This is a genomic window from Streptomyces longisporus, assembly GCF_039532765.1.
In the GTDB taxonomy this organism is placed as follows: Bacteria; Actinomycetota; Actinomycetes; order Streptomycetales; family Streptomycetaceae; genus Streptomyces; species Streptomyces longisporus.
Genome location: NZ_BAAASG010000029.1, coordinates 1 through 56,952, shown reverse-complemented (window position 1 = coordinate 56,952; position 56,952 = coordinate 1). Strand labels below are relative to the sequence as shown.

Below are 56,952 nucleotides of genomic sequence, written 5' to 3'. Positions count from 1 at the left end.
AGCGCCTTTGTCCAGCCAGTGGAGTGGTGAGCGGCCGGCGGAGCATGGCTGCCCGTCCCGCTGAGGATCTCGCCCACCACGCCGTAACCGTCCTGGCGTGCCTGCTTCTCACGCAGCAGACCGTACGGATTGGTGGTCACCGCACGCTCGCTCACCGTGGTTCGCCCTGGCGCGTAACTGAATCCGCGGCGTGCCATGCAATCAGCGACGGCGGACTCCTCGTGGTCTCGCAAACGAGCGGTGTCCGCCACGGAAGTGACAAGGACGGCGGACAGCGGCCGCGGATCGAACGGCACTTGCCCTCGGCCGCCGCTACCCGCGAACGAACAGCCGGCCGTGAACACGGCGGCGGTGGCAGCAATCGCCGCGAGCCGTGCGCGGGCTCGCCTCATACGCACCAGTTGTTTGAGTAGACATGGTGGTACAGAGCCGTGCCCCATTCGGGGTTGTCGGCCACGTCGTTGAGCGAGTACATCCCCGTGCCGCGGGCCAGTGTCCAGTAGTGGCCCGTGTAGTTGCGCTCGCTGTAGACCCGTACATTGCATGAGGTACCGGCATTCCACAGAGACTCGGCCCCACGGAACTGGGAAAACCCGGTGAGATCCGTGTTGTCCTCGTAGACCGCCCCACGTGATCCGAATTCGTACGTCGAGGTGTAGGCACACAGCGCCCCGGACGGGCAGTCTGCGGCCTCGGCAGTGTCTGCCGTCGCCATGGTGGTCAGGACAAGTGCCGCGGCGCCCAAGGAGGAACCGACAGCGAGCTTCCTGCGTGTGGTCCGCGCCGTTCGTGTGCTTCGCACGAGACATCCTCTCGGTGACTTCGGGCCATCAGATCGGCGTGCAGCAAGAGTCAGCTCGAACAGTCTCCCTCCCACATTTCGTCGGCCCACTTGCTGAACGCTGCCTCGGTTCCCGATCCCGCGATTCCGTCGATCGGTCCGCCGTAGAGGTCCCAGTCCTTCAAGAGCTGTTGGAACCCTGTGACCGTGCCGCTGCCGACGATCCCGTCTATCGGCCCCTTGTAGTACCTGTTGAACGTGAGGTAGCGCTGCAATGCCATCCAGCTGTTCGTCCCCAGCAGCCCGTCGTACGGGCCGTTGTAGCCCCAGTCGTTGTTGTGCGCCCAGCACTGCACTCCCCGGGCCTGCTTGGTACTCAGGCCGAGGTTGACCACGGCGAGCGGGACAGCGGCATTGGAGCTCGCCGGCTTCCAGGCCCGCTGGGATGCGGCAAGGCCGATGCTCGCACCCGCTACTGCACCCGTGTTCGCGCCGGCTGCGCCTGCACCTGACGCCACGACTGCCAGCGCTGTGGTGAGCACACCAGACGCGATAGTGACGACTTTCTTCACCGATGGTCCTTTCTGGAGTTCCCGATCCTGCTGCCGTCCGGTCGTCCGAACGGCGATGGGTGAGCCGGCGCAGCGGAGACCGCAGTCCGCCGGTGCCCTCGTTTGTACTGCCATTTCGTTGTCCGGAATCGGGGGTTGGATGCCGGACAACAAGCTCCGGACAATGAGTCGGGTTTGTTGATCTCGGGGAGGTACGAGGTGCCGCGAGCCGAGCGTCCGTTGGCGGACGACGATGGCGTGCTGACAGTCTTCGCGGCCGACCTGCGGCGATTACGCGCTGAGGCAGGAAGTCCGCCCTACCGTGAGTTGGCCCGCCGGGCTCATTACTCGTCCACGACCCTCGCGGACGCCGCCGCAGGGCGGAAACTGCCGAGCCTGGCCGTCACCCTCGCCTACGTACGGGCCTGCGACGGTGATCCGGCCACATGGGAGGCACGATGGCGGTCGACCGCCGCGGAACTGGCGGCCGACAAGCCGGCCGAGGCGCTCTCCGAGCCCCCCGACGACGAACGCCGGAGCCCGTACGCGGGGCTCGCGGCGTTTCAGCCGCAAGACGCCGAACGGTTCTTCGGACGCGAACGCCTCACCGCCGACCTGGTCAGCCGCGTCCGTGACCATCGCTTCCTCGCGGTGTTCGGAGCCTCCGGTTCGGGCAAGTCGTCGCTGTTGCGGGCCGGCCTGCTGCCCAGGGCCGATGCCATCACAGAGGGGAAAGGCGAATGGCGCAGGGTACTGCTCGTCCCAGGCCCCCACCCGCTGGAGGAATGCGCCGCCCGACTGGCCGCGCTGAGCGGCGGATCAGCCACCGCCCTGTCCGAGGAGCTACGAGAAAAGCCCCGCGCCCTGCACATGACCGTTCTGCAGATCCTCGCCGACCGGCCCGAAGACAGCGAACTCCTATTGGTGGTGGACCAGTTCGAGGAGGTCTTCACTCTCTGCACCAGCACACGGGAACGGGCCGCATTCATCGAGGCACTGACCACGGCAGCCCAGGCCGCCAACAGCCGCACCCGCGTCGTGGTCGGCGTCCGGGCCGACTTCTACGCCCGCTGTTCCGAACACCCGGAGCTGGTCGAGGCGCTGCGCGACGCCCAGTTGCTTGTCGGCCCGATGACCACCGACGAACTGCGCCGAGCCATCAGCCAACCCGCCGTACAGGCCGATTGCACTGTCGAAACCCCGCTGCTGGCCCGCGTCGTCGCCGATGCCACCGGACAGCCCAACGCCCTGCCGCTGGTCTCGCACGCCTTGCGCGAGACCTGGCGGCGCCGACGCGGCAACACCCTCACCCTGGCCGGTTACGAAGCCGCCGGCGGTATCCGGCATGCTCTCGCCCAGACGGCCGAAACCGTCTTCGCCGGCCTGACGCCTTCGCAACAGCGCCTGGCCCGCGCCACCTTCCTGCGGCTCGTCGTCCTCGGCGAGGGGGCCGACGACACCAAACGACGCGTCGCGCGCGCCGAATTGGACTCCCTCGCTCACCCCGGCACCCAGACGGTTCTGGACGCGCTGGCCCAGGCCCGCCTCGTCACACTGGACACCGACACCGTCGAGATCACCCACGAGGCACTGCTCCAAGCGTGGCCGCGGCTGGCCGGCTGGCTGAACGAGGACCGGGCAGGACTGCTCACCCATCAGCGGTTGACGGAAGCCGCAACCACCTGGGAGCGCGAGCACAAGGATCCGGGCCTGCTCTACCGCGGCAGTCAGCTGGCCACAGCTGCCGAATGGGCCGAACGTCACCGCGGCGACCTCCTTCTCGGCGAACGAGTCCAGGACTTCCTCACGGCGTCCCTCCGGCAGCAACGCCGGGCCGGTCACCTGCGCCGAGCAGCAGTCGCCGTACTGGCGGTCCTGGCGGTACTGGCCTCGACAGCCGCCGTCGTCGCGTTCCAGCAGCGCGGCGCCGCACGGGCGGAGCGTGATGTCGCCATATCCCGCGAGATCACGGCCCGGTCCGAGCAGGTGGAGAGCAACGACACCTCGCTGGCCGCACGTCTCAGCCTGGCCGCCTACCGGCTGCGGCCCTCACCCGAGCTCTACACCAGACTCCTCAGCACCGAGAACGTACCCCTCGCCACCACGCTGACCGGCCACACCGACACGGTTTTCGCCGTGGCCTACAGCCCTGACCGGCGCACCCTGGCCACCGCGGGCGCCGACGGCACCGTGCGCCTGTGGGACGTCACCGACTCCGCCCACCCCAGAGCACTCGGCAAACCCCTCAGGGACCACATCGGTTGGGTGTACTGGTTGGCCTTCAGCCCCGACGGCCGCACTCTGGCTGCCGCGGGCCGCGACCGGGCGGTACGGCTGTGGAACGTCACCGATCCCGTTCATCCCGCGGTGTGGGGACCGCCCCTGAGGGGCCACACCAGTTACGTGTTCTCCGTGTCGTTCAGCGCCGACGGCCGCATCCTCGCCACCGCGAGCTACGACCACACGCTACGGCTGTGGAACGTGTCCGACCCCGCGCACGCCACGCCCATCGGTCACGCCTTGACCGGCCATGTGGGGGCGGTCGCCTCGGCGACGTTCAGCCCGAGGGGGCGCGTGCTCGCCAGCGCCGGCCACGACCACACCATCCACCTTTGGGACATCGCGGACCCAGCCGACCCCAAGCCTCTCGGCGCTCCGATGAAGGGCCACAAGGACACGGTCTACGCGGTCGCCTTCAGCCCTGACGGACGCACACTCGCCAGTGTCAGCAATGACCACACGGTACGCCTCTGGGATGTGTCCCGCCCCGCGCACGCCACCACCCTGGGACCTGCGCTGACCGGTCACACCGATTCCATCTACGCCGCGGCGTTCAGCCCCGACGGACAGACCCTCGCCACCGCCGGAGCCGACCACACCATACGGCTGTGGAACGTCACCGACCCCAGGCATCCGTCGGCCCTCGGCGAACCGCTGTCCGGTCACACCGACTACGTTTACTGGCTGGCCTTCAGCCCTGACGGACGCACGCTCGCCAGTGCCTCCCGCGATCACACGGTACGACTGTGGCATCTTCCCGGTACTCGTCTGGCTACCCCAAGTTCCCTCGACGCCGTCGCCTTCAGCTCCAGTGGTCATCTTCTGGCCACCGGAGGCACCGACCAGAGCACGAAGCTCTGGGATGTCACCGATCCCGCGCTTCCCAGAGCACTGGCTGCGCTGGCGGGCACCAAGGGCACCGTCTCCAGTGTGGACTTCAGCCCGAACGGCCGCGTGCTGGCCACGTCCGGAGCGGACGGCGCCGTGCGCCTGTGGGACGTCGCCGACCCTCGGCGCGCCAGGCGCCTACCGGTGCTGGGCGGCCACAAGGGCCCTGTCATGCGCGTGGTATTCAGTCCGAACGGTCGCGTGCTGGCCACCGCGAGCGCCGACCGCACCGTACGACTGTGGAACGTCACCGACCCGGGGCGTGCTCGTGCTCTGAGCGTCCTGCAGGGCCATACGGACAGCGTCGAGGCCCTGGCGTTCAGCCCGGACGGACACGTTCTGGCCAGCGCGGGCTCCGATGACACGCTGCGTCTGTGGAACACGGCGAATCCGGCACGGCCCCGGCTGTTCCGGCCGGCCGTACAGACCGACAGCGGCGGCATTCGCGCCGCAGCATTCAGCCCGGACGGCCATACCCTCGCCACCGCGAGCGCCGACCACACCGTACGACTGTGGAACGTCACCGATCCTGCCCACTTCGCACGGGCGGGCCAGCCGCTCACCGGCCATTCCAGCTTCGTCGACTCCCTCACCTTCAGCCCAGACGGGCGTGTCCTGGCCACCGGTGGCGACGACCGGACCGTGCGCCTGTGGGACGTATCTCATCCGGAACACGCCACGGCCATCGGCTCGGCCCTGACCGGTCACGGCGGACCCGTCAACGACACGGCGTTCAGCCCAGACGGGCGTGTCCTTGCAACCGTCGCCGACGACCGCACCCTTCAGCTGACGCGCGTCAGCGTCGGGGTAGCCGTCCAACGAATCTGCGTCACCACCCACAACGCCCTCACACCGCAGCAATGGCGGCAATATCTGCCCGATCTGCCGTTCCGCTCCCTGTGCTGATGCGCCCCGACCAGCGTCTGCAGCAGGCGGAGCCGCCCGCCGGGTTCAGCTGCCGACCCGTGCTCGGCCTCTTCTCACTTGACCGTGACGAGGTCGCCGTCGCAGATCGCCGCGTCCACCGTGGAGTCGCCGGAGACCGGAAACCGACGGGTTCTTTTCCCTCCTCAAAAGACCGTGGGCCTACCGCCCTTCCAGATCGGCCCTCCAGCTCGTCGAACGCAGTGAAGTTCCGCACCTGTAGCCGCAGTGGGGCCTCATATGCGTCCGAGAGCGTGCATGACGCCAGCAAGCACGCACCCTACGGCGACTCCCACAAGCTTCCAGATGAAAAACCGCTTCGACTGCTGCCACCGCAGACGCCGCTCGAGGTCCAGGTAGCGACGACGCCACTCAGCCCCTTGCTGCTCGCGACGCATCAGCATCTCTTGTTCATGCGCGCTCAACGGCCGCCACCGGCGCTTGCCCTTGCGCTTTCCCATCCCAGCCCCCCGACGCCGATCACCAACCCCCATGCTGCCATTGTCGAGGCAGCTCGCTGAACTGGCTGAACGTGCCTGCGAGACCGACGGGTTGCTGCGATGACCACGGCGGCGGGGGTGACGCGTCGGGCTCCAGGCATACGGTGCCGGACGCGACGATCGCGGCGGGACCGATCAGTTGCATGGAGCCGTCGGCGAGGGCGTCGACGCGGAGTTTCCCGCCGGGCATGTCTACGGTGTAGGTGCCGGCCGCAGCTGCAGTGTGCAGGGTGACGGCGACGCAGACGCCGGTGCCGCAGGCGCGGGTTTCGCCGACGCCGCGTTCGTGGACGCGCCGTGCCGGATGGCGACGGTGCGCCCACGGCCGGGTTCTGGGGCTACCGACGAAATGCGGTTCGCGAGGTTACCGGGATGCCGGTCCGGGCGTCAGCGGCTGGGTCGGCCGACCCTTGTCCGACGCCGTTTCCCCCGTGCGTTCCCACTTCGGTGGCGAGCGCGACAGCCTGGCGGGCCTTATCGGCGCTGCGGCCGCAACTTCCGCGCCGCCAGGAACACCAACGCGCCGCCCGCCACCAGCAGGAAGGCGGTGCCCGCCCGCAGCAGGACTCCGTCCGCGCCCGTGGCTGCGAGCCCGCCGCCAGTCGTCGCCCCGTTCCCGGTTCCCGCCCCGGAGCTGGACGGGCTCGCGGTGGCCGTGGCCGACGGCGACGTGGAGGCACTGGGCGACGGGCTGGACGTCGCCGAGCCGGTGGCCTTCACCGTGATCGCCGCGGTGTCGTTCGCCGCGTCGTCGTCACGGTTGGGGTAGTCAGGGTTCTCCACCGCCTTCACGCTGCCCCGCGCGCCGGGGACGATCCGGTCGATCCGCACCGTGAACTCCTGGGTCACGGAGTCGCCCGGCCGGAAATCGGTGCTGCCGATGTCGCAGGTGTAGCTCTTCGCTCCTGCCTTGCGCGGTGTGCAGTTCCACAGCGGCCCGGGGTCACCCTGCTCGCCGGGGCCGGGGGCGCCGGTGATGGTGGTGCCGGCGGGCGGGGTCACCACGAAGGTGCCGGAGTTGTCGGCGTCCATCCACCGGAAGTCCATCCTGCCCGGCCCGGTGTTCTGCACGCCCACGGTGATGCTCACCGTGTCGCCGACCTTGCCCTCGACTGTGTCACCGAGCGCCTCGTAGTCGGCGTGCTGGGTGGTGGCGAAGGTGCCGTACCCGGAGCCGGTGAAGCCGGAGCCGGAGGCCACGGACTTCAGGCCGAGCGGCGCGCCGGTGCCGGTCTTGGGGAAGTCGGACGGGTCGAAGGAGTCGGGCGCGGTGCCGCCGACCGGCCATACGACGTAGGTGTTGTAGCCGTACATGGTGTCCGTGGCGGCGGTGTAGCGCAGCGGCGCGTTGGTCTCATACGCCGAGCCGGGCACGACCGGGGTGTCGAACCGGCACCAGGCGCCGACGTCGGCGTGGTCCGAGTAGTGGCAGTTCGAGTGGTCACGGGCGAGCGAGACGCCGTCAGAGTCCTGCACCAGCAGCATGACGCCCTTGTCGGCGGGGGCTGTGCCGGTGTTGGCGAAAGCCGGGGTGCGCTCGAAGACGGCGCCGGGCGCGATGCCCTTCAGCGCCGGATAGGGCCGGCGGACCAGCTTCGGGCCGCCGACCAGAACGTCCGTCTTCCCCTTCACGGTAGGAGCGTCGGAGGCGGTGGCGGTGTAGGTGATGGCGCCGGTGTCGCCCGCCTTGGCGGCCGCGGTGGGCTTCAGGAAGAACGGGTCGATCGACTCCTTGCCCGACAGCGGGCCCACCTCGCACTTGACCTTGAGGGCACCGGTGCTCACGCAGTCCCCCGTGACCACCATCGTCGCCTTCCCGGCGAGGGACGACGCGTCGACCACGACGGAGACGTCATGGGCGGCCCCGCCCGAGGCGGTGATGCCGAGGTCCAGGTTCGGGCCCTCGCCCTCGGTGGGAAGGTAGTAGTTCTCCTGGGCATCCAGGACGAGCGTCGTTCCGGCGGCGTGCGCGGCCGGAGTTGCGATTGTCAGAGCGGCAGTCGTTAAAGCGGCGGCCGCCGCCGTCCGCCATATTCTAGGTATCGTCAGCACACTTCATGGACACGCCAGACCACCGGATGGTTGCGCCCGAGCAGCTGTCGGCTGACGCACAGGTTCGGCTGATCGGTACGCTCGCCCGGTACGCCGCGCGGCCGTCGCGCACGTCCTCATCCGTGTAACTACGGCATCGTCCACCGCCTGGTCCAGGCCGTCGAGGATCACCGGTACGCGTTGCGGGGTCAGGCGATCAATTCCCACCACCATGCGATTTCCGGCAGTGTCGATGGCACCAAAGGGTTTGGCCGCGGGGCGGCAACGAGCCGAAACGGCACGGCGTCTCCTTGCACGTCATACCGAGGCGCTCGGAGCCCCCAGTCCAGGTTTCCTCGCACCAGGTGCTCAAGTTGCCTCAGGTATCGCGACAGCTCAGCGCTCGCACCCGCTCCTGCCTGTCGGATCAGCTGCATAAAGAGCCCCATCACCATGTTCCGGAGCTCGAAAGCTCTCCGCACGGGGTACTCGGCCGAGTGCCCCTCCTGCATCAGAGCCGACACGACGTTCATCTCCAGCGTCCCCTCCAACGCCTCCTTCTTGTACGAGTACAGATCGCTGTCCACGGTCACGAGTAGATACGCTGCTTCCGTCACCGCCCGCACCAGCGGCGACTCCAACTCGGCGTTCGGCAGCGCTGTCCCTTCCGCGATCTGGATCACCACCACGCAATACCGGATGGCCCGGTCCATATAGCCGAGGTTCAAATAGTCACGGAAGCCCAGCACCTTGCCCATCTGCCGGTGCGCCACCACCGACAGCGCCCCCACGTACCACTCGACCATCGAGTCGATCCATCTCCGCACGGTGTCCGGCTGGCACTTGGCTCTGATCTCCGCGGAGCACGCACGTTGCGCGGCGACCGCACGGTCGAGTTGGGGGAAACCGCTCGGCGGCGGCTCCGCCTCGGGTGACGTCAAGGAGCGAACCAGCCGACCGGTCAGTAAGGACACTTGGTCAGGATTCCGGCAGATTGGCCCACTGTCGAAAAGCAGGTCATCCAGTGCGAAGGTCACGTACGCGTGGCGCGTCGCCAGGTCGAGCAGTTCCCGGTCCCCATCAGGAGCCCAGCGGCACACCATCTGGCCGTAGTCGCTCGTCTCCTGTCGCCTACCTGACCCGATCCCCAGCTCTTTTGCCCAGCGCCGCGCTGCTTCGTCAACCTGCGCAGCCTCGGGATGAACTGCAGGTTCGATCGGGCAGTAGAAGCAAAAGCCATCAGACTCGATAGATGTCATGATTCCCCCGGGAGCGCTCGAAGCCCGCGAAGGGCATACAGCAGGCCCACATCCAGAGTCTTCCTGGCTTCGGACGCACCCATGCCGTAGAGCCGTAACCTACTTGTTGAACGTGTTGCACTCGGCCGACCAGCGCAATGCAGGAAGCCGCCCTGGGGCAGAGAAGGGCGCGCGCGTGGTCGAGCAGCGGCTCCATGCCCTTGGTCACCGTGGAACGAACCCTGCTCATTTCCAATACCGAGTGGTCTCCCGCCATGTGATGAGCCATCAGGTATTACAGCGCTCGATGAGACCGGCCCCAGGACGCCCCCCTCGGCCTGCGGGACCAGGTGTCGCCCATGGCCTGAACCGTTACCCATGTCACAACAAGGTCACGGGAAGGTCGGGTATGAGATTGAACCGGGCGAGACGAGAGAGGAAGAACACGGTGGACTGGGAACGGTTCGCGCAGCAGATGGCGTCAATGGCACGGAATCTGCTGGCTCAGGATTCGGTGGCCGCCACACTGGAACGAATCACCGCTTCGGCCACCGAGTTGGTCGACGGCTGCGACGCGGCAGGCATCCTCGTGCTGCACGGCACGAAGGTCGAGACCCTCGCCCCTACCCACGAGTTGGTCACCGACAGCCACCGGCTCCAGGAACGTCTGTCACAAGGCCCCTGTTTCGACGTCGCTCGCAACTCGCAGGGCGAGCGGGTCTACCGCATCGCCGACCTCACCGCCGAGGAGCAGCGGTGGCCCGCCTACGCCCCCCTGGCCCACAAGCTCGGAGTGGGCAGCATGATGGGCTTCCTGCTGTTCACCGAGGACCGAGACCTCGGCGCCCTGAACCTCTACTCCCGCGAACCCGGAGCGTTCACCGCCACCAGTGAGACGGCCGGTCTGCTGCTTGCCTCTCACGCCGCGGTCGCCTTCTCCAGCGCCCGCACCCACGCCCAGATGGAACAAGCCGTAGCCACCCGCCACACCATCGGCGAAGCCATGGGCATCCTCATGGGCGCCCACCATCTCACCGAAGAGCAAGCCTTCGACGCCCTGCGCCGCTACTCCCAAGAGAAGAACGTCAAACTGCGCGAGGTCGCCCGCCGCATCTGCGAACAAGGCACCCTCTGACCAGCGTTGCAGGAGCCGCTTTCCTGACTTCAGACGGTGTCCTACGTGGTGAGGCGGATGAGGCGTTTGTCAGCTGTCTCGGCCGGCAACACCGACGACAGCGAAGGGCTGAAGCCCAGGGTGGCAGGTCACCAAACGAGACACGACCCCCACCACGGCCGGTACTTCAAGCCCCAGCGTCTTCGTGCCGACAAGGGACGAGGAGGGGCAGTCCGTTCGCGTCCGACAGGATGTGCATCTTGGAACCCGGCCTGCCCCGGTCCACGGGCTTGGGCCTGTGTGTTCGCCCCCTTTTCGGGTGATGTCGACGAGGCCGGCATCGTCGAGGCGGTGCAGCACGGCTTCGTCAAGCGGCCCCAGACACCGGCTCTCGACCAGATCAGAAACATGCGATGGGAGGTCGACTTCGCTATCCCGAAGCAGGGCGGCAGACAGGACATTCGCCCGTCGGCGGGCAAGGGCCGGCACGGCCTGGGTTTGCCGTTTGCCTTCGGCTCTCTTCCGGTCGTAGAAGCGGCGGGACTCTGCGCAGCTGCGAATGCTGATGAGGCCGATGTGCACAAGACCCGATGCAGTCCACGGTGGTGTCGCTTCGGCCGGTGGAGGTTGCCGCTGACGCTCCCGGAATCCCCAGGACCCTCAACATCGAGCCGTGGACCATCTTCGTCGGCACCGAGCGGATCAACGCGCCGGCTGTCCGTCCACCGGCGTACCGCTGAGAGCCCGAGGGGCCCTGCGCCCACACAGCGGCATCGCGTCCACCGGCCTGTCGGCCTGGCTCAGGTCTCTACGGCCTGGTGCAGGTCCGGGGTGTCGGCGCGCGCTGCCTGCGGCCACCGCGCCGTACCCAGGATCATCGGGCGGACGAACGGGGGTGCCTTGGGCAGCACACCGCGTTCGAGGTGCCCGACCTCGAAACCGGCCGCCTTGATCGAATCCAGCGTCGGCCGGTTGCACTCGCAGCAGACCACGAGGCGGTTCAGCCAGTTGAGGCGGTCCTGCGTGCGTGCGAGCTTCGGGTCCTCGGAGCGCACGTGCTCCATGAAGAGCAGCCGTCCGCCCGGTCGCAGCACGCGGCCGATCTGGCGCAGCGCCCGATGCTGGTCGGCGACGCCGCACAGCACGAGGGTGGAGACGACCACGTCGAAGCTGTCGTCCTCGAAGGGCAGGTCCTCGGCGGGTGCCCGGAGCACGGTGGCGTGCGGTGCCCGCTCCCGGACATGGCGTTCGAGTCGGCGGACCATGGCAGGCTCCGGCTCGGTGACGGTCAGGGCGGCCACGCCCGGGCCGTAGAGTTCGAGGTTGGCCCCCGTCCCGGCGCCGATCTCCAGCACCTCGCCGGCGGCGTCGGCGACCAGGCGGCGGCGCGAATCCCGCAGGCCCGCCGCCTCGGCCCTGGCAATCTGACGGTCGTAGGTCAGCGCGAAGAACGCTTTGTGGATGCTCATGGCTGCCTCGATTCCTCACCCCCGGGCCCATGTCCCGGATGCCGAGATCGACGCTACGGCTGCGGTGGGCGCTGCCGCATGGGGCGGTTGCCCCATCTTTCCTCACGGTCAGGCGGCGTCGTCCATCTGGGGCAGCAGGCCGTGCTGCATGGCGAACAGGCATGCGGCGGCCCGGGTGGACGCCCCGATCTTGGCGTAGATGTGCTCGATGTGGTTGCGGGCCGTCTTGGGCGAGATGACCAGACGGCTCGCGATCTCCCGGCTGGAGCAGCCCCGGGCCAGCAGCCGCAGCACGTCCACCTCGCGGCCGGTCAGACCGGCCGGACCGGGCGGGCGGCGGGCGACGCGGTGGCCGGCCGCGGTGAGCACCGCCGCCACGGCCCCGCCGTCGAGCCGGCCGGCCGCCACCTCGGCGCGCAACTCCGCCGCGGCCTGAGCAGCCGTCAGTGCTTCACGGTGCGGTCGCGGCTCGATCATGGACTGGTAGGCGTCCGCGGCTCCGAGTATGCGGGCCTGCCGGGAGATCGCCGGGGCAGTGAGTCCACGGGGATAGCCGGAGCCGTCCAGCCGCTCCCGGTGCTGCACGGCGATGGCACCGAGCGGCGCCAGCGTCGCCGACTGGCGCAGCATCCGCTCCGTGAGATAGGGCTGGAGGCGTACCCGTTCGCGTTCTCCTGTGCCGAGCGGGCCGGGCTTGTCCCAGATCGCGTTCGACACGCCGAGGCGTCCGAGCCCGTGCACCAGGGCGGCCCGGTGCAGTTCCAGCCGCTCGTCCTCGTTCAGGCCCGACTGCGGGGCGGCGGCATCGACCAGCGCCGCCACCGCCCGGGCGTGGCCCGCTGTGTACGGCGACTTCAGGTCGACGAAGTCGGCCACCGCCAGCAGCGCCTCGTCGAACTGCTCCTCGCTCAGCCACATCCCCAGCGCCGGCTCGGCGGCGATGACCGCCTCCCATGTACGCGCCGCGTCCAGATCACCCAGCACGGCCTCCGGCGCCTGGCACAGCGCCGCGGCGATCGTGGGATCGAACTGCCCGCCCGCCCGGCCGCGGGCCAGCTCCAAGGCGGCGTCCACGCCGCCCAGACGGTGCGCGACCTCGGTGAACTCCGCCAGCTGGGCCAGACGGGAGGCCACCGGAACGTCCTCCCCCTTGAGCTCCCCGGGCCAGCCACGCCCGTCCCACTGCTCGTAGGCGGCTCCCACCGCCTGCTGGACGTCCTTGGGCAGGCTGAGCCGGCGAGCCAATGCGGCGGCCAGAGCAGCGTGGCCGGCGATCATCGTCTCCACCTCACGGAACCCGCCCAGGGTGAACTCCAGCCCGACCCGGAACCGGTGCAGCGGCGGGTTCCCCGAGCCGATCAGACGCAGCGCCGACGCCGCGGCCGCGAGGCTGCGCTGCTCGTGCCGGTACTTGCCGGACTTCAGGGCGATGTCGTCGCCGAACCACTTGGCCTGCTCGTGGGCGTCGGAGTGGCAGCCCACGTTCACCAGCAGCGCCGTGTAGTACACGGCCAGGCGCTCCTCGTCGCCCAGGCCGATCCGCTCGGACAGCCGCAGGGCGATCAGGCACTGGCGCAGGACATGCTCCATCGGCTGGCCGAAGCCCAGGTCGACGCCCAGGGACAGCGCGGCGACAAGCTCGGCCAGCCGCATCCGGGGACAGGCACCGCTACCGCTCACTCCTCGACCTTACGCCCGCGTCGATGAGCGGGCCCGGCATGCCACGGGGCGAGCGAAGCGGGAAGACCTCACGGTCTTCGGCTCGGAGGAGGCCGGCATCGCGGTGCAGCCGGAGACCGGCTCGGGGCCGCTTCACCCGCCGGGGGCGCCCCGCGCCGACGGCTTAACGCGCACTCCAGACCGGAACCCGTAGGGAAACCCTCCTTCGGCCCCTGTCCCTGCAAGCCACCACTTCTGACCAGGCCAGGGCATACCTGCACCCGCGGGCCGGGTACGAAGACTGGCCCAGTAGTACCGGCGGCGAGGAGGATTCAGGTCTTCTCGCCGTAGTGGAGCGCGCCCTTTGCCAGTCGATGGCCACGACCGGTTCGTCGCAATCACCCCCGCGTCGTGCCCGGAGGGCAGCACGGTGATGTCACGCGCCTTCGCGTTGCTCCGACGCCGGCGAGCAGCAGAGCCAACCACGAGGATGACGGCGCAGACGGCGGTGCCGGTGACGTAGAGGCGGCTGGAGCGGCGGTACGCGGGCTCGTGCCCGCGTGAGGTCAGCCCCCAGAGCAGGGCGAGCACCGCGAACACTGAGCCTCTGGGGGTGCGTCCAAGGCCCTGTCGAGGTCCTGGACGAGCGCGTCGGGCGCGGCGCGCACGCGCACCGCGTGCGCGCCCCGGGCTCGATGCGGATGACTTCGTGAGCCGGGCCATGGTCCTGCGGAGGGGGTTGAGGTCAGGCGGTCGAGCCGGTGACCGTGGTGCCCGACTTGGTGACGGTGTACGTCGTCTTGGCGCCACTCCAGTAGGAGAAGGTGAGCGTGACGGGCACGCCGTCGTTGATCGCTTTGAGGAAGTCGGGCGTCATGGTGATGGTGTTGCCCGCGGCGTCCGGAACGAACGAGGATCCGTACTCCTGGTACGTCGTCCAGGACGCCGGGCCGGCGCCGCTGCCGTCGGCGTACTTGGCTTCCATCTCAGCCAGCACGTCGCCGTTGAACCGGGTGGGGATGACCAGGCCCTTGGTGGTGTCTCCGGTCGCAAAGCAGGCCTGCGATTCGGCCAGGTTGGTCACGGCGGTGGCGTCGCTGCAGACGAAGAGCTCGTGGCCGGTGGGCTCGGCCCAGCGCCGTACCTCGGTCTCGATCAGTGGGCTGACATGGCAGGGGCGGCCGTTGACGAGGTTGTAGGCCGGCATGACGCCGGTGGCGGCGCCGGACGCGATCGCCGGGCGGAAGGCGGCGAGGTCGTATTCGTGCAGCACCCTGGGCGGCACCACGGAGGAGGTGACGTCGCGCTCGTTCTCGTAGTTGTAGGCGAGGAAGTGCTTGAGCAGTGGTGCGGTCCGCAGGTAGATCGGATGGTCCCCGGCCAGCCCGCGGCAGAAGCTGACGGAGAGCCGGCCGGTGAGCACCGCATCCTCCGCGTACCCCTCCTCGTTGCGGCCCCAGCGGGGGTCGCGCAGCAGGTTCACCACGGGAGCCCAGACCTGGAGGCTGTGCCGGTGGCCGTCGACGGCGGGGCGCTGGTGGAAGGCACGGACCTCGGTGCCGACGGCCGTGGCGACCTCACGCAGCAGTTCCTCGTCCCAGGTGGCTCCCAGGCCTATCGCCTGCGGGAACACGGTGGCCGGCCCCCGCCAGGACACGCCGTGCAGCCCTTCGGTGCCGGTCTTGAAGGGGGCCAGTCCGAGGCGCGGGGCTCCTGGTGAGTACTGGTAGAGCAGCCCGATGCGCTCATCCAGCGTCAGACGGGCGAGCAGATCGTCGATTCGCCGTGCGAGGGGCAGCGCGGGGTCACGGAACGGCAGGTCGGTGACGGGCGGCTCGGGGCCTGTGGCGGCGGTAGTCACCTGGGATGTCCCTTGGTGGAGGTCGAAGGGGAAGGCGTGGGCGACGGCGGGCCCGCGCGACGTACGGCTTTCCTCCATCGCACGGTCGCTGGTCGAAGCGCTTCGACATTGGCATGACGCTGAGTTGTGTGTCAATCACATGTCGTCAAGCCATCACGAGTCGCCTGTCCAGCTTGGCGTCGCCCAGATGAACACTGGGGACAAGCTGCAGGAAGGGCGGCGCTCCCTGTCACCTCGACCATGTCCGTTACCGGAATGTGACCTGACGGCCCGTTGTCGCGTCCGTAACACGGCCCTACTGTCACCGAAATGTCGAAGCGCATCGACTCGGATTCTCCCGCCCTCCCGACGTCAGGCCGCCGGACGACTCAGCGTCGGCCCGCCCGCCCGTCGGATCCACGAACACGAAGGGCCGCAACGACATGAGCCTCGAGATGAACCGCCGAGCCGTCCTGCGAACAGCCGCCGGCACGGCCGCGGCCGCACTCCCCCTGTCCGCTCCCGCCGCGGCGTCCGCCGCCTCCGCCCGCGCGGTCGGCAAGGTCCGACGCGCGCCCTACGCCTTCCGCAACGCCGAGATAGTCGGTGGCGGCTTCGTCACCGGCATCGTCTTCAACCAGCGCGAACCCGGACTGGTGTACGCCCGGACGGACATCGGCGGCGCCTACCGCCTCGACACGAAGTCCAGACGGTGGAACCCCCTCACCGACTGGATCGGCTGGGACGAGTACGGACACACCGGCATCATCAGCATCGCCACCGACGAGGTCGACCCCGACCGCGTCTACCTGGCGGCGGGCACCTACACCCTCCCCGACTGGGACCCGACCATGGCGGCGGTCCTGCGCTCGACCGACCGCGGCCGCACCTGGAAGACAACTCCCCTGCCGTTCCGACTGGGCGGCAATATGCCCGGCCGGGGCATCGGCGAGCGGCTGGTGGTCGACCCCAGCCGCAACAGGATCCTGTACCTGGGAGTGCGCGGGGGCCATGGGCTGTGGCGCAGCACCGACTACGGCAAGACGTTCGCGAGGGTGACCAGCTTCCCCAACGCGGGCAACTTCGTGCCTGACCCCACCGACACGGGCGGCTACAACGGCGACAACCTGGGCGTGCTGCAAGTCGTCTTCGACAAGCGCACCGGCAGAGCGGGCAGGGCCACCCGGACCCTCTACGTCACCGTGGCCGACAAGGACAACATCCTGTACCGGTCGACCGACGCGGGAGGGACCTGGGAACGCGTCCCCGGACAGCCGACCGGCTTCATCCCGCACCATGCGGTCTTCGACCATGTCGGCGGCTTTCTGTACCTGGCGACCAGCAACACCGCAGGACCCTACGACGGCTCCAAGGGAGACGTGTGGAAGCTGGACACCGCCACCGACACCTGGACCCGCATCAGCCCGGTCCCCTCCACCAGCGACGACGACACCTACGGATACAGCGGCCTGACCATCGACCGGCAGAACCCGGACACCCTGATGGTGTCCACCCAGGTCAAGTGGTCCCCCGACTGCATCCTCTTCCGCTCCACCGACGGCGGCGCGAGCTGGACCCGCGCGTGGGACCTGGGCCCGAATTCCGAGCGCACCCTGCGCTACGACATCGACATCTCCGCCGCCCCCTGGCTGACCTGGAACGCCTCCCCGTCACTGCCCGAGATGGCCCCCAAGCTGGGCTGGATGATGGAGTCCGTCCAGATCGACCCCTTCGACTCCGACCACTTCATGTACGGCACCGGCGCGACGATCTACGGCGCCGACAACCTGACCGACTGGGACAGCGGCGGCACGGTACACCTGTCCGTGCGGGCCCAGGGCCTGGAGGAGTGCTCGATCGGCTGCGTGATCAGCCCACCCGTCGGCCCGGCGCACCTCTTCTCCGGCGTGGGCGATGTCGGCGGCTTCCGCCACACGGATCTGCACAAAGCGACGAAGATGTACGACAGCCCGACCTTCGGCGCCACCCCGGCACTGGACTACGCGGAGCTGGCACCGCACACCATCGTGCGGGTCGGCAATCCCACCAGCGGCTGGACCCAGCACTTCGCCATCTCCATGGACAGCGGCGGCACCTGGAAGCCGTCGGGCAGTGAGCCGTCCGGCGTCACCGGGCCCGGAGCCGACGACCAGGCCGTCGCCATCAGCGCCGACGGAAGGCGGATCGTCTGGTCACCGGCCGGTGCGCCGGTCAACTGGTCCGACGACCACGGAGCGACCTGGACCGCTTCGCAGGGGCTGCCGGCCGGCGCCCCCGTACGCGCGGACCGCGTGAACCCGGCGAAGTTCTACGCCTACGACTCCGGCGTCTTCTACCTCAGCACGGACGGCGGCAAGAGCTTCAAGGCCACGGCGGCCACCGGTCTGCCCACCGCGGGCAACGTCCGGTTCAAGCCGGTCCCGGGCCACGAGGGCGACATCTGGCTGGCCGGCGGCACCACCAAGCCCACCACCCCCACACCGTACGGGCTGTGGCGGTCGACCGACTCCGGAACGTCCTTCACCAGGTTCGAGGCGGTGGACGAGGGCGACGTCGTCGGATTCGGCAAGGCCGCACCCGGTGCCGCATACCCCGCCGTCTACACCAGCTCCAAGATCCGCGGCGTGCGCGGCATCTTCCGGTCCGACGACACGGGCCGGACCTGGACCCGCATCAACGACGACCGCCACCAGTACGCCTGGACCGGCAACACCATGACCGGAGACCCACGGATCTACGGTCGCGTCTACTTCGGGACCAACGGGCGCGGAGTCCTCTACGGCGACCCGGTGTGAGGTCCGGCTCCCGGTCACCGCGATCCGCCCCCGCCGTCCCGAAGGGGAGACCGACGTGGCCCTGCCGCCAGGCAGGACGACCGACTTCTCCTCTCCTGTGTGATCCCCCCACTCAGCACACATTCCGGAGGGCAGATGAAATTCCGCTTCGGCTGGGCCGCGCTTCTCGCGGCTCTGGCTCTCGTTCTCACGTTGCCGAACCCGGCAGCGGCAGACTCATCGACGTACTGGTTCAAGCACTACGCGACCGGCGGCAACGCCTCGACCTGGTACAGCGACGACAACAACTGGGGTGTGAACTCCTCGACCGGCACCGGCTTCGTCGCCATGGTCAACGGCAAGGACTGGGGCTGGTCGTCCCCGGTGACCACGCTCCCCAAGAAGATCCGCGACGTCAGCCCCGACAACAACACCTGGTTCAGCCAGTCGGCCTACCCGAAGTCCGGCTCGTACTACGACGCCACGTACGACATCTTCATCGACCCCTACCCCGCGCCGACCGACCGCAACTCCAAGACCGAGCTGATGATCTGGCTCAACTGGTACAACACCAAGCCGCTGGCCGACCACTACGACGCGAACGGCAACGCGATCCCGGCAGCGACCAACGTCAGCCTGGGCGGCCGCACCTGGGACATCTACGAGTACACCTGGAGCAACGGCGGCCACACCCTCAGCTTCCTGGACAGGAACAAGTCCGGCTGGTGGTCCGGCAGCCTCACTCCGTTCTTCAACTACGGCCAGAACAGGGGTTTCTACACCGGCGACCACTACCTCAACAGCGTCATGGCCGGCTGGGAATTCGGGCCGGGCGACTACACGGCTCACTCCTGGGGCGCCGTGGGCTTCTGACGCCGCCACAAGCAGAAGGGCGGACCCGTGACCGACCGCCCTCTGCCCGGAAACACCGCCCGACTCGACTGACGGAGGGTCGGGCGGCCCAAAAGCAGCGCCCGACTCTCCGCAGGGAGGCCCGTCATGACCACACGCAGCATCACCGACCGCCTGGGCGGGCTCGCCTTCGGCGGGGACTACAACCCTGAGCAGTGGGACGAACCGGTCTGGAAGGAGGACGACACGCTCATGCGCCGGGCCAGGGTCAACCTGGCCACGATGGGGGTCTTCTCCTGGGCCCTGCTGGAACCGGAGGAGGGACGCTACGACTTCGCCTGGCTCGACGCCCACATCGACCGCCTGCACGCGAACGGTGTGGCCGTCGACCTCGCCACCCCGACGGCCTCCCCGCCGCCCTGGTTCACCCTGGCCCACCCCGACGCGCTGCCGGTCACCCCGCAGGGCACCCGACTCACCCACGGCAGCCGCGACACCTACTGCCTCACCGCGCCCGCCTACCGCAGTGCGGCCCGCCGGATCGCCTCCGCCCTGGCCGAGCGGTACGGCGACCATCCCGCCCTCGCGCTGTGGCACGTGCACAACGAGTACGGCACGATCTGCCACTGCGATCACTCGGCGGCGGCCTTCAGGGTGTGGCTGCGCGCCCGCCACGGCTCGCTGGACGCCCTCAACGAGGCCTGGGGAACAGTGTTCTGGAGCCAGCGCTACACCTCCTGGGAGCAGGTGCTGCCGCCGCGTGCGACGCAGTGGCACAAGAACCCCGGACAGGCGCTGGACTTCCACCGCTTCTGGTCCGACGAGATCATCGCCGCCTATTGCGAGCAGCGCGACGCGATCCGCGCGCACAGCGACCGGCCGGTGACGACCAACCTGATGCTCCCGGCCTACCAGAACGTCGACCTGTGGGCCCTCGCCCGCGAACTCGACGTCGTCACATCCGACCAGTACCCCAGCTCACCCGGTCTGGACGCCGCCGCCGACGCCGCCTTCCACGCCGACCGGACCCGTTCCCTGGCCGGCGGCGGCCCCTGGCTGCTGATGGAACAGGGCACCAGCACCATCTACGACGGTGACCGGGTGCTTGCCAAGGAGCCCGGGGAGATCCTGCGCCACACCCTCGGGCACATCGCCCGTGGTTCGGAGGGCGCCCTCTTCTTCCAGTGGCGGCAGTCCCGGGCCGGAGCCGAGATGTGGCACTCGGCGATGGTCCCGCACGCGGGCCCCGACACCCGCATCTTCCGCGAGGTCACGCAGGTCGGCGAGGCGGTCGCCCGGCTCGGGCAGCTGGCGGGATCGACGGTCGCCGCGCCGGTGGCCGTCCTCCACGACGCGGATGCCTGGTGGGCCCTGAGCATGGACGGCCTGCCCTCCCCCGACCTCAGCTACCACGAGGCACTGGCCCGAGCGCACCGAGCTCTGTGGGACGCGGGCGTCACGGTCGACTTCGCCCAGCCCGAGCACGAATTGGGCCGCTACCGGCTCGTCATCGCGCCGGCCCTGTTCCTGATGTCCGACGCGGGCGCCGAGAACCTGCGCCGTTACGTCGAGCGGGGTGGGACGCTGCTCGTCCAGCACGCGAGCGGGTTCGTCGACGAGCGGCTGCACGCCCGGCTGGGCGGCAGTCCCGCCGGGCCGCTCCGCGAGGCGCTGGGCATCCGCGTCGAGGAGTACCGGCCGCTGCGGCGCAAGGAGCGGATCGCCCTGTCGGACGGGTCGTACGGAACCGTCTGGAGCGAGTCCGTGCGTGCCGAGGGCGCTGAGACGCTCGCCGCCTACACCCACAGCATGCTGGCGGGCAGTCCCGCGCTCACCCGGCACCGCTACGGCACCGGGCAGGGCTGGTACCTCTCGACCCGCCTGGAGGGGACCGACTACGGCGCCCTGGTCCGCCGACTGCTGAAGGAGGCCGACGTCGAACCCGAACTGCCAGACCTGCCGCCCGGTGTCGAAGCCGTCACCCGGCACGCGCCCGACGGCCGCCGCTGGCACGTCCTGATCAACCACCGCACCGACACCCTGCCGATGCCGGAGCCCGCCCACGACCTGCTCACCGGTGCCGTGGCACACGAACTGCCGCCCGGTGGCTGCGCGGTGCTCGCATGAGCCGCGAGCCAGCAGCTGATGACCGCCACGCGGCCGCCCGTCCTCGGGTGGCGAAGGGCCGCCGCCGCTCATTCCCCCCGAGTCATCGCGCTGTTCACGTTCCAGCACCCCGACGCTTCGCCGTCTGCATCCGGAGGAAGTCCCCATACCTGTCACCGACTTCGGCCTTGACGAACTCGTCGGCCACCGACCGGTGTCGACCGCACCGCACGACTTCGACGCCTTCTGGCAGCTCGCCCTCGACGACGCCCGTCACGGGGCGGAGCGGTGAAGGTCGAGCGAGTCACCGACCGATTCCGGCTCCGCACCGTCGAGGTGGACGACCTGCGCCTGCCCGGCCGGAACGGCGAACCGGTGGCCGCCGGACTGCTCCGCCCGCGCGGAGCCGAGGGCCCGCTGCCCGTCCTCGTCAGCTACATCCGCTACAGCGGCGACCGCGGCCTGCCCACCGACCACCTCTTCTGGCCCGCCGCCGGCCAGCCCAGCTCGTCGTCGACAGCCGCGGCCAGGGCCACGACACCCCGGACCGGCCCCTGGGCGACGGCACGCAGTGAGTCGAGGGATTCATGACCCGCGGCACCGACTTCTCAGCAGCAGGATTCTCAACCGAGCAGCTCGCGTGCCGGAACGGTCTCAGTCCCTGGCGCAGCGGCTGCGCTTGACGGCGCAATCGGTGCGAGCCCCCCGGCTGCAGGGGCACAATTCTCGACATCGTGTGCACGGACAGACAGCCGGTCCCCTTCCCAACCCCACCAGCCACCCAACCCGCATGACCCTGACGGCAGCCTCGACGACGGGGATGCCTCGCGGCAGCGGTCCCGGAATGCATTCAGTAGTACCGGGGGGAGGATCAGCCAGGTCACCTCCCGAGGACCTCGAGCCGTGGACCGCGGACGGCGAGGTTGCCCGAGCTACGAGGCTTCGCCAACGGCCTGTGTGTACTCCTCCTCGCGGTCTGAAGATCACCGCGCTTTCATGTCGTCAATATCGGCTCCGTCGCCGTTTCCAGGTTGCGGCTCATGCGTTCCAGGACCTCGACGGCACTGCGGTACTCATCCAAGGAGATACCGCTCATGGATAACTCACGGAACGCGTCGACGCGCGCAGCGACGTGGGTCAGACGCTGGCTACCACCACGGGTGAGGGTGAGCCGGCCCGGTGCGGAGCGGTCCGCCCAGCCGTCGGCGAGAGCGGTGTCGATGGCGGCGGTCAGCGTGGCGCTGTCGGCGTTGCCGGCGAGAGTCGACAAGACTTCCGTGTCGTGAGCCTCGGGGGTGTCGTGAATGACGTTGAGGACTTGCCAGGTGATTCGTGTGAGGCCGAACTCCTCCAGCATGTCGTTCATGTAGCGGGTGAGGGCCTTGTCGGTGCGGTTGAGCCAGTAGCCGATCGGTTTCATGAGCGTGCTCCTTCAGTGGTGGCGGTGCGTGCTGTACCGCGTCATCCGGGCGAGGACCGTAGCCCGGTGTGGCGGTGTGGCGGTGTGGCGGTGTGGCGAGTTGATGCAGAACGCGAGGGTGTTGCTGTGGAGGCGGCTGGTGCCCGAGCCGCAACCGCGGGCGGAGAAGGTCACCGATGCGAAGGCGTCGTGGACAGGAGCGCGGGCCAGTTCTGGGCGAGGGCCCAGTCGGTGAAGCTGTGCCAACTGACTTCGGGGAAGTCGCGTCGCAGGGCGGCGACATCGACGTCAAGACCGATGGTGGTGAAATATTCGAACATGGCAGCCAGATCGGCCGACCGCGTCTTGACATGGGCTATGGGTACCTCCTGGTGGGCGACCTGGCGACCCATGGCGTTCGTGAGGATCTCCGCCATCTGGCTGGGGGTGCGCTCGTCGGAGGCGATGTCGATGCGGCGGCCGGTGAATTCGTCACGGCGCTGAAGGACCAGCGCGGCGAACGCGCCGATGTCCGACGCAGGGATGAGCGTGAGGGGCCGGTCGCCAGGCATGGGCCAGGCGAAGGTGCCGTCTCGTAGTCCGTCGAGGGTCCAGCCGCTGGCGTAGTTGTCCATGAACGCCGCCGGGGCGATCACTGTCCAGGGCACTCCGGCCGTACGCAGGTGCTGCTCGACCAGGTGCTTGCTCTCGTAGTGCGGGATACCGGTGCCCCGGTCGGCGTGGGCGGCGGAGGTGAACACGATATGCCCGAGGCGAGTCTCTGCCGCGGCATCGACGAGGGCCTGGCCCTGCCGGACTTCGGTGGCAGTGTCGGTGCCGAACGGGGTTGTGACCGCGAAAAGGGAGTCTGCTCCGGTGAGGGCGGCTTCCAGCGAGGGGCGGTCGTCGAAGTCGGCGTGGCGCACCTCGGCACCGAGGCTGCGCAGGGCGGCGCCTGCGGGTGAGTCGGGATGGCGGGTGAGCGCGCGCACCCGGTGGCCGGCTGCGAGCAGGGCGCGGGCGGTGGCTCCACCTTGGGCTCCGGTGGCTCCGGTGACGGCGACGGTGAGCATGATTCTCCAATGGATACTATCGCTGCGTAAGGCATTAGCTGCGTCACGCAGAAGAGTACGGGAAGATTGCTGCGTCGCACAGTAATTTTGGAGTGAGCGAGATGACGGACTCACGTCGGGCCCGAGCCGAGGAACTGTCGAGGGAGTCCCGCCGCTACCTGGCGGCCTACGTGCTGTTCAACCAAGCCATAGCCGACCATCTCAGCCTGCACCCGACCGACGTGCAGTGTCTGAGCCTGCTGACGACAGGGCCCGGGCCGCTCACGGTCAAGCAGATCGCTGAGATGACGGGCCTGACCACAGGCTCGGCCACACGACTGGTGGATCGGCTCGAACGTGGCGGCTACGTGTTCCGCTCCCCCGACCAGAAGGATCGCCGCCGCGTGCTGGTCACACCGGTACCGGAGCGCATCGCCCGCGTCACAGCGCTGTGGGACGAACTCGGCCAGAACTGGCACGCGCTGCTCGACGACCACACCGAGGACGAGCTTGAAGTGATCACCCGGCACATGCGACGGGCACGCGACCTCAGCCACGCCCAAATGCGGCACCTGCGATCCCGCCCTAAGCCGGATTGAGCTGTCCCAGCCCCAAGACGGCTGATGCCCGATCACCGGTCTGCGGCATGCCCGACGCCCCGCGACTGCAGGGTGGCCGCCCCGGCGGGCATGTCATCCGCTGAGATCACCCCACCCATGCTCAGCCAACGCACCAACCGCCCCACCAGATACGGGACAACCTTGGGCGAGGGCCACGGCCCCTACCACGTTCAGCGGCCACAGAGAGGGTCACACCGGTCTTGACCGATCTTCCGTGACGGCTACGACGAGTGCATCGTCGGCCTGTACAAGCCTGGCGGTGGCGTACGCGCGCAGCAGCCTGCCCGGCAGGCCGAAGCGCAGGGGCGCGCCGAAACCGACGGCGACACGATCAGTTCAGCGTGACGGAGGGGGCCGACCATCAGGACGGCCTGGGCGCTCGTGAGCAGGGAGCGCGCGTTCCCGAAGGACGCGGCCGCGGCGCCGACGGCTATGGCCGGCCGGTGAGGAATGGGGAGCCGGAGCGGTTCGCCGGGGTGACCGCACTGATGCCCGGCGCCGCAGGTGACCAACCGGCTTGCCGCACGTGGCGTAGGACACGTTCATGACAGGATTGCGCTGGGGAAGGTTCAGGGCAGTCATAGGGCGTCCATGAGTGCTGTGAAGGGATCACCCGTGACGTCCACTGCGCCTCCCCCCATACCCCGGGCCGCAGGATCGTTTCCGCTCATCGGCCACGCGCTGAAGATGCGCGACAACCTCGGCTTCATCGACTCGCTGCGCGAGACACGGGAGCCACTCGTCGAGATCGTCCTGCAACCCGGGACGCGCACGATCGTGGTCCAGGACCCGGCCCTGATCCACCAGATGCTCAAGCCCCTGGCACCCAGCCTTGACAAGGGCCGACTCTACGACAAGCTTGGCCAGCTGCTGGGCGACAGCGTCGTCACCGCCACCGGCCGCGACCACGTACGCAGACGCCGCCAGCTTCAGCCCGCGTTCGCCCACACCGAGATCAGCCGGTACGTCGACCTCATGCGCGCCGAGGTGACGGCCACCGTCGCCGCCTGGGAACGCGGACAGCCCCTCGACGTACACGAGGCGATGGTCGGACTCAGTCTCGACATGCTGGCCAAGACGGTGTTCGCCGGCAGCCTCGATGACGCCGTCTTCCGACGGCTGCGCAGCAACGTGTCGGTGGTGATGAGCGGCGTCGGTCTGCGCATGATGCTGCCGGACTGGGCCGAGCGCCTGCCGCTGCCCTTCAACCGCCGCTTCGACCAGGCCCGGGCCGAGGTGCGCGCCACCATCAGCACCGCCGTCGACGAACTGCATGCCTCCGGGCACGACACCGGGGACATGCTCTCCACGCTGCTGCGCACCATCGACGAGGAGACCGGCGAGCCGCTGACCGCGCATCAGATCTGCTCCGAGATCTTCCTCCTGGCCGTGGCGGGCACCGAGACGACCGCGTCCTTGCTGTCCTGGACCCTGTACGAGCTCGCACGCAACCCCGCCATCGAGGCCCGGGTCCTGGCCGAGCTGGACGAGGTCCTCGGCGAACGGCCGGTCACCTTCGACGACATGATCCGGCTGCCGTACCTGGACCGGGTGATCACCGAGACCCTGCGGCTGCACCACCCCGGCTGGCTGGTCACCCGCCGCACCACCGAGGAGACCCGGCTCGGCGAGTGGACACTGCCCGCCGGCACCGAACTGGCGTACTGCCAGCACGCCCTGCACCGCGACCCCGAGCGCTTCCCCGACCCGCTCACCTTCGACCCGGACCGGTGGACCGACCCCGCTCAGGAGCCTCCGCCGGGCGCGTTCGTGCCCTTCGGAGACGGCAAGCACAAGTGCATGGGGGACCGTTTCTCCCTCACCGAGATGGTCACGGCGCTCGCGACGATGCTGCGTTCCGTACGGCTGGAACTCGCCGAGGGCCAGGTCATCCGCCAGGTCGCCCGGCTCACCGTACGGCCGCGCAACCTGCGGATGACGGTCCGCCCCCGAGCCGCCCTCTAGCACCAATGCCGATGCACCAGCTCGTGGCGCGCGCGTTCTTAGCGCAAGGCCGCCGAGCTGTACTTGCCGCTCCACGCCCAAACGATGGTGGGAGCGCTGCGACCAGGAAGGCAACGAGACGTGGACGTTGTCGCGGGCCAGGGCGTTGCGGGCGCTGTTCTGCTCGGGCGTGAGGCGGTTGGTGGTCATCAGCTCGACGGCGGGGCGGGAGAGGATCCGCTCGCCGCGGTGCAGGCCGTGGTTGAGCAGCATGCGGAAGTAGGCGTGGTAGTCGTCTGCGGTGGAGACCAGTCCGCCGCCTCCGCCCTGGAAGGCCGGGGCCGGCTCCACCGCCCGCCTTCGGGCTCGTCCCAGATGGTGAACTCTCCGGTGCGCGGGTCGGGGGCGTAGCGGGCCGGGAGCAGGTCGACCTGGTCGGCGGGGACGTGGAAGCCGGTGTCGTTCATGCCCAGCGGATCGAAGATGCGCTCGCGGAGGAATGTCTCGAACGGCTGACCGGTGACGCGGGAGACGAGTACGCCGAGCAGGTCGCTGCTGGCGGCGTCTCTCACGGCAGGCGTGATGCGGCGGGTTGGCGCTAGGGGACGTTCCAGGCGGAGATGAGCGGTTGTCCGTCCTCAGTGGCCAGGAAACTCAGGGTTCCTGGGTGCGGATGGCCGAGTAGTCGGCTGGCCGACGGGTTCAGGCCCAGCCAGCGCACGGTAAGCACGCGCGCCAGATGACCGTGAGCGACGACGGCGACATCACCCTCGCTGAGCAGCGGCCGGATCCGGTCCAGCACCGCGTCCGTCCGAGCCGCCACTTGCTCGAGCCGTTCACCGGGATGGCCGGTGCCGCCGGGAATAACGCCGTCCCGCCACAAGTCCCAGCCTGGCCGCGTCTCGCGGATCTGCGCTGCGGTCAGGCCCTCATAGCCGCCGTAGTCCCACTCCACCAGGTCGGGATCGGGCCTGACGCCGCTCAGGCCCGCGAGCTCGGCCGTCCGCATGGCACGGTTCAAAGGACTGCTGAACACAGCGACCAGCGGGCGTCGGGCCAGTCTCGGAGCAAGCGCCCGTGCCGCTGCCTCACCCGCGTCGGTCAGGGGCACGTCGGTGCGGCCCGCGTGCCGGCCCGACAGGCTCCACTCGGTCTGGCCATGCCTGATCAAAATCAGCTCCCCCATGAGCGAGCACGCTATCTGATCATGCGAAGCCGCGGTCCAGATGTCGCGTCTTCACCTCGCCGGCTGCCACCAAGTGGCCACATGAGATCTGGTCTTGGCGCGTGCGGTCAGCTCAGCCGGGCATCGGCGTACACGGTCATCGCATCGCGCTGGTAGACGGCGAGACCTTCGGCGATCTTGTCGAAGTTGGCCCGCATCTGCGGGTCGTCGACATAGGTCTGGCCCACTCCCTTGTACGCGGCCGCGGTCGGGGTCCAGAACCGGCAGATCTGCTGGTAGTTGGCGTCCACCTCGGCCTGTACCGCGGGGTCGGAGACCGGCGTGCCGGCCACCATGAACTCCGCCATACGGATCATCTGCGCCGTCACCTCACGCTGCCAGCGCTCCGTGTCCTCGGAGGTCATCGCGTCGACGGCCTGCCGGGACTGCTCCCACGCCTGCGGCCACCGCTCCCGTACCTCGGCCTCGGCCTCGGAGGGGGCCTGGAACCCCTCGAACAGGTTCTCCGGCTTGTTGATCTTCGTCATCTTCCCGTTGTCCCTACCTTCTTCCAGTTCGGCGATGGTGCGCCCGACCGTACGGGCCAGCGTCTCCAGCCGGTCCCGTTCCGCGAGCAGCCGTTGGTGGTGCTGACGCAGCACGGCCACCTGGTCGAGCTGGTCGTCCAGGACCGCCTGGATCTCGCGCAAACCCAGGCCCAGCTCCCGCATCAGCAGGATCTGCTGCAACCGCAGCAGATCGGCCTCCTCGTAGTAGCGGTGCCCGTTGCTCCCGATCCATGCGGGCGGCAGCAGGCCGATCTCGTCGTAGTGCCGCAGCGTCCGCGATGTCACCTTGGACATCCGCGCCACCTCCGCGATCGACCAGGCCATGCCGGTGCCTCCCTCGCCGGGCCGGTCTCTCCGGCCACACACATGACCGTAGAAGTTGCCGCAACGGAAAGCGCAAGCCCGAACCCCGTTGGACAGACACCAGCGCCTGACCCGCCGAACAGGCCCTAGGTGTATCGACCCGCAGCGTTGTTCACGCGGCTGATGGGTGGGCGGCCGCCCAGTGCGGTGTGGCAGCGGTGGTGGTTGTAGGTGTGCAGGAAGTCTCAGCCGCCGTTCGCGTACGGCTGGAGAGCGATACGCCGGTAGAGCACCGCATCGTTCTGCCGAACACCCCTCGCGTGCAGGCCATCAACCTCGCCCACGAGGCCCCCGCTCCAAAGGCGATGGGCGTACGGCAGCGCCCAGGCCAACCGAAGCGCCGTCGGACACGCCTACGTGCTGTTCCAGCGATACGGGCTCGCCGAGCCTGCTCACATCAGTACGAGGGCTCGATCATCGCGACCGGATGGTCCGAACCCGAACGAACCCAGATCAGTACTTGGGCACGACAAGCCTCCGTTCCGGTGACCTGATCCAGGAGTCGTTCGCCCAGCCTCCCGTCCGGGGGATTGTGGCCGAGCCAGTCGGGCGAGACGCTGCCCGCGCGTACGCGCGGGTGGTTGAGGCTCTGTTGCCTCACAGGCCTGAGGTAGCGGCGCGGCGGTCCTTTGTCACCCAATCGAAGCGCTTGGCAGCAACCCCGGTCGTTTCGGCCTTTCTGACAGTGAATCCGGTCGGACGGGTGAGGGCGGAGAGGACTGCCAGTGCCCAGAACAGGCCGTGCCAGCCGCTGTACTGACCGACGAACGAGCCGATCGGCACGCCGACGACGCTGGCCGGCGCGCGACAGGCTCACGTTCAGGTCGGCGGCCGGGCGCGGAGACGAGCTGTGGAAACGGCGGGCGACGAAGAGGGCTGCGGAGCAGGGGACTTGGCGGGAGCCGCTTTCGTCCCTCGTTGCTGCGGGAGGACAGGGCGGGTGACGATCGCCTGACATGCCGCCGCTGATGAGCTGCGGACCGGTCATGGCATGCGGATGCTGCGTGTGACTTCCGCGGCGCCGCCCAAGTGGACCCGCAGCCCCAACGGGTCCGGTTGTGCGGTGGCGGTGATCGTGGAGGGACTGCCGAGAGAGTCACCCATGTCGACTGCGATGTCGCTGATGCCCTGGCCGGCCAGATGCGCTGCGAGGCAGGCGGTGCTGTTGGCGTTGGCGATGTCTTCCGCGACGCCGATCGACGGGGCGAACATGCGGGCCGCGACGCGGCCGGTGGGCGTCGGCACCGAGTAGGCGTAGCAGCCCAGAAACCCGAGACGATCGCAGGCGGCACGGAGCCGTTCGAAGTCCGGGCTGAGGGTGGTGAGCGCGGACCGCGTAGTAAGGGGAACCAGCAACCGCGACCGCCCCACTGAGGCGACGCGGGTACCGGGAGCGAGTGTGCCCGAGGTGACACCGAGTGCGGGCAGGACAAGGTCGCACTCGATCGCTGTGGGCCTGCGCAGGTCTACGGGACCGGGGTCGAAGGCGGCATGGACATGCGTCTTCTCCCGTACGGACCAACCAGGGAAGACACGCCCTGCCGCATGGATGGTGGCTCGATTCTCCTGGCTCTCCGAGCGCTCGGCCAGGAAGGCCAGAGCGGCAACCGTCCCATGACCGCACGCGGGCAGTTCGCCAGCGGCGGTGAAGAAACGGAGGGAAACGACCGGACTGCCTCGTCGACTGTCGTGCACCGAGACGAAAACGGCGTGCGACGTTCCCATCTGAACCGGCACACGACGGCGTTCATCGTCACTCAACGGCGCCTCGTCCAGTACCGCGGTGGGACTGCCGCCTTTGCCGTCGCGCATGCACGCGCGGACGATCGTGACAGGCAGACCGTGCCTACTCATCGCAGTGCCGTGATCCTTGTGCCGGACCGGAGTCTGCTTCCCCCGCCCACCACCGGCTCCACCTTCAGGCCTCCGCAGGATTCTGATCGTTCTGTTCTTGCGCCTGCGCCCAGGTGATCGCCCATTCGTTGAGCGGTCGGAGGGCGTCACTGAGTGCTGCCCCCAGGCGAGTGAGCTCGTAGCCGTCGGCCGAGGGGGCGATGATCCCGTTTGTCGTGAGTTCGCGAAGCCGCTGGTAGAGGACGCTGGATGACAGTCCTTCGCATCGCGCCAGTAGCGTGCGGGCGCCGAGCGGGCCCGCACGCAGCTCCCAGAGAATGCGCAGCGCCCACCGACGGCCGAAGAGGTCCATCGCGGCCATGATCGGACGGCCGGTCGTCGATCCACGGACCGGTGTTCCTGGGCGCGGTGTCGGCATGACCCTCCTTGTGTTTCGTTATTCGAAACACTAGCATCCGTGCCGTGTTTCGAATTTCGAAACAACCTCAACGGGAGCGCCGATGTCGCGAATAGCCCTGCTGGAACCGCCGTACGCCGACGAGGCCGGCGCGCTGCTCGCTCGCATGATGCCCGGGGACGTGCCCCCGATCGGGCTGTTCCGGATGTTCGCGAGAAACCTCCCGATGGCCGGCGCCATGCACGGATGGGGGCGCTATGAGCTGGGCCGACAGCTGACCCTGACCATGAGGGACCGCGAGATCGCCATCAACCGGACATGCGTGCTGTGCGGCTGCGAGTACGAGTGGGGCGTGCACATGATGACGTTCGCCGAGCGGGTCGGGCTCACCCGCGAGCAGGCGGCATCCTTGGTGCACGGCGGCCCCGCTGACGACTGCTGGACGTCCGAGCGGGAACGGCTGCTCATCCTCGCCGTCGACGCGCTGCACGAGCGTTCCGACATCGATGACGCGCTGTGGACACAACTCGTGTCGGTCTTCGACGAGCTCCAGCTGCTCGATCTGCTGCTCCTGTGCGGGTGGTACCACGCCGTCAGCTTCGCCGCGCGTGCCACGCGCGTGCCGCACGAGCCCGGCGCGCCTCGCTTCGCCGACTTCCTCCCCATCACGACCGAGACCAACCGGTGAGCACTACCCGGGAGCACTCCGAGGCGCGGCTGCCGGCCCCCTCCCTGATGTTCATCGCCCTGGTCGTGGCGGCAGCCGCCAACCTCGGGGCACCGCTCATCACCAGCGTGGCGACACCGTCACCCCCAAGACCGAGACGTCGAGCGCCACGAGCTTCAACCACGTCGTCCGCAGCGTCGTGTACTCCCTGGGCAGCGCCATCGGCGGCCTGATCCTCGCCGCGGGCACCGGCCCGCCGACGCCCATCCGAGAGCAACCCGCAAGTCAGATGCAGTCATACCGACACTGGAGGTCCCATGCCAAAGGGCTACTGGGTCAGCGTCTACCGCTCCATTTCAGACCCTGAGAAGCTAGCTGCTTACAACAAGCTGGCCCGCCTGGCCGTCGAGGCCGGGGGCGGCCGGACCTTCGTCCGTGGCGGTCGGGTCGTGGCGCATGACGCCGGAATCGCCGAGCGCACCGTCCTGGTCGAGTTCGACAGCTTCGAGCAGGCTGTCGCGGCGCGCGAGAGTGCGGCCTACCAGGAGGCGCTGGTCGCCCTCTCCGACGGCGTCGAGCGCGACTTCCGCATAGTCGAAGGCGTCGACTGACCGAGGTGCAGTCGGACACTCAACTCAGAGGTCCTTTTCTCCCGTTGTTTCATCCCGGGATGCACATTTGATCCGCTGATGCGGGGCCCCGCCAGGAGCTGGTGGCCTCGCCGGTGGGGCGGCGGGCCATCAGGTCGGTCATGGCGAGGTGGATCATGACCTTGGCAGGGAGGGCCTCGTAGTCGCGCGCCAGGCGACGGTGGAGCATCAGCCAACCCTAGGTCCGCTCGACCGCCCAGCGTTTCGGGATCGGGGTGAAACCCCTGTCCCGGGGGTGCGTTCGACCATTTCCAGGTCGATGCCGAGGGGGCGGCGTGCTCGACGAGGTGCTTGCGGTAGCCGCCGTCGACCCTGACCTTGCACTGGGCGGGCTGATCGGCGTCGGCCCGCTCCAAGAAGGGTGCGGCCGGCGGTGGAGGACGTGCAGCGATACCGGCAGGCCGGCCAACGCGCGCCCGAATCGAACCACGGTCGCCTCGACAGTGGTTGCGTGGCGTCCAGGTCAGCGAGCACGCCAGCCAGAGTCTCACCGGGCAGCATCCGGAACTCGTCGGCCCAGCGGGTCCGGTCGTCCTGGGGCATGGCGGTGAAGTCGGCCATCGCCAACGCACCGTCCACGATGAACTGCACCCAATTCCGCTCGACCGCGGTGACGTGCTTGGCGCACCCAGTGCCTGCGGGTCGCCGTCCTTGGCGCCGGCAGCGCACGCGCGAGCGGGGCCGAGTCGTCGGCCTCCTGTCCTGCACGGCCGAGCGCAGCCTCGCGGCGGCCGAACGCTGGCAGGTCGATGTCGGATACCCGGACCTCGATGCCGTCCTGAGCGACGACACGATCGACGTCGTCCACGTCTCCCCCCAACCACCTGCACGTCGCTCAGACTGTCGCCGCCTGCGGGCCGGCAAGCACGTCGTGTGCGAGAAAGCCGTCGCGACGATCGCGGCGGATGCGCAACTCCTCGTGGACGCGGCCGAGTCGGCGGGCCGGATCGTCACCGTGCCGTTCATCCACCACTACCACCCCATGGTCCGCGAGTTCCGGACCCGTATCGCGGCGAGCGGTTTCGGCGCCTGGCAGCTCCTGAACGGTCACACCTCCAGGACTGGCGGGTGGATCCGGCGGCCGGCGTCGCCTCACGGGCGTTCGCCGAGATCGGGTCGCACAGGTTCGACCTGGTCGAATGGGCGGCCGGGCCCGGTCGCCGAACTCCTCACGGAGACGACGGCGACGGTGGCCGACCGGCCCCACGTGGGCGGCCCGGCGTACGGCCAGGGGGCCCTCCGGCACGGGCCGCGTCACGGTCACGAGGGAGAACGCCCTCGCGAGCCCAGCCACAGGGACTCGGGGGAGCGTCCGGAGCGGACCGAGACGCCGGCGCGCGACCCCTCCGCCAACTCGCCCGACGCCGCCCGCCTCTCGGTCGTGCCGGCGGGGCACCCGCAGGGTTACCCGGAGTGTTTCGTTGGCCCGCCGCATTTCGGCGTTCTCGGCCCGCAGCCGCTTGATCCCCGCGGCCTCCCCGGACGTGACGCCGGGCCGCCGGCCGGCGTCGACTTCAGCCTTCCGGACCCAGGTCCACACCGTCTCAGCCGCACCGATACCCAACTTCGCCGCGCCTGCCTTCATCACGGCCCACTCGGTTTCGGGCAGTCGGGACGGATCTCCGTGACAATGCGCACCGCACGCTCACGAAGCTCGGGCGGGTAGGGGCGCGCCACCTCGCCGCCGGGTAGGCAGAAGCAACCCTTCCCGGGAGTGCGGCAGTCTTACCTGACGCAGTCCTCAGAGGATCAGCCTCTGTCGACTCGTACTGGCAAACCGACTGGAAAGGGCGCGCCCCATGGTGCTGCATCCCGACTTCTGCCTGGACGTTCCGGAGGGTTTCGACGACTCGGACGCTGAAACTGGGGTGCATCCCGTGGCCAGGAAGCTGTTCCCCGCCACGACTACCGCGGAAGCCTTCAAGAAGGCCCATGAGTGGGTGCGGGAACAAGACATCCGTCTGACAGACGTGTCGTGGGATTTCTTCCACGACGAGGACGAGCCCTACTGTTTGAGCATCTATTTCACCTTCGAGCTGGATCCCGAAGACACCTGACCACGCCTGTGCGGTTTCGTCGTGATCAGACAGGCGGCGTTATCGGGATGGCCGCCCGCGACCTGGACACGGACGAGCGTGCCGTACGACAGCTCCGCTACGAGCTGGAGCTCATCCAGCACTCCGAAACACTGATCACCTGGGCCGCCATCACTCTCATGACCAGGCGCCTCGCCCGGAAAGGCGCCACCCCCAGCTGGCCGAGGAAACCGGCGCCGGCCGATTCTTGAGCCTGTGCCAACGAGGCGTGGTGTGAGCGGCTACCGGCGGCGGCAGCAGAACTCCGCATGGGTGGGACGGGGAAAGGCGCGGGAGACGATGTCGAACCCGGCTCGTTGCAGCATGCCCTCGACAATCCAGGAGTAGGTGGAGAACTCGTCTCGGACGTGGGCTTCGAAGTCGGCCTTGGTGAAGCCCTCGCCGTCCGGGCGGCCTGCTGTGTCGATCCACTGCTGCAGGTGTGTCTCTGCGCTGGAGGGCTCGAAACTGAAGATCACGTCCCACAAGTAGAAGGTCCCGCCGGGACGAAGCATCCCGGCTGCGTTGATCAGCACCTGCTGCTTCCAGAAGTCCGGGAGTTGGTGCAAGGCCGACTTCGTGGTCACCACGTCGGCGAGAGGGCCCTGGTGGGTGTAGTCGAGAAAACCGGCATGGTGCCATTGCGGTGCAACACCGAACCGATCGGCCCGCGCCTTGGCGAAGGCCAGCATTTCCTCGGAAACGTCAACACCGTGCGCGACTGCCCCGCGCCGTGCGGCCTGGACGGCCAGTGAGCCGGTACCGCACGCAAGATCGACCAGTTGGGTGCCTTCGCTGACGCCCAAGCGGTCCAGCAGCGCGTCATCAGCATGCGGGTCAGTGCCCTGGTTCCGGTCGTAGGCGGCGACTGCGGCCTTGCTGCCCAAGTCGATGCCGACCGGCGCATATTCAGAGAAGTACCAGACGGGGCGGAGACGCGTGGTGTCGCTTCGTGGCATGCCCCGTTTGTAGGCTCCCCACAGGACCTACGGCAACGGCAACTTACGCACCGCTGCATTGCGAAAGGTGAAAGGTGCAGGACCACGACCAGTACCGGCTCTTCCTCCACCTCGCGGAGACGCTCAGCTTCACCCGCACCGCGACTGACTGCCACGTCAGCCCTGCCACGCTGTCCCGGACCGTGCAGCGGCTTGAGGCCGCCACCGGCCATCGCCTCCTCGACCGCGGCCCTCACGGGGTATGCCTGACCAGACACGGCCGCGCCTTCCGCCACTACGCAGCCGAAGCCCTGGACCTCTGGGCCCGCTACCGCATCGACGATTCAGCGGACGACGACCTCAGCGGACACCTGCGGGTGTTCGCCTCCGTCACCGCATGCCACACCCTCTTGCCCGACCTGCTCACCCCGCTCCGCGACGCGCACCCGCGCGTGCGCATCTCCTTACGTACAGGCGACGCCGCGGCCGCCCTTGCCCTGCTCGACCAGGGCGAGGCCGACCTTGCCGTCGCAGCCCTCCCACCCCGGATTCCCGCCACCGTGCTCGCCCGGCAGATCACACAGACCCCGCTCGTCCTCGTCCAGGCCGGTCCAGCGTTGACCGGCGAGGAGTTCACCGCCGCGGCGGAACCCTTCGTCCTGCCACGGCAGGGACTCGTGCGCGCTGCCGCAGACCAGTGGTTCCGAGACCTGGGTATCCGTCCGCGCATCGCTGCCGAGACCGACGGCCATGAAGCGCTGCTCACCCTGGTCGCTCTGGGCTACGGCACGGGCATCGTGCCCGATCTTGTCCTGCAACACAGCGGACTCCGCGCCAGACTTCGCCAGGTGACCGCCTCATCCGTACCAGATCGGCTCGCCATCGGCGTCTGCATCCGAAGGGCGGACGTACACCGCCCCTTGGTCGCCGCAGCCTGGGCGGCATGTCAGCCCGACCAGGGCACCCAGGCAGAGCAGAGCGCCTAACTCAGCTGTGAAGGAGGTTCGAAAGCACGCACTTACGTCCCACGCACCAACTCCGACACTGTGTCGGTCACCGACCCGAAGACGTACAAGGTCAGGCAAACCGGTTGCCGTGCATGACCCGTAGAACCACCCCGCGCCACGTGAGAACGACACGGCAAGACCCGCCTGTCAAGATCGGGGCGACATGCCCCTGTTCTCGAATTTGCTGACTTGCGCAACCGCGCAGCTATGATTCCGGCACGGACAGCCCGAAGCGCCGGAGGCGGCTGACATGACCAGCGTGAAGAGCTTCTCGGTGTGGGGGTACGGGCCCGAACGGCCCCGGTGGAAGCGATTGTTCGCGCGGGACTCGATGGTGCGTCGGCTGGACTGGCCGATACTGCTGTCGGCGCTCGGATTGTCGTGCATCGGATCGCTGCTCGTCTTCTCCGCGACCCGCAACCGCACGACGATCAACCAGGGAGACCAGTACTACTTCCTGGTCCGGCACCTGATGAACCTCGGTATCGGGTTGGCCCTGATGATCGGCACCCTGTGGCTGGGCCACCGCGCCCTGCGCAACGCCGTGCCGGTCCTCTACGGCCTGTCCCTCGTGGGCGTCCTGGCCGTGCTCACCCCGCTCGGCGCGACCATCAACGGCAACCGCAACTGGATCGTGCTGGGCGGCGGATTCTCGCTCCAGCCCTCGGAGTTCGTGAAGGTTTCGATCGTCCTGGGCATGGCGATGCTGCTGTCGGCCCAGGTCGACGCGGGCGACCGGCCGTACCCCGACAGTCGCACCGTGATCCAGGCGCTGGGACTGGCCGCCGTACCGATCATGGTAGTGATGATGATGCCGGACCTCGGCTCGACAATGGTCATGACCGTCACGATTCTCGGCGTGCTGCTCGCTTCGGGCGCGTCCATCCGGTGGATCTTCGGGCTGCTCGCCGTCGGAGCCGTGGGGGCGATCGCGGTGTGGCAGCTCCACCTGCTGGACGCGTACCAGATCAACCGGTTCGCGGCCTTCGCCGACCCGAGCTTGGACCCGTCGGGCGTCGGCTACAACACCAACCAGGCCCGGATCGCCGTCGGCTCTGGCGGGCTGACCGGGCAGGGGCTCTTCCACGGGACGCAGACCACCGGTCAGTTCGTCCCGGAACAGCAGACCGACTTCGTCTTCACGGTCGCCGGCGAGGAGTTGGGCTTCGCCGGCGGCATCCTGATCATCGCCCTGATCGGGGTCATCCTGTGGCGGGCCTGCCGGATCGCGCGCGAGTCGTCCGAGCTGTACAGCACGATCGTCGCCGCCGGGATCGTCGCCTGGTTCTCCTTCCAGTCCTTCGAGAACATCGGCATGGCGCTCGGAATCATGCCGGTGGCAGGCATCCCGCTGCCGTTCGTCTCCTACGGCGGCTCGTCCATGTTCGCCGTGTGGGTAGCGGTAGGTCTTCTTCAGTCGATAAAGGTCCAGCGCCCCGTCCAGGCATAGTTGCCCAGTGCCGAGGCCTTGCCAGGCCGTACGTGCGCATTGCCCGCGTCACCGTCATTGTCGAGGCGTCCGGCGCCCCTGCCCCCGGCCGGGAGGCGACCCCCGCCCCGGGCCCCGGTGCCGTACGCGTCAAGCCCTGGTCCGAGGCAGTGCTGCTCCAGTGCCGGCCCTCGAACGTCACGGAGGTGGCGTGCAGCGTGGTGGCGTGGCAGACCACCCACGAGACGAGGGACCAGACCTGTTGGAACCACAGATCCGGGAGGAGCACATCACTCACGGCCGTTCGTGATCGCGGTTTCGATGTCCCCTCCGTGGCCCTGGCACTGAAAGTGACCCAGAACCACTCTTCATAGGCCACCGACACGAGGGCGTCGGGGCGGGTCACATACGGGATGTGGGCGGGTTTTCGTCTCCCTGTGTGTCGCGGTCGGGGGCTCAGGTGTGAGCGGCAGGTATGCGGACACGGTCCTGTGGGAGCTCGGGAGCGCCAACAACGAAACCGTTTCGTGCCGCTTTCATTCCCACGGCTGCCTCCGGTACGGCCACGCCGAGCAGGAGCAGCAGCGGGAGGGCCCAGCCGCCGCTGGCACTGTGGACGAGACCGATCGTCAGCGGCCCCGCGCCGGCGAGGAGGTATCCGCCGGTCTGGGCCATGCCCGACAGTTGTGCGGCTGTCTGCGGGTCCGGGGAGCGCAGGGTGAGCAGGGTGATGGCCAGCGGGAAGGCACTGCCGGTGGCGAGGCCGAGCAGGATCACCCACAGCCATGGGCTCTGCGGGGCGAGGAGGATGCCGGTGAGTGCGGTGATTTTCAGTATGGCGATGGTGATGACGAGGGGCTTTTGGTCTCCGAGCCGTGCGGCGAGGACGGGGATGAGATAGCCCATGGGGATACCGATGAGCAGCATCACCGACATCATCGTTCCGGCCTGTGCGGGGTGCACGCCGGTGTTCTGCATGATGTCGGGCAGCCAGGACACCAGGGCGTAGAACGTCAGCGACACCAGGCCGAGGAAGACGGCGACGGCCCAGGCGAGCGGGGAGCGGCTGACGGTGGGGCCATGGGCGCGCTGGGGGCGTTTACGGCGTTTCCCGTCTCCGGGGCGTGCGAGGGGTCCCCACAGGATGGTTCCGGCGGCTGAAGGGATGGCCCATACGGCGAGAGCGATGCGCCATCCCGCGGTGCGGTCGAGGGGGACGGCGAGGCCGGCGGCGATGGCGCCGGAGGCGGCCATGAGGGTCATGGCGAGTGCGGTGAGGGAACCGACGCGGTGGGCGAAGTGCTGTTTGACGACTACGGGCAGCAGGACGTTCCCGATGGCGATTCCGGCTCCGGCCAGCACAGTCCCCGCGAACAGGGCCAGTGCGGAGGGGATCGTGCGCAGAAGGACTCCGGTGGTGATGAGGGCGAGAGCGAGGGTGATGGCGCCTTCGGTGCCGATGCGGCGGCTGAGGGGTGGTGCCAGGGCCGCGAACACGCCGAGGCACAGGATGGGAAGTGTGGTCAGAAGGCTGGTGGTGAAGGCGCCCAGGTGGAAGATGTGTTGGAGGTCGGTGAGCAGGGGCGCGATGCAAGTGATCGCGGCGCGTAGGTTGACGGTCAGGAGTATGAGTCCGGCCAGTGCCCAGGCGCGGGCAGCGTGAAGTGTGGTCGAGGTGCGCATGAAGTTCTTCCCCGTTGACATGGCAGCGGCTCCCCCCGTGAGCAGGTAGGGGGAGCCGCTGGTGTTGCGGGCCGCCAGGGGTGTCCCCGGCAGCCCGGGTGGTCAGGCGTTGATGAGGGCCTGCTTCGCCTTCGTCTTGGTGTGGAAGGGGCAGGCGTTGAGGGCTGCTGCGTTCGCGGTTGCGTTCGTGTCACCGAGGAGGGTGAGGATTTCCTGGCTGAGCAGGTCGGGCTTGCCCTTGAGGGCGTCGGCCAGCTGCTGATCCTTGGAAAACACCATTTCGGCGGCGATGTTGTCCATCACGATGCGGGCGAGGTTGTCGAGTGCGACGTGGACCGCGTTGGGGAGGGAAGGCGCCTCGCAGACCAGGTCGATCAGGTGGCTGTCGACCATGCCGTTGTCCATCAGGTGCTTGATGATGATGGAGTTCTGGTTCAGCTCGGACGTCGTCCACATCGACAGGACGACTACGTACAGCTCGTGCCAGGCGTCCGCGCCGACCTTGTCCTTCCAGCGCCCGAACAGGTCCTTGACCGCTTCGATCTGGACTTTCGCGGCCCAGTACATATTCGTTTTGATGTCGTCGGCGATCTTCCCGGTGAACTTCTGGAATCCGGGCATGTCGAAGGTACGACGCCGAGTGATCTCGTTGATGTAGGTCAGGCCGGCGTCGAGGATGTGAGCGCAGGACGTTTTCAGGTCGACGGGGAGACCTGCGTCCTCCAGTGTGCGTCGTGCGGCGTCGAGGTCGGTGGCGAATGCCTGGAGCGGGGTGATCCATTCCGTGTTCGAGGGTCCGGCGTAGGCGACGAGTTGGAGGTCGCGGGCGTCCATGTCGGTCTGTCCCGCCGGGACTTTGGGGTCCAGGGACGGTGCGATGACGGAGAAGATGCCGAGCGAGACGTGGGCGATGGATTTCGCCAGCTGGAAGATTGGCGAGATCGGCTCTTCGATGAACTGCTGGCCCTGGTGAACCAGTGTGTATTTACCGCCCTGCATGCCGTTTTCCACGACGATGACCGGACCGAGTTGCTGGAGGACGTTGGCCCGCAGCTTGTCGTAGTTGGTGCGCATGTCGGTGTCGACCTGGAGGATGTTGTTCCTCGCGGTCGTGGTGTCGGCGGCTGCGGTGCCGTTTCCGGCGGGAGTGGCCGCCTCGGCAGCCGTGGCGTGTGCCGCCTGTGAGGCGGTGCCGGTCAGGAGAGTGGCGGCTGCGGCGGTGCCTGCAGCGCCGATGAAGTTTCTACGGGTGGTCACGTGCTGTTTCCCCCAGCTGCGTTTTTACGTCTCCGACCGGGGCATTCCGCCGAGGTCGGAGATGACGGGTTTTTGTCGCGCCCGACGAAAAAGACGCTACTGCCTCAACTGGTCGGCAAATAGGAGTAGATGACACAGGGATCACACATGGGTGCTATGCGAACACATAAAACCGGACGGAATGATTTCGGATGCAGGAACAAAAAGGGGCGCCCGAGCTGAAGCCCGGACGCCCTGTGCGTCGTGCAGGAAGGTGTCTTACGACAGGTCGGAGACCGAGGAGACCACCACCCCGTAAAGTTCCATGATCGTCGCCAGGGCGCTGTCGTGGATCTGCTGCGCGGTGAGGGCGGTGCCGCCGCCCCTGACGCGTGTGGACAGGGCGCGGGTGCCACAGGCGTTCGCGACGACAGTTGGGTGCAGCCCGTTCAGGAAGGCGCCCTGGGCGGTGAACAGGATGCACATGTTGCTCATGAACCCGGCCAGGATGACGTTCTTGCGGCCGGTCTTCTCGATCCGCTGGGCCAGGTCGGTGTTGTGGAAGGCGTTGGGGACTGACTTGATGACTCGGCCTTCGCCGTCCACGGGGGCGACGTCAGCGATGATCTTTCCGCCTTCGGACTCCACGTCGTAGCCCTTGTCCTGGACGTGGATGACAGGGGCGCCGGCCTCGCGGGCGGCAGTGAGGAGCTTCTTGCCCTCGGCGACGGCCTCGGCGTGACCGTCCAGCTCCATGACGCCACCGGTGTAGGTGTTCTGGAAGTCGACCAGGACCACTACGGAGTCGGTCAGGGAGGCGGGGGTCTCGTCGAAGCCGTTCAGTTCGCGCAGGGTCGTCGTAGCCACGGGGGAAACCACCTTCGTATGTGGGGCCGGATGCCGTGCCATGAGGCGCGAGCGATCACCCCGCGTCGTAGCCGGGGCCACCCCATGACGTTGGCGACGCTAACACATCTCGTAATCGACGTTAGCGTCAGGCTCGGTATCAGGCTGAGACTTTCCCGCCTTCACGGCACAAGTTCCCAGGTCACGCATGTAAGCGGAACTAGCATCCACTGTTAACATGTGTGCATGACGACGGCCCGAGAGCGCATCCTGGAAGCGACCACGCAGCTACTCGCCGAGAGTGACGCGCCGGCCATCTCCACACGCGCCATCTGCGAGCGCGCCAAGGTGGGCGGCCCGGAGATCTACCGCCAGTTCGGGGACAAGCAGGGACTGCTCGCAGCGGTGGCCGATCTCGGCTTCGAACGCTTCCTGGCCAACAAGAGACGCAATCCCCGCACGGCCGATCCCGTCGCGGACCTGCGGACGGCATGGGACAGTCACGTCGCGTTCGCACTGGCCAACCCGCACCTGTACCGGCTGATGTTCACCCCCAGCGGCGAACCCAAGCCGCAGGCGGTCAAGGAGGCCCAGCACCTCCTTCTCGAAGCCCTGAGGCGCTGCGGAGACGCCGGGAGGCTGCGTCTGGCACCCGAACTGGCCGGACAGTCGATTCTGGCCGCCAACGTCGGCGTGTGCCTGATGATGCTGTCCTACCCCGAGCTGTTCGGGAGTCTGGACATCTCACAGGCGGTGCGCGACGCCGTGATCGCAAAGGTCACCGGAGACGAACAGGAAGACACCCGGATCAGCGCCGCGACCGTTCTGGCCCGCGCACTCGCCGGAACCCTCACTGGTACCGCGCCCGTGGACAGCACCACCATCGAGCAGGTGGCCCGCGCCCTCTCCACCTGACGGCAGCCATACGCAACACCACCCCCGCCGGGCGTCTGGGCCTCGCCGTGGACAGCGTCGCTCTTGGGCGGTAGGCAGGGGCATTTTGTACGTAACGCGCGGCAACGCAGCATGCCGAACGGCGGATCGGCCCGGAAAGTGATGGACCGCTCCCTGCATGAGCATGAACGGGAGACCGGCAACCGTCACGGTGAACGGCCCTGATCTCGATGGGCAGTCCGACCTTGCTTCGTACACGACGACACGGTGTGTACGAAGTCGAGCTACCGGATCCCTAACGCCTACACCGACACCGGCGAGGCGGAACACCCGCCGCAGGCCGAACCGTCCGCCGCGAAAGCCGCCGCCCGGACGGAGTGCGCCAGCGGCGCCGACGCCTGTGACGGCATTGCTTATCCGCTCCCCCGGCTGCCGGCGTTGGCCTCTCGGCGCGAGTCGGCATCCGCGGGATAGCTACGGATGAACGCCGTACGAACAGCTCGCCCGAGTTCCTCGATCGCCCGGCAGGCCGGTGCTTCGGGCTCGCCGCGGGTCGGGCGCGCAGGGCCCGCCGGGACCTGCAGTGCCCAGAGGAAGGACGGTGGTGTCCTGCCTCCCCCAGACCCGCGCCCTCGGAAACGGCCATGAGACAGTCGGGCGACCTCACCGATCGTTACCGAGGAGAAGAATTCATGAGAGCGCTGCCCGCCGTCACGGGCCGTGATGAGTTCGTGCCCTGGTCGTCAGAACCGGCTACCTCGACGACCAGGCGTGGCAGGTCGTCACGGCGGCGCTGACGAAGCCCTTGGGAGACGAACAATACAAAGCAGACGTCCACTTCATCGACCTTGCCGACCGTACAACCATGCAAACCGAGAACCACCCACTGCTGGCGGTCACCACGCTGACGCGGGAGGAATGCGCGAACGAAGAGGACGACGAACAACTCACCGAATTCGGTCGTGATTTCCGTATCATTCCTGCAAGCCTCCAGGAGGTCCACGCGAACCCGAGCATCGGAAACCTGGGCTTCGAGGAGTTCGCGGCACAGGCCCACGATGATCTCGAAGGAATCTCCCGGTCCTTATTAACCGGCGCACTGGACTGCGGACAGGATCGAATTCAAAGATCTCCATCAAGGGCCCGCGGCCGTCGAAAACCGATATCCCGTTCTGCCAATGGCCAGCGAACCGTTCGACCGGCTACGACGCTTGGTCGAACGGGGGATCCTCGATCGGCGGGCTGCCCCGACAGGGCGGCGACAGAAGTACGTCCTCACAGAGCGGGCCGAGACCTCTTCGCCGTCAGTGTGGCTGCGCGTCAGTGGGGCGAACGGCACACCTGCGCGCCGGCTGAAACTCCCTCAGTTCTCGCTGATGACAGTGGTCTCCCGCTCCCAGCGTCCCACCGACGCCCACGGCAGGCCCGTGGACGTCGACAGGACGGACCTCTGTGCTGCATGATCGCTGACCACAAGGGACCACGCCTGACACTCCCAGCGGCCGGCGACCTGTTCCGGTCCATCAGCGCCGAAGCAACCGCGAGATGGCGGCTCACGCCTCCCGGTGGGTCACGCCTCCCGGTGGGTCACGGCGCCGCCGGCGCGGAGCAAGTCCGACCACTCCGGCCCCGTACGGCCAGCGTCAACAACCTCCGGGCCGCAACAGTCAGCCGTGCACATGCAGCCCGAAGCCTGTGCGGCCCGCGGGCTCCAGTCCCTCCTTCAGGTGCAGCGAGGGGATCTCGTAGTCGCCGAAGTTCTGACGCCGGAACGCGATCGGTTCGGTCGAATCAAGGGTGAGCAGGCGCTGCTGCCAGGCCTTGGCGACGTCCGGGTAGTCCTCGTCCCTCAACCGGTCGGCGCCGTACAACACGAACGGCGGCAGTACCTCGATGCCCGGGTAGTAGAGGATGCCGTGCTGGATCGGGAACAGCAGATCGTCGATGGGGCCGTTGATCCCGCGAGCGGCGTAGTGCGACTCCGGGCCGCCGACGGTCACCGACAGCAGCGCCTTCCTGCCCGCGAGGGTGCCTTCACCGAAGCGCTCGCCGTACTTGGTGCCGCTGTGCTCGCCGACGCCGTACGCGAAGTGGTAGGTGAACACCCGGTCCACCCAGCCTTTGAGGATCGCGGGCATGGTGTACCACCACAGCGGGAACTGGAAGACGATCGTGTCGGCCCACAGCAGCTTCTCCTGCTCGGCGAGGACGTCCGGGGTGAGCGTCCCGGCGTCGAAGGCCCGGCCCGAATCCAGGGCGACCTTCAGCGGGCTTGAGGCGTTGGAGCCGTAGTCCGCGGCGTCCACGACCGCCTTCCAACTCATCGCGTACAGATCGCTCACCCGCACCTCGTGCCCGGCGGCCTCCAAGCTGGACACCGCGAGGTCCTTCAGCGAGCCGTTGAGCGACTTCGGCTCCGGGTGGGCGTAGACGATCAGCGTCTTCATGACAACTCCTTCGGATCGGTGCCTTCGATCCTGGGCGTCGCAGCACCCCGGCGTTCAGGGGCTCCTTGTCCATCGGACGGGACTTCCTGGTAATGGCAGGGCCACCCACACAGGCACCGCCCAGGCCATACTGGGAAGATGGATGATCTTGCGGGCTTCCTGCGAAGGCGGCGTTCCCGGGTCGACCCGGCGACCGTCGGCATCCCCACCGACAGCCGCCGCCGGGTCGAAGGGCTACGCCGTGAAGAGGTGGCGCACCTGTCCGGTGTCAGCGTCGATTACTACGTACGCCTGGAACAGGGCCGTGCCACCCAGCCCTCCGAGCAGGTTCTCGACGCGCTCGCCCGCGTCCTCGGCCTCGACGAGACCGAACACGAGCACCTCTACCGGCTGGCCCGCCGGCGCCGCCGCCGCGCGAAGGCACCGAGCGGGCGAGTCCGGCCGGAACTGCTGCGCGTCCTCGACCTGGTCGCCGGCGCACCCGCGCTGATCATGAACCACCGTCTGGACGTCCTCGCCGCAAACCGTCTCGCCAAGCTCCTCTTCGGCCGGCCGGTCCCGGGCCTGAACACAGCCCGGCACATCTTCCTCGAGGAGGCCGAGCACGGCCTCTACGCCGACTGGGACAACTGCACCCTCGACGTGGTCGGGCACTTGCGTCTGGCCGCCGGGAAATTCCCCCAGGACCCCCGACTGGCCTCGCTCATCGGAGAACTGGCGATGGGCAGCGAGCGCTTCCGCCGTCTCTGGGCTCGCGCGGACGTGCGTGCCCGCACCCATGGACGCAAGTCCTACCGGCACCCGCTGGTCGGCCCCCTGGAGCTGCACCAGGAGAACTTCCCGCTACCGGACGAGCCAGGCATGGAACTGCTCGTGCTGTCCGCAGCCCCCGGCAGCCCCGCCGAGGACGGACTGCACCTGCTCGCGGGCCTGGGCACGGACAGCGGTGACGCGCATCTCCCAGTGAATGCTCAGCCGCACGAGTAACCCAACGACGCCCGGCCACCGCCGGGAGCGCCGTCACACTGGTGCCGGCGGTTGTCGTGTCTGCCGGACAGTTCGACTGCTGTCCGCAGCCGGGTGACTCCCGAAGTGGCCTGCATCTGTCGGTCGTTCCCGGTTCTGGCGTAGATCTCGGGGAGAATTGCGGTCAACCACACGGGTCGGCAGGCCCCGCACCCGGTCCGCCGCGATGTTCCCGCAGGTCGGGCAGTCGGAGCCGGTATCCAGCCAGATACCGTCGGGTCCGTGGAGGACGTTCGGGGGCGTTCGAAGGCTTCGCGAGGTGTTCGGCTACTGCGTTTGCTCCCACGCGGTTCGGCGACGCCCACCGCAGACGGCAATCCTGCGAGAGGAGTGCGCACTGGGCCGACGCAAGGGTGGCGTCAGCGATCCATGGCAGGCAGGTGGGCCAGGCCGGTGTCGTTCATGATGCGGTCGACGGTCTCGTGCAGAGCACTGTCGGCGCCGATGACGGTTTCGATGCCGCCGGGCAGCAGATCGCGCGCCCTGTACCAGTCGCGCAGCTGCGCCTCGCTGACGTCATCGGCGATCGGCTTGGCGGCGTGCCGGACGAGGGTTTCGCCGAACGGCACGTCCAGGTAGTAGGCGTGGGTCGGGCCACGGTGGTCGGCGCGCAGTTGCGCGAGCATGTCGCCGTAGCGGTCGGCGTAGAGGATGCCTTCGACCACCACGTGGAATCCGGCGTCCAGGGCGTAGCGGGCGGTCAGGCCGATCAGGCCGATGTTCGCGGCGCCGGGCCGGTCGCGCTCCCGCAGCACGACGCGGCGGAGGTTGTCCTGGCCGACCAGGGCCAGGCCACGGCCAAACCGATCGCGCAGGCCGGCCGCGACGGACGACTTCCCCGAGGCACTGTTGCCGCGCAGGACGACCAGCCGGGTTTCTTCGCTGCCCACCATCACGACGGTCACCCTATCGACCGCCGGTGACAGCGCCGGGCTCGTTCGGGGGCGGGGTCTGCTTCGCGCCCCGGACGCGTGAAGTCTTCCTCCCGCGCGTACCCTGCGAAGCCCACCCGTACTGGTCGCTCAGCACCCTCGTGACCAGGCGGCTCACGACGGAGAAACCGTCCTTGGGTTGAGTGAGCAATGAGCAAGCAGACACCCGCCGGCTGATAGCTGCGCACTCGCAGATCGCGGGCTTCGCGCAAGGCCGCGGAAGCCACGCGTCCACGAATGCGGAGCCGTTGTCGCCGTCTCCGCCGCGAGTTCGCGTTCTTCTGAAGGCGCAGCCCGGTGAACTTGCGGACGCTGCGCGCGGGATATCGGGAGCCGGGACATGGGTTCGAGCGCACGAGCCGGGGTGGGGTAAGAGCGGACACCAACCGGTGAGGAGGGGTCGTTGGATTGCCGGCTCCTCCCGTTGGGAAGGAGGAGGCCCCGTGCCGACGGCATGACCGGTTCGCGCGTCTTGATCGCGGTCGAACCTGCTGGCTAGGTTGGCCGGCGTGACCGATCCCAGACCCTTCCCCTGGCCACCTGCCCCGATCAAGACCGAGCGGCTCGTACTGCGCGAGTCCGAGGCCCGGCACCGTGCTGCGGTCATTGAGCTGAACGCCTCGCCAGAGGTAGGAACCTACCTCGGCGGCCCTCAATCACGTGACGAACTCGAACGCAAGATGCCTGAAGTACCCGGGCGGCACCCTGGCTGGTTCGCCGTCGAACTCGCCGGAGCACTGATCGGCACCATCCAGCTCAAATTCCATGCCCCCGAGGCGCCGGACAACAACCACCGCCGAAAGGCCGCAAGGACCGAACTCGGCTACCAGTTCCTGCCGCAGGCATGGGGACGCGGATATGCCACCGAGGCGTGCACAGCAGCCCTCGACTGGTTCGCCGGCGCGCTGCCCGGCGAGCCGGTGGTGCTCTATACCCAGACTGCCAACACCCGCTCGATGCGCCTCGCAGCGAGGCTCGGGTTCGCCGAACGGGAACGGTTCCAGGCATACGGGGCCGAGCAGTGGTTCGGCATATGGTCTCCAACCGCGCCCCCCGCTTGAACTCCTCCCCGACGACGGGGGACCCACGGCGTCAACGGCCGCCGGACTGGTGGCTCCCGGACTGTCGTCTGGCATCACAAGCCGTCCACGATGCTCTCAGCTCCCTGAACGTGCCGATCATGGCTGACATCGAGTGCGGCCACATCCAGCCGTACACGCCGATCGTCAACGAACCTTACGGCCACATCGTGCACTCACCGAGCCGAAGCGGTCAGACGTCAAGGGCAGGCCATCTTCCTCAACCAGGGCCTCACCACCTGCGCCCGTGACTGTAGGCCGAGCACCACCGGGGCACCAGGCCTGACACTTGACCCCTTCCTCGCCGCCTTCAACGCCCGCCCAGCCGGCCATGCCTTCAGGTAGACGCCGGTTCGCCTTGGGTGAAGAGCCATTTCTGGGACAGGCCGCCGGGCTGCTGCCGGGAGATCCTCTCGGCAGGGCGGTGAAAACCGCGCCGGTCAAGACTGCAGCTGCTGCCGGCCGTCACCGCCAAGGGCCGCGCCGGTCAGACCGTTCCAGCCCCGGGCGGGTTTCGGTGAGCCCATACTGGCGGCCATGTCGATGGATGGCACTGCCGCCTACAACGCCCACACCGGTCCGCTGCCACCGCTCGTCGAGCGCGCCGTCCACGCCGCCCGCCAGCATGGTTTCGGCTACTCCTGCCGCCCCGAGCAGGGCAGACTGCTCCAGCTGCTGGCCGGCGGGGCCCGCACCGCCGTCGCCGAGACCGGCACCGGCTGCGGAGTGGGCCTGGCCTGGCTGGCCAGCGGGGCGGCACCGGACATCGAACTGCTCAGCGTGGAGCGGGATCCGGCACGGGCCAAGGTGGCGGCCGACGTCTTCGCCGACGTGCCACAGGTACAAGTGGTGTGCGCGGACTGGACAGAGGTCTACGCCCACGGCCCCTACGACCTGCTCGTCCTCGACGGCGGCGGCCAAGCCAAGGGGGGCGGTGCGGCAGACGCGGCAGACCCCGAACGGTTACTGGAAGCCGGCGGCGTCCTGGTCGTCGACGACTTCACACCCTCACGGACATGGCCGCCCTCCCACGCCGGCCACACCGACACCGCCCGCCTGTACTGGCTCCAGCATCCCGCTCTGCGCACCGTGGACCTGCCGTTGGCGAGAGACCTGAGCGCGATAGTCGCCGTCCGCCGCACCGAAGGGTGAAACAAGGAACCCGACCCACCCCGCCACGAGCTGATCACCAGGCCGGGCGCTGCCCGCCCCGGCACCACACCCGCCCCGGCCGCACCGGGGCAAGCAGGATGCGCACCCTCCGGGACGTGGCGCCCCAGGCATACCGGACCGGGCGCCCGGCCGGGAGCACAACGGGCTCTCAGCGCCGTGGCGTTGATGCGCCGGTCAGGGCCCGCCTGAGCGCAGCCGCGGGGAACGCGGTGCGCTTGCTCCGCGTCAACAGCCGACGATGTAAGTCGTCCAGGACGACGGCGTGAACCGCGTGACGGTCGATGACCGCGGTGAAGTCGGGCGGAATGCCGGCGGGCCGGCGGCCGCCGGCCCAGGCGTGCAGGACGGTCCCCGGGTCGGTGCCACCCCACACGTCCTCTCGCAGGTGGTGGCGGAGCAGGTGAGGGGGTGCGTAAGAGCGGTCGTACACGAGGTGATCAGCGAGGATGCCGCGCTCCTTTGCTGAGAGTTCGAAATCGCGGCTCAACGCGACCTTCTACTCACAGTCCGGACTGGCCGACCTCCTGCCATCACTGACCGAGAGGGTCTACGTGGGGTTCAGCGCCGGAAGTCTCGTGCTGACCCCCCCTGAACCACCCCGACCTGCCCGGAAACACCATCGCAGCCGCACAACGATGGGCCGCCCAGATCGCAGGCCCCGCCAACGCAATCGACGACGACACCGCCATCAAAGTCACCGGCAGCAGTGTGGAAGTCGTCTCCGAAGGACACTGGAAACCCTTCGCCCCCGCCCTCTGAACCCCGACAACCCTCCCCGGCCTCGACGACGCACGGCTCCGGCGACGGGCAGAGGAGGTCTTCAACGATCAGGCCGAAGAAATCCGTTGCGAGTGACCTGCATCGGATGTCTGATGGACCAGCCACCGATCAAAGGAGGGAACGTGAGGACGTCGCTGCCCACCCCCTCGTTGCACACAGCTCGCCTTCGACTACGTGCCTTCGACGACGCCGACGCGGACGGCCTCTTCGCACTGCACAGCAGCGCCTACGTGCTGCGCTACTGGGACGCGCCGCCGTGGAGCGAACGCGGGCGTGCCGAGAAGTTCATCACGGCTTGCCGGCAGATGGCACTGGAGGGCACCGGGGCGCGGCTGGCCGTAGATCGTGACTCCGACGGGATGTTCATCGGCTGGTGCAGCCTGACCAGGTGGAATCCGGACTACCGCAGCGCATCGCTCGGCTACTGCTTCCACGATGCGGCGTGGGGGCACGGCTACGCGACCGAGGCCGCACGCGCCCTGCTGCGATGGGCGTACGACACACTGGACCTCAACCGCGTCCAAGCCGAGACCGACACACGCAACCTGGCTTCTGCCCGCGTGCTGGAAAAGCTCGGCTTCGTGCGCGAAGGGACGCTGCGGGAAGACTGCATCGTCAACGGCGAGGTCTCTGACTCGTGGGTCTACGGGCTGCTCAGGCGGGAGTGGCAGCCGTCGTCCGACCCGGCTCCGGCCCAGTGAATTGCCTCGCTCGGCATGCGGGCAAGGTGCAGTACAAGAACGCCAAGTGATGCCGGTGCGGCTGCTGGTCCAATAAGCGCATGGAGAAGATCCCGGAGGCACAAACCCCGCTCACGGACCGATGGCTTGCCTACTTCGCCGAGCGCGGGCACACGGGTGTGCGCCGTATCGGCGCTGGGGTTGAGGGCGTCGTCTACCGGCTGGGCGGGGGCCGGGTCGCCAAGGTGTGGAGCAGTCGGCCACCAGCCGATTTCGAGCTCACCCGTCAGGTGTACGCGGACATTGCGCGCCACCCGTTGCCGTTCTCCACTCCGGAGATCCTGGACGTTGAGGATCACCAGGGCGTCCTGGTGACGTACGAGCGTGAGCTGCCCGGGGTCTCGATGCGGGTCGACTCAGCACAGGCGGACTTTGAGCGCGGCGTGTCCGCCCATCACAGCGACGCGCTCCTTGGCGTTCTGCGTGGCCTGGCGTCCGTGCCCGCAACCAACGCCATGCGCCAGTTGACCGTCCAGGGTGACGACCGTCCGCTGTGGCGCGATCACGACTGCTTTCGCACCGCCCTGGCTGCACTGGTCGCCCGGGCCGCAGCCCGGCACGGCAGTGCCCTGGCAGCCCACGTGCCGGACTTTGACGTGGGAGTTGAACGCACGCGAGAGACACTCCACTCGCTGCCCGACGCCCCGGTGACGGCGATCCACGGCGACCTCGTCCCGCCCAACATTCACGTCGACTCGGCAGGCCGACCCGTCGCGGTCCTGGACTTCGGCTTCTACACCACCGCAGGCGACCCGGCCTTCGAGGCCGCCGTCACCGCCGCCATCTGGGACATGTACGGGCCGCACGCCGCGGAGCACACCGCGCAACTCACCCGGCTCTTCGCCCGCGAACTCGGATACTCGCCGGCCACCCTCACCGCCTATCAGGCCGCATACGCACTCACCACCTACGACCTCTTCGGCCTGGACGACCACGACGGACACTTCCGCTGGTGCACACAACAACTCCGCCGCAACGCCGTGTTCAGCACCTGAGGAAGCGACCTCCACCACACGTTGGAGCGCACGGCTGCCGCGGCGCCCCCTTCGAACGCCTCGCGTATATCCCAGACGTCTCGCTCTGGCCCCTGCCCACTGGCCCAACTGGCCAACTCTCATGCCTATCAGGCGTACGCCTGCCGCAAGAACCGGCGCCATGCGGTGGAGTGCGGGATCAACCGCCTCAAGAGACACCGCGCTGTCGCCACGCGCTAGGACAAGCTCACGGTCCGCTACGAGACGACCGTTCTCGTCGCTGCCATCAACGAGCGGCTGTGACTATCGGCCGTCACGCGGTGGGATCCACGTTCCACGCCGCGGGCAGATCGCTGCCGCAGAAGACGCAGACGAAGTCGTCCTCACGCACGACGTTGTGCTCCTGGCAGTCGGGACACCGCCGGAACACGATCTCGTGGGTGAAGCCGGAAGGCCGCTGGAGCCCTACAACGTCCAGAGCACGGGCGACCTCCGCCCAGGAGCTGACATCCGGGCAGTACCCGGTGGACTGGTTGCTGACCTCGCTCACGGTCCACCGGTCTGCTTCGCGCATGAAGCTGATCTCACCGGCACTCAGAACCATGCCTCCGCCGGCGCAGGCCACGTGCTCGCTTCGCCGCGGCGCAAGCCGAAGCACACCATCCACACCGACCACGAAGGTGAACGGTTCGGCCAGCTCCGCCGCCGATTGCTCCACGACCCAGCTACCGAAGTCAACCGCCGAGCCGATCCGACGCCCGCCGTCACCAGGCTGGACCGCGGCCTTCAGCCCGGCCGGTCCGACATATCGATAACTCCGCCCCCGCGCACTCACGTCAGCCAAGCTAGAGCACTTCCTGCACACGCCCTAGCAGAAAGACATCAGTGTGGAGACGAAGAACGCCGACGAGAGGGCTGGAACCCGCCAGCACAGAAGGTGGGGGTCCCGGGCCAGGGGGACTCAGGGCTGCTGTCGATCGCCGTCCCCCTCGTTTCCGTCGTCACCCTTGTGGGCGGTGGCCTGGCCAGCCCCCAACTTCCGGCTCAGAGCCGGCTCAGTTCGCTGTGCGCCGCTCGAACGCGCTAGCCGCCTTGCGACGGTGCGGGTCGAAGGCGTCGATCGTGCCCGCGCCCTGGTTGCCGGGGCCCGCCTGCCAGCCCTGGATCTTGCGGGCCACGCCCTTGAGGCGGGGGTGGCCGGGGCGGAGCGTGAGTTCGAAGTGGGATTCCTTGGGTGCCTCGAAATCGCCGCCCCAGGCCACCGTGCCGTCGAGCTCGCTGAGGATGTCGCGGATGACGACCAGTTCGTTCGGGTAGAAGTTGCCCTTCGAGCCGCTGGGATAGCAGAGCGGGCGGATCGCCAGGGCACTGCCCGACAGATGGTTCGATTCGTAGGGCTGCGTCACCTCCGCGTCGGCCGTCCAGCCGTGCACGTCCCCCGCTCGCAGGGAGTCGATCTCGTAGTGGAAGCGGCGGGCGACATGGAGGAGGATCACCGATGCGCCGCCTTCCGCCAGACGCACCGTCTGGCTGCTGCCCTCGATGCGGTGGCTGGGGGCCTGCGCGAGGACAGGCCAGCCGTTGCGGGACTTTCTTACCTTCCAGGCGTGGGGCTCGGCTTGCTTGCCCGTGGCGGCCACTGCCGTACCCGCACCACCGATGTTGATGAGCGCCGCGGTGGCGGCGGCCGAGGACGTGGCGCCTATGAAGCGGCGGCGTGACAGACCAGTCAAGGTCATGACTGGTGCTCCTTTCTCGCAGGTGGGGAAAGTCTGCTGGCGTGTGCGATGACGAGGCACAGAAGGACCGCGGCGGCGGCCAGTGCCACGATCCCGCAGACCGCGATCGTCGGGTTGACCCAAGCGGGAACCAGGTCCGCGTGCGCGTTGCACATGTTGTGCAGCGGGAAGATCTTGTCGAATTCGGCGTCGTGGGTACGCCGGTACGCCTCGTCGTATCGCTCGTGGTGGACGAAGAGGCAGGTCTTGCGGGTGTCCAGGCCGGTGGCGAACAGGCCTCGGATCCATGCGGCGGCACCGGCGAAGAGCGCGACGGAAAACAGGCGCGTCCACCACATGGCGCGCCGCCACGAGCCGTCCCGTACGCCGGTGACGAGGCGGAACACGTTCCACGCGTTCCACACCAGCCATGCGCCGAGCACGGCGATGACCGTGAGGAGTCCTAGTGCCTTCATGCCCTCATGCCTTCTGCCTGGCTCTCTGCTGCTGTCAGCTTCCCGAGCGGGCGCGCGCCGCCTTCAGGTAGCGCGCGTGGTTCTCCTTGTACACGGACAGCTGCCGCTTCTCCGTTCCCATGCGGGCGAGCAGTGCGTCGACGAAGCCCTGCTCGAAGTTTCTGAGCTTGTCGTAGCCGCCCGGCAGGTTCTGGTAGTCGGACGGGAGCACCGCGCCTGCGCCGGTGATGAGGTACGCCTGGGCGACCGAGAGGGTTCCGTCGAGCGCGGTGAGCGCGTTGTGGGCGGAGTCCTTGCAGTCGGAGGCGTTGCCCCAGCGCCCCGTGAAGTAGGCGTTGAAGCGGGTCAGGCCGCCGGAGCCGTTGTAGTGGTCCTTCACGGCGTCGACGATGTTCTTGCCGCCGAGCACCGCCCTGGCGAGCAGATAGCCGTCCGCGTCCTCGATGAGGTCGTCGAAGCCGAAGGACGAGGCGACGCCGGGCACGCCGAGCTTGTCGTGGGCGAACTTCAGCGGGTCCGCGTACTGCTGCTCGGAGTTGCGCCAGTCGGCCCAGAAGGTCATCAGGTCACCGGCCCAGCCGCCGACGTCGCCGCCGTTCGCGGACTTCTTGTTGTCCGGCTGGTTCGTCAGCAGGTGGGCGTTGGCCGTGGCCATCATGTGCTCGGAGCCGAGCTGGTAGCCGGTGAACGGGTCGGTGAACGATCCCTTGATGCTCATGCCGTGGTTGTCGCAGTAGTCGACGAAGCCGGAGTCGTACGACCCGATCAGGTACCACCAGCCAAGCTTGTTGGCCGTGCCCCGGTTGCCGTAGGCGTAGTGGCGGATGTACTCCATGATGAGCTGGCTGCGCTTCTGGCCGGTGGCACCGTACGCGCCGGCGAGGTCGTACAGCTTCTGGACGTACGCGATGAAGTCGTCCGCCGGGCCGCCCTTGTCGTTGACCGACGACACTCCGCGGTCGAGTCCGGAGGCGACGTCGCGGTCCAGGTCGAAGGTGTCGGTGCCGTTGGTGACCTTGAATTCCTTGATCTGGTTGAAGGACCAGTTCCTGGGGATCGGGAAGCCGAGGTTGCCGGAGAAGCCCCAGGACATGCCGGAGACGAAGGAGAAACGCGCGAACGTCTTATTGCTGACGATCGTACAGACGTTGCGTGAGCCGTACACGCCATGCGTGTACTTCTTGCCCTGGCTGGCCAGGGCCGCCTGCACGCCCTGGAAGTACGGCACGACCGCGCTCTCGATCTCCTCGCCCGTGGCGTCGTAGTCGACGGCGAAGTAGATGGTGGTGCCCCGGTTGAAGCCGTAGTCGGAGGCGTGCTTGTGTGCGTTGAGGCCGTGCTGGTAGCCGTTGGTGTACGTGAAGTCGGACAGCTGACGGGCGTTGTCCTGGTAGATCGGGAACACCTGCAGGCCGGCGGCGAAAATGGTGTCGAGCTCGCCCGGCTTGATCTCCTTGTCGAGCGTGGAGTTCGGCGGGTCGTAGATGTAGCGACCGACGAAGCGATAACCGTTGCTGTACAGCCACTTGGCGCGCGAGGCGGTGATCTCGAACCGGGTGTCCGAACCGGTTGCCGGGCGATCCGGGTCTCCCATCGAAACGAGGAGTTGCGACCAGGTCTGGTAGTCGCCCCGGCCGTTGACCGTCAGCTTGTTGAACTTCTGGAAGACCGAGACCCATTCGGCGAGGCCCGAGTCGAAGCTGGACCGCCACGTGGTGGTGACCGGGTTGTCGTCGCTGTCGTACGTCGGCGAGTTGAACAGGCACGCGGCGGAGAAGAGCTGGACGAAGACGCCGGAGTCACCCTGGGCGAGGGTGTGGCTCTGCAGGCCCGACTGCGTCGCGGGGCCGAAGTTGCCGTTCGGCGAGGCGATGCCCAACTCGTACTGGAGGGCGATCACCAGCGCCTTCTGGACGTCGCGCGAATAGATGCCGTCGCACGGCCCGATGTAGTAGGCGCTGCGGTCCCAGTAGCGGCCGTTGAGCCACTGCTGGATCGAGCGGATGCCGTCGGTGCCGCCGGCCACGATCACGTAGGCGTCCATGTTGAGGATGGCCTTGGCCATCTTGGCGTTGATCACGCCATCGCCGCCGATGCCCATGTCGCCGCGGAGCTTGGCCACGGCGTCGCGGGTGACACCGGTGAACCAGCCCTCGCTGCCCGGCTCGACCGCCCAGTAGCCCTTGCACCACAGTCCGTACTGGAGGATGGCGACGATGTTGCGGTTCTTGTCCCAGTTGAAGCCGATGGTCCCGAGGGCGTCGAACTTGGCGTAGGTGCCCGGGCCGAACGAGGCGACGACCGGGCTGACGCCCAGCTCGTGCTGGAGGCCCATGATGAGGGAGTACATGGTCCCCCAGCCGGTGTGGCCGTCCTCCGGACAGGCGACGTAACCGGCGACGCCCTTGTAGGTGGCGTTCACCCACTTCTGGGCTCTGAGCACTTGTTCGTCTGCCACGATTTGTTCCTCTCGTGCGGGTACGCGGAATGAGCGTGGTGGTGGTGTGTCAGGACGGGGGCAAAGGGCGAGCGGGCCGGTGCGAGGACGGGATCAGGGGGCGCGCCGAGGGCCAGGGGGTCGAGGACCGGGGGGCCGCTCGATGTGGAACGAGACGCCGACAACGACTGCGGTGCCGATTGGTGTTCCGGCGCTTTGTCCGAGCGGACCGAGCGCGGCCGATTCGGTCAGGAAACTGCCAGGTGATGTGGCTGACGCCGGCTCCAAGGGCGCGTCGGAGCAGGACTTGGCGATCCGTTCCTTGACGGCGATCAGGGTGGTGTGGGGGATGCCGACCGCAGCCATCCCGGCGAGGCCAAGGGACCGGAGGTAGCAGCGAGTGCTGATACCCGCGGCGGAGGAAGCACACCGCCGCAACAATCACCGATGGCTGGCTGACGCGGACGGCAACGGATGTTCAGGCTGATTTCGCCCTGACAGCGGCCTCATTGGCGGACTGGGCCGCGGCGTTGAATTCCTTGAGGTGATTCGCGATCTTGGCGCGCTGGATGGTGGACTCGGTGTTCCGGTGTGCGCCGTTGCCGCCAGAGTCGTAGTAGCTGTGGAACCTGAAGGCCGAGCCACTGTGAACCGTGGACGTGACTTCCCCCACGGCCGCAGCCGCGATCAGGTCGGCTGCCGGAATGCGTCTCTTCGGTACGGCACGCTTCGAATGCACAGGACCCCCCCTGAGGTTGAGCTCGGCGTACGGGAGCCGCCCCGTAGCCGGTCGCGCTGCGCCCATCGATCATGTGGTGGTCTGGGCCACTGCTCGGGGCATGATCACCTTAATCGAACATGCACACGCTAGGTTCCGCGCAGTGAAACACGGCCAGAAAGCGCTTCTGTCCGCCTCGTGGCCGGAATGATGCTCCACCAGTTCACCGCATGCCTCATGCGGCAATCACGGATGGAAGTGAGGTGAGGCGCCACTGATTGGATTGGCCGGTTCTTGCCGCAGTCAGCAGCAGGCCGAGGGGGGCGGCAGCCGAAGTGGCGCTTGCGCCCGATGATTCGTTTGCCGGCGTCCGTGCCCTGATCCGCGAGGTGCACGTCGGCGGGAGTCCTGATGGCCTGGGAGTCCAGCACGCAGGCCGACGGCTCGGCGGCACGGCCCTCGATTTCTCGGACGAGGCGCCACAGCGGACCGATGCGCGGCTCGAACACGCCGTCCTGGTGGCACATGGCGCATTGCCCGTACACCGTGGCCACGGGGCAAAGTCGTGCGGGAGGTAGACCCATTGGCAGCCTTAGAAGTCATTTCACTTGGCGAGTCTGCGGTGACATATGAGGGTCGCGGCGATGGCGGTGAAGG

General features: G+C 68.2%; 50 protein-coding genes and 8 pseudogenes (1 of these 58 only partly in view). 25 read left to right on the top strand and 33 right to left on the bottom strand.

The window, feature by feature from the left end:
- From ABD355_RS43050 to ABD355_RS43040, 3 genes are all read right to left on the bottom strand, one after another.
- A protein-coding gene (locus ABD355_RS43050; RefSeq protein ID WP_344406797.1) for a hypothetical protein crosses the window boundary here: on the bottom strand, positions 1–155 show its 5' portion. It extends 556 nt beyond the left edge of the window; only the first 155 of its 711 coding nucleotides appear in the window; its start codon is at positions 153–155; its stop codon lies beyond the left edge, outside the window.
- 233 nt (positions 156–388) lie between these two features.
- Positions 389–715 carry a peptidase inhibitor family I36 protein gene (locus ABD355_RS43045; RefSeq protein ID WP_344406796.1) on the bottom strand — a complete coding sequence of 109 codons (327 nt, stop codon included), beginning with the start codon at positions 713–715 and terminating at the stop codon, positions 389–391.
- Between the two features lie 137 nt (positions 716–852).
- Positions 853–1,353, bottom strand: coding sequence for a peptidoglycan-binding domain-containing protein (locus tag ABD355_RS43040; protein WP_344406795.1), 501 nt, complete (start codon positions 1,351–1,353; stop codon positions 853–855).
- 237 nt (positions 1,354–1,590) lie between these two features.
- On the opposite strand from ABD355_RS43040, the gene ABD355_RS43035 reads away from it, so the two are divergent.
- Complete coding sequence (locus tag ABD355_RS43035) at positions 1,591–5,406, top strand: nSTAND1 domain-containing NTPase (protein ID WP_344406794.1); 3,816 nt, start codon at positions 1,591–1,593, stop codon at positions 5,404–5,406.
- Positions 5,407–5,904: 498 nt separating this feature from the next.
- On the opposite strand, the pseudogene ABD355_RS43030 reads toward ABD355_RS43035, so the two are convergent.
- From ABD355_RS43030 to ABD355_RS43020, 3 genes and pseudogenes are all read right to left on the bottom strand, one after another.
- Positions 5,905–6,213 (bottom strand): annotated as a pseudogene (locus ABD355_RS43030) (hypothetical protein); the annotation flags it as partial.
- Between the two features lie 185 nt (positions 6,214–6,398).
- On the bottom strand, positions 6,399–7,976 hold the full coding sequence (locus tag ABD355_RS43025) for a hypothetical protein (RefSeq protein ID WP_344406792.1): 1,578 nt from the start codon (positions 7,974–7,976) through the stop codon (positions 6,399–6,401).
- Positions 7,977–8,164: 188 nt separating this feature from the next.
- A complete protein-coding gene (locus ABD355_RS43020; RefSeq protein WP_344406790.1) occupies positions 8,165–9,214 on the bottom strand; it encodes a terpene synthase family protein in 1,050 nt (349 codons plus the stop codon).
- 427 nt (positions 9,215–9,641) lie between these two features.
- On the opposite strand from ABD355_RS43020, the gene ABD355_RS43015 reads away from it, so the two are divergent.
- Together ABD355_RS43015 and ABD355_RS43010 are read left to right on the top strand one after the other, a co-directional pair.
- Positions 9,642–10,328: a GAF and ANTAR domain-containing protein gene (locus ABD355_RS43015; protein ID WP_344406788.1), complete on the top strand. Its 687-nt coding sequence runs from the start codon at positions 9,642–9,644 to the stop codon at positions 10,326–10,328.
- Between the two features lie 75 nt (positions 10,329–10,403).
- Positions 10,404–10,523: pseudogene (locus tag ABD355_RS43010) on the top strand (IS5/IS1182 family transposase); the annotation flags it as partial.
- Position 10,524: 1 nt separating this feature from the next.
- Here the strand turns inward: ABD355_RS43010 and ABD355_RS43005 are convergent.
- The 5 genes and pseudogenes from ABD355_RS43005 to ABD355_RS42985 form a co-directional block, all read right to left on the bottom strand.
- Positions 10,525–10,759 (bottom strand): annotated as a pseudogene (locus ABD355_RS43005) (IS5/IS1182 family transposase); the annotation flags it as partial.
- Positions 10,740–10,963: pseudogene (locus tag ABD355_RS44845) on the bottom strand (IS110 family transposase); the annotation flags it as partial. The pseudogenes ABD355_RS43005 and ABD355_RS44845, both read right to left, overlap by 20 nt.
- A 144-nt stretch (positions 10,964–11,107) precedes the next feature.
- Entirely contained in the window at positions 11,108–11,776 is a 669-nt protein-coding gene (locus tag ABD355_RS43000; protein WP_344406787.1) for a class I SAM-dependent methyltransferase, read from the bottom strand.
- Between the two features lie 108 nt (positions 11,777–11,884).
- Positions 11,885–13,456, bottom strand: a complete 1,572-nt coding sequence (locus ABD355_RS42995) for an HD domain-containing phosphohydrolase (protein WP_344406786.1) — start codon at positions 13,454–13,456, stop codon at positions 11,885–11,887.
- A 724-nt stretch (positions 13,457–14,180) separates the two neighbouring features.
- Positions 14,181–15,296 carry a glycoside hydrolase family 3 N-terminal domain-containing protein gene (locus tag ABD355_RS42985; protein WP_425585867.1) on the bottom strand — a complete coding sequence of 372 codons (1,116 nt, stop codon included), beginning with the start codon at positions 15,294–15,296 and terminating at the stop codon, positions 14,181–14,183.
- 422 nt (positions 15,297–15,718) lie between these two features.
- On the opposite strand from ABD355_RS42985, the gene ABD355_RS42980 reads away from it, so the two are divergent.
- From ABD355_RS42980 to ABD355_RS42965, 5 genes are all read left to right on the top strand, one after another.
- Complete coding sequence (locus ABD355_RS42980; RefSeq protein ID WP_344406784.1) at positions 15,719–18,070, top strand: xyloglucanase; 2,352 nt, start codon at positions 15,719–15,721, stop codon at positions 18,068–18,070.
- Positions 18,071–18,205: 135 nt separating this feature from the next.
- Entirely contained in the window at positions 18,206–18,922 is a 717-nt protein-coding gene (locus ABD355_RS42975) for a GH12 family glycosyl hydrolase domain-containing protein (RefSeq protein ID WP_344406783.1), read from the top strand.
- Between the two features lie 126 nt (positions 18,923–19,048).
- On the top strand, positions 19,049–21,028 hold the full coding sequence (locus ABD355_RS42970; RefSeq protein ID WP_344406782.1) for a beta-galactosidase: 1,980 nt from the start codon (positions 19,049–19,051) through the stop codon (positions 21,026–21,028).
- Positions 21,029–21,221: 193 nt separating this feature from the next.
- On the top strand, positions 21,222–21,299 hold the full coding sequence (locus ABD355_RS44840) for a hypothetical protein (RefSeq protein ID WP_425585871.1): 78 nt from the start codon (positions 21,222–21,224) through the stop codon (positions 21,297–21,299).
- Positions 21,296–21,598 carry an acetylxylan esterase gene (locus tag ABD355_RS42965; RefSeq protein WP_344406781.1) on the top strand — a complete coding sequence of 101 codons (303 nt, stop codon included), beginning with the start codon at positions 21,296–21,298 and terminating at the stop codon, positions 21,596–21,598. Before ABD355_RS44840 ends, ABD355_RS42965 begins: the two co-directional genes overlap by 4 nt.
- Before the next feature lie 403 nt (positions 21,599–22,001).
- Here the strand turns inward: ABD355_RS42965 and ABD355_RS42960 are convergent, their stop codons facing one another.
- Both ABD355_RS42960 and ABD355_RS42955 read right to left on the bottom strand, forming a co-directional pair.
- A complete protein-coding gene (locus tag ABD355_RS42960; protein ID WP_344406779.1) occupies positions 22,002–22,427 on the bottom strand; it encodes a MarR family winged helix-turn-helix transcriptional regulator in 426 nt (141 codons plus the stop codon).
- A 170-nt stretch (positions 22,428–22,597) separates the two neighbouring features.
- Positions 22,598–23,479 (bottom strand): NmrA/HSCARG family protein, encoded by an 882-nt coding sequence (locus ABD355_RS42955; RefSeq protein ID WP_344406777.1) that lies wholly within the window; start codon positions 23,477–23,479, stop codon positions 22,598–22,600.
- Positions 23,480–23,580: 101 nt separating this feature from the next.
- Between ABD355_RS42955 and ABD355_RS42950 the strand changes: the two genes are divergently transcribed.
- Both ABD355_RS42950 and ABD355_RS42945 read left to right on the top strand, forming a co-directional pair.
- Positions 23,581–24,057, top strand: coding sequence for a MarR family winged helix-turn-helix transcriptional regulator (locus ABD355_RS42950; protein WP_344406842.1), 477 nt, complete (start codon positions 23,581–23,583; stop codon positions 24,055–24,057).
- 636 nt (positions 24,058–24,693) lie between these two features.
- Positions 24,694–26,043 carry a cytochrome P450 gene (locus ABD355_RS42945; RefSeq protein ID WP_344406776.1) on the top strand — a complete coding sequence of 450 codons (1,350 nt, stop codon included), beginning with the start codon at positions 24,694–24,696 and terminating at the stop codon, positions 26,041–26,043.
- 188 nt (positions 26,044–26,231) lie between these two features.
- Here the strand turns inward: ABD355_RS42945 and ABD355_RS42940 are convergent, their stop codons facing one another.
- The 6 genes from ABD355_RS42940 to ABD355_RS42915 all read right to left on the bottom strand — a co-directional run bounded on the left by ABD355_RS42940 (position 26,232) and on the right by ABD355_RS42915 (position 30,334).
- On the bottom strand, positions 26,232–26,594 hold the full coding sequence (locus tag ABD355_RS42940; protein WP_425585866.1) for a serine hydrolase: 363 nt from the start codon (positions 26,592–26,594) through the stop codon (positions 26,232–26,234).
- Between the two features lie 26 nt (positions 26,595–26,620).
- Positions 26,621–27,208, bottom strand: coding sequence for a histidine phosphatase family protein (locus tag ABD355_RS42935; RefSeq protein ID WP_344406775.1), 588 nt, complete (start codon positions 27,206–27,208; stop codon positions 26,621–26,623).
- Between the two features lie 107 nt (positions 27,209–27,315).
- A complete protein-coding gene (locus ABD355_RS42930) occupies positions 27,316–28,080 on the bottom strand; it encodes a MerR family transcriptional regulator (RefSeq protein WP_344406774.1) in 765 nt (254 codons plus the stop codon).
- Between the two features lie 636 nt (positions 28,081–28,716).
- Positions 28,717–28,902 (bottom strand): hypothetical protein, encoded by a 186-nt coding sequence (locus ABD355_RS42925; protein ID WP_344406773.1) that lies wholly within the window; start codon positions 28,900–28,902, stop codon positions 28,717–28,719.
- Positions 28,903–29,103: 201 nt separating this feature from the next.
- Positions 29,104–29,931: a PhzF family phenazine biosynthesis protein gene (locus ABD355_RS42920; RefSeq protein ID WP_344406771.1), complete on the bottom strand. Its 828-nt coding sequence runs from the start codon at positions 29,929–29,931 to the stop codon at positions 29,104–29,106.
- Between the two features lie 106 nt (positions 29,932–30,037).
- Positions 30,038–30,334 carry a winged helix-turn-helix transcriptional regulator gene (locus ABD355_RS42915; protein ID WP_344406770.1) on the bottom strand — a complete coding sequence of 99 codons (297 nt, stop codon included), beginning with the start codon at positions 30,332–30,334 and terminating at the stop codon, positions 30,038–30,040.
- A gap of 139 nt (positions 30,335–30,473) precedes the next feature.
- Here ABD355_RS42915 and ABD355_RS42910 point away from each other — a divergent pair, with 139 nt between their 5' ends.
- Together ABD355_RS42910 and ABD355_RS42905 are read left to right on the top strand one after the other, a co-directional pair.
- The gene (locus ABD355_RS42910; protein ID WP_344406769.1) at positions 30,474–31,058 is read left to right on the top strand and encodes a carboxymuconolactone decarboxylase family protein; all 585 of its coding nucleotides are present in this window, start codon (positions 30,474–30,476) and stop codon (positions 31,056–31,058) included.
- Positions 31,059–31,354: 296 nt separating this feature from the next.
- Positions 31,355–31,648, top strand: a complete 294-nt coding sequence (locus ABD355_RS42905; protein ID WP_344406768.1) for a DUF1330 domain-containing protein — start codon at positions 31,355–31,357, stop codon at positions 31,646–31,648.
- A gap of 49 nt (positions 31,649–31,697) precedes the next feature.
- Here ABD355_RS42905 and ABD355_RS42900 read toward each other — a convergent pair.
- Together ABD355_RS42900 and ABD355_RS42895 are read right to left on the bottom strand one after the other, a co-directional pair.
- Positions 31,698–32,043: pseudogene (locus ABD355_RS42900) on the bottom strand (IS5 family transposase); the annotation flags it as partial.
- Positions 32,044–32,149: 106 nt separating this feature from the next.
- Positions 32,150–32,356 (bottom strand): annotated as a pseudogene (locus tag ABD355_RS42895) (mycothiol transferase); the annotation flags it as partial.
- Between ABD355_RS42895 and ABD355_RS44835 the strand changes: the two are divergent.
- From ABD355_RS44835 to ABD355_RS44830, 3 genes are all read left to right on the top strand, one after another.
- On the top strand, positions 32,268–33,353 hold the full coding sequence (locus ABD355_RS44835) for a Gfo/Idh/MocA family protein (RefSeq protein ID WP_425585870.1): 1,086 nt from the start codon (positions 32,268–32,270) through the stop codon (positions 33,351–33,353). The pseudogene ABD355_RS42895 and the gene ABD355_RS44835 overlap by 89 nt on opposite strands.
- Positions 33,354–33,486: 133 nt before the next feature.
- Positions 33,487–33,744: a hypothetical protein gene (locus tag ABD355_RS42880; RefSeq protein ID WP_344406766.1), complete on the top strand. Its 258-nt coding sequence runs from the start codon at positions 33,487–33,489 to the stop codon at positions 33,742–33,744.
- Between the two features lie 47 nt (positions 33,745–33,791).
- Positions 33,792–33,974 carry a hypothetical protein gene (locus ABD355_RS44830; RefSeq protein WP_425585865.1) on the top strand — a complete coding sequence of 61 codons (183 nt, stop codon included), beginning with the start codon at positions 33,792–33,794 and terminating at the stop codon, positions 33,972–33,974.
- Between the two features lie 30 nt (positions 33,975–34,004).
- Here ABD355_RS44830 and ABD355_RS42870 read toward each other — a convergent pair whose 3' ends face one another.
- Entirely contained in the window at positions 34,005–34,721 is a 717-nt protein-coding gene (locus tag ABD355_RS42870; protein WP_344406764.1) for a class I SAM-dependent methyltransferase, read from the bottom strand.
- 74 nt (positions 34,722–34,795) lie between these two features.
- On the opposite strand from ABD355_RS42870, the gene ilvY reads away from it, so the two are divergent.
- Together ilvY and rodA are read left to right on the top strand one after the other, a co-directional pair.
- Positions 34,796–35,686 (top strand): HTH-type transcriptional activator IlvY, encoded by an 891-nt coding sequence (gene ilvY / locus ABD355_RS42865; RefSeq protein ID WP_344406763.1) that lies wholly within the window; start codon positions 34,796–34,798, stop codon positions 35,684–35,686.
- Between the two features lie 271 nt (positions 35,687–35,957).
- Positions 35,958–37,157 (top strand): rod shape-determining protein RodA, encoded by a 1,200-nt coding sequence (gene rodA, locus ABD355_RS42860; protein WP_344406761.1) that lies wholly within the window; start codon positions 35,958–35,960, stop codon positions 37,155–37,157.
- 435 nt (positions 37,158–37,592) lie between these two features.
- Here the strand turns inward: rodA and ABD355_RS42855 are convergent, their stop codons facing one another.
- The 3 genes from ABD355_RS42855 to ABD355_RS42845 all read right to left on the bottom strand — a co-directional run bounded on the left by ABD355_RS42855 (position 37,593) and on the right by ABD355_RS42845 (position 40,922).
- The gene (locus ABD355_RS42855) at positions 37,593–38,840 is read right to left on the bottom strand and encodes a CynX/NimT family MFS transporter (protein WP_344406760.1); all 1,248 of its coding nucleotides are present in this window, start codon (positions 38,838–38,840) and stop codon (positions 37,593–37,595) included.
- Between the two features lie 81 nt (positions 38,841–38,921).
- Positions 38,922–40,076, bottom strand: a complete 1,155-nt coding sequence (locus ABD355_RS42850; RefSeq protein ID WP_344406759.1) for a twin-arginine translocation signal domain-containing protein — start codon at positions 40,074–40,076, stop codon at positions 38,922–38,924.
- 258 nt (positions 40,077–40,334) lie between these two features.
- Positions 40,335–40,922: an isochorismatase family protein gene (locus ABD355_RS42845; protein WP_344406758.1), complete on the bottom strand. Its 588-nt coding sequence runs from the start codon at positions 40,920–40,922 to the stop codon at positions 40,335–40,337.
- Between the two features lie 225 nt (positions 40,923–41,147).
- Here ABD355_RS42845 and ABD355_RS42840 point away from each other — a divergent pair, with 225 nt between their 5' ends.
- Both ABD355_RS42840 and ABD355_RS44825 read left to right on the top strand, forming a co-directional pair.
- The gene (locus ABD355_RS42840) at positions 41,148–41,816 is read left to right on the top strand and encodes a TetR/AcrR family transcriptional regulator (RefSeq protein ID WP_344406757.1); all 669 of its coding nucleotides are present in this window, start codon (positions 41,148–41,150) and stop codon (positions 41,814–41,816) included.
- A 715-nt stretch (positions 41,817–42,531) separates the two neighbouring features.
- Positions 42,532–42,816 (top strand): annotated as a pseudogene (locus ABD355_RS44825) (DUF6924 domain-containing protein); the annotation flags it as partial.
- Between the two features lie 646 nt (positions 42,817–43,462).
- Here the strand turns inward: ABD355_RS44825 and ABD355_RS42830 are convergent.
- Positions 43,463–44,242 carry an NAD(P)H-dependent oxidoreductase gene (locus tag ABD355_RS42830; RefSeq protein ID WP_344406754.1) on the bottom strand — a complete coding sequence of 260 codons (780 nt, stop codon included), beginning with the start codon at positions 44,240–44,242 and terminating at the stop codon, positions 43,463–43,465.
- A 138-nt stretch (positions 44,243–44,380) separates the two neighbouring features.
- Here ABD355_RS42830 and ABD355_RS42825 point away from each other — a divergent pair, with 138 nt between their 5' ends.
- The gene (locus ABD355_RS42825) at positions 44,381–45,229 is read left to right on the top strand and encodes a helix-turn-helix transcriptional regulator (RefSeq protein ID WP_344406752.1); all 849 of its coding nucleotides are present in this window, start codon (positions 44,381–44,383) and stop codon (positions 45,227–45,229) included.
- 398 nt (positions 45,230–45,627) lie between these two features.
- Here the strand turns inward: ABD355_RS42825 and ABD355_RS42820 are convergent, their stop codons facing one another.
- Positions 45,628–46,161 (bottom strand): AAA family ATPase, encoded by a 534-nt coding sequence (locus tag ABD355_RS42820; RefSeq protein ID WP_344406841.1) that lies wholly within the window; start codon positions 46,159–46,161, stop codon positions 45,628–45,630.
- Positions 46,162–46,709: 548 nt separating this feature from the next.
- Between ABD355_RS42820 and ABD355_RS42815 the strand changes: the two genes are divergently transcribed.
- Both ABD355_RS42815 and ABD355_RS42810 read left to right on the top strand, forming a co-directional pair.
- Positions 46,710–47,261: a GNAT family N-acetyltransferase gene (locus tag ABD355_RS42815; protein WP_344406750.1), complete on the top strand. Its 552-nt coding sequence runs from the start codon at positions 46,710–46,712 to the stop codon at positions 47,259–47,261.
- A gap of 555 nt (positions 47,262–47,816) precedes the next feature.
- A complete protein-coding gene (locus ABD355_RS42810) occupies positions 47,817–48,431 on the top strand; it encodes an O-methyltransferase (protein ID WP_344406749.1) in 615 nt (204 codons plus the stop codon).
- 169 nt (positions 48,432–48,600) lie between these two features.
- On the opposite strand, the gene ABD355_RS42805 is transcribed toward ABD355_RS42810, so the two are convergent.
- On the bottom strand, positions 48,601–48,939 hold the full coding sequence (locus tag ABD355_RS42805) for a hypothetical protein (protein WP_344406748.1): 339 nt from the start codon (positions 48,937–48,939) through the stop codon (positions 48,601–48,603).
- Between the two features lie 385 nt (positions 48,940–49,324).
- Between ABD355_RS42805 and ABD355_RS42800 the strand changes: the two genes are divergently transcribed.
- From ABD355_RS42800 to ABD355_RS44820, 3 genes and pseudogenes are all read left to right on the top strand, one after another.
- Positions 49,325–49,933, top strand: a complete 609-nt coding sequence (locus tag ABD355_RS42800) for a GNAT family N-acetyltransferase (RefSeq protein ID WP_344406747.1) — start codon at positions 49,325–49,327, stop codon at positions 49,931–49,933.
- Positions 49,934–50,013: 80 nt separating this feature from the next.
- A complete protein-coding gene (locus ABD355_RS42795) occupies positions 50,014–50,967 on the top strand; it encodes a phosphotransferase family protein (protein ID WP_344406746.1) in 954 nt (317 codons plus the stop codon).
- A 156-nt stretch (positions 50,968–51,123) separates the two neighbouring features.
- Positions 51,124–51,249, top strand: a pseudogene (locus tag ABD355_RS44820) (IS5 family transposase); the annotation flags it as partial.
- 10 nt (positions 51,250–51,259) lie between these two features.
- Here ABD355_RS44820 and ABD355_RS42790 read toward each other — a convergent pair.
- The 5 genes from ABD355_RS42790 to ABD355_RS42770 all read right to left on the bottom strand — a co-directional run bounded on the left by ABD355_RS42790 (position 51,260) and on the right by ABD355_RS42770 (position 56,316).
- Positions 51,260–51,781, bottom strand: coding sequence for a hypothetical protein (locus ABD355_RS42790; RefSeq protein ID WP_344406745.1), 522 nt, complete (start codon positions 51,779–51,781; stop codon positions 51,260–51,262).
- Between the two features lie 220 nt (positions 51,782–52,001).
- Positions 52,002–52,685 (bottom strand): hypothetical protein, encoded by a 684-nt coding sequence (locus ABD355_RS42785; RefSeq protein WP_344406744.1) that lies wholly within the window; start codon positions 52,683–52,685, stop codon positions 52,002–52,004.
- Positions 52,682–53,140 carry a hypothetical protein gene (locus ABD355_RS42780; protein WP_344406743.1) on the bottom strand — a complete coding sequence of 153 codons (459 nt, stop codon included), beginning with the start codon at positions 53,138–53,140 and terminating at the stop codon, positions 52,682–52,684. The genes ABD355_RS42785 and ABD355_RS42780 overlap by 4 nt, the downstream gene beginning before the upstream one ends.
- Before the next feature lie 34 nt (positions 53,141–53,174).
- Positions 53,175–55,598 (bottom strand): glycoside hydrolase domain-containing protein, encoded by a 2,424-nt coding sequence (locus tag ABD355_RS42775; protein WP_344406741.1) that lies wholly within the window; start codon positions 55,596–55,598, stop codon positions 53,175–53,177.
- A gap of 457 nt (positions 55,599–56,055) precedes the next feature.
- Positions 56,056–56,316 carry a hypothetical protein gene (locus ABD355_RS42770; protein WP_344406740.1) on the bottom strand — a complete coding sequence of 87 codons (261 nt, stop codon included), beginning with the start codon at positions 56,314–56,316 and terminating at the stop codon, positions 56,056–56,058.
- Positions 56,317–56,952 lie beyond the last annotated feature (636 nt).

Excerpts from the sequence above, each read along its gene's own strand:
- ABD355_RS42955 (WP_344406777.1), bottom strand. The coding sequence starts at position 23,479 with ATGCTCACCGTCGCCGTCACCGGAGCCACCGGAGCCCAAGGTGGAGCC.
- ABD355_RS42975 (WP_344406783.1), top strand. The coding sequence starts at position 18,206 with ATGAAATTCCGCTTCGGCTGGGCCGCGCTTCTCGCGGCTCTGGCTCTC.
- ABD355_RS43045 (WP_344406796.1), bottom strand. The coding sequence starts at position 715 with ATGGCGACGGCAGACACTGCCGAGGCCGCAGACTGCCCGTCCGGGGCG.
- ABD355_RS42910 (WP_344406769.1), top strand. The coding sequence starts at position 30,474 with ATGTCGCGAATAGCCCTGCTGGAACCGCCGTACGCCGACGAGGCCGGC.
- ABD355_RS42980 (WP_344406784.1), top strand. The coding sequence starts at position 15,719 with ATGAGCCTCGAGATGAACCGCCGAGCCGTCCTGCGAACAGCCGCCGGC.
- ABD355_RS42855 (WP_344406760.1), bottom strand. The coding sequence starts at position 38,840 with ATGTCAACGGGGAAGAACTTCATGCGCACCTCGACCACACTTCACGCT.
- rodA (WP_344406761.1), top strand. The coding sequence starts at position 35,958 with ATGACCAGCGTGAAGAGCTTCTCGGTGTGGGGGTACGGGCCCGAACGG.
- ABD355_RS42930 (WP_344406774.1), bottom strand. The coding sequence starts at position 28,080 with ATGGCCTGGTCGATCGCGGAGGTGGCGCGGATGTCCAAGGTGACATCG.
- ABD355_RS44830 (WP_425585865.1), top strand. The coding sequence starts at position 33,792 with ATGGCCGCCCGCGACCTGGACACGGACGAGCGTGCCGTACGACAGCTC.
- ABD355_RS42785 (WP_344406744.1), bottom strand. The coding sequence starts at position 52,685 with ATGACCTTGACTGGTCTGTCACGCCGCCGCTTCATAGGCGCCACGTCC.
- ABD355_RS42920 (WP_344406771.1), bottom strand. The coding sequence starts at position 29,931 with ATGCGCGACGGCAAAGGCGGCAGTCCCACCGCGGTACTGGACGAGGCG.
- ABD355_RS42880 (WP_344406766.1), top strand. The coding sequence starts at position 33,487 with ATGGTGCTGCATCCCGACTTCTGCCTGGACGTTCCGGAGGGTTTCGAC.
- ABD355_RS42840 (WP_344406757.1), top strand. The coding sequence starts at position 41,148 with ATGACGACGGCCCGAGAGCGCATCCTGGAAGCGACCACGCAGCTACTC.
- ABD355_RS42935 (WP_344406775.1), bottom strand. The coding sequence starts at position 27,208 with ATGGGGGAGCTGATTTTGATCAGGCATGGCCAGACCGAGTGGAGCCTG.
- ABD355_RS42905 (WP_344406768.1), top strand. The coding sequence starts at position 31,355 with ATGCCAAAGGGCTACTGGGTCAGCGTCTACCGCTCCATTTCAGACCCT.
- ABD355_RS42780 (WP_344406743.1), bottom strand. The coding sequence starts at position 53,140 with ATGAAGGCACTAGGACTCCTCACGGTCATCGCCGTGCTCGGCGCATGG.
- ABD355_RS42830 (WP_344406754.1), bottom strand. The coding sequence starts at position 44,242 with ATGAAGACGCTGATCGTCTACGCCCACCCGGAGCCGAAGTCGCTCAAC.
- ABD355_RS42950 (WP_344406842.1), top strand. The coding sequence starts at position 23,581 with ATGACGGACTCACGTCGGGCCCGAGCCGAGGAACTGTCGAGGGAGTCC.
- ABD355_RS42970 (WP_344406782.1), top strand. The coding sequence starts at position 19,049 with ATGACCACACGCAGCATCACCGACCGCCTGGGCGGGCTCGCCTTCGGC.
- ABD355_RS42870 (WP_344406764.1), bottom strand. The coding sequence starts at position 34,721 with ATGCCACGAAGCGACACCACGCGTCTCCGCCCCGTCTGGTACTTCTCT.
- ABD355_RS44835 (WP_425585870.1), top strand. The coding sequence starts at position 32,268 with ATGAACTGCACCCAATTCCGCTCGACCGCGGTGACGTGCTTGGCGCAC.
- ABD355_RS43000 (WP_344406787.1), bottom strand. The coding sequence starts at position 11,776 with ATGAGCATCCACAAAGCGTTCTTCGCGCTGACCTACGACCGTCAGATT.
- ABD355_RS42915 (WP_344406770.1), bottom strand. The coding sequence starts at position 30,334 with ATGGCCGCGATGGACCTCTTCGGCCGTCGGTGGGCGCTGCGCATTCTC.
- ABD355_RS42960 (WP_344406779.1), bottom strand. The coding sequence starts at position 22,427 with ATGAAACCGATCGGCTACTGGCTCAACCGCACCGACAAGGCCCTCACC.
- ABD355_RS42820 (WP_344406841.1), bottom strand. The coding sequence starts at position 46,161 with ATGGTGGGCAGCGAAGAAACCCGGCTGGTCGTCCTGCGCGGCAACAGT.
- ABD355_RS42800 (WP_344406747.1), top strand. The coding sequence starts at position 49,325 with ATGGACCAGCCACCGATCAAAGGAGGGAACGTGAGGACGTCGCTGCCC.
- ABD355_RS43020 (WP_344406790.1), bottom strand. The coding sequence starts at position 9,214 with ATGACATCTATCGAGTCTGATGGCTTTTGCTTCTACTGCCCGATCGAA.
- ABD355_RS42825 (WP_344406752.1), top strand. The coding sequence starts at position 44,381 with ATGGATGATCTTGCGGGCTTCCTGCGAAGGCGGCGTTCCCGGGTCGAC.
- ABD355_RS42795 (WP_344406746.1), top strand. The coding sequence starts at position 50,014 with ATGGAGAAGATCCCGGAGGCACAAACCCCGCTCACGGACCGATGGCTT.
- ABD355_RS42810 (WP_344406749.1), top strand. The coding sequence starts at position 47,817 with ATGTCGATGGATGGCACTGCCGCCTACAACGCCCACACCGGTCCGCTG.